The organism is Streptomyces sp. NPDC006516 (assembly GCF_040611875.1).
Lineage (GTDB): Bacteria > Actinomycetota > Actinomycetes > Streptomycetales > Streptomycetaceae > Streptomyces.
The window spans coordinates 56,393-113,139 of sequence record NZ_JBEXPD010000003.1 but is presented as its reverse complement, the minus strand read 5'-3'; the positions used below and the strand labels follow the sequence as shown (position 1 = coordinate 113,139).

At 71.5% G+C, this 56,747-nt stretch carries 48 protein-coding genes and 1 pseudogene (2 of these 49 running past the window's edge); 22 read left to right on the top strand and 27 right to left on the bottom strand.

The features are described from left to right. The 4 genes from ABZY45_RS12455 to ABZY45_RS12440 form a co-directional block, all read right to left on the bottom strand. A protein-coding gene (locus tag ABZY45_RS12455) for a ketosynthase chain-length factor (RefSeq protein WP_356738998.1) crosses the window boundary here: on the bottom strand, window positions 1-695 show its 5' portion. Its footprint begins 565 nt before the window's first position; the window shows 695 of its 1,260 coding nt (coding positions 1-695); its start codon is at window positions 693-695; its stop codon lies off the left edge, out of view. Beyond that, window positions 692-1,960: a beta-ketoacyl-[acyl-carrier-protein] synthase family protein gene (locus ABZY45_RS12450; RefSeq protein ID WP_356738996.1), complete on the bottom strand. Its 1,269-nt coding sequence runs from the start codon at window positions 1,958-1,960 to the stop codon at window positions 692-694. Before ABZY45_RS12450 ends, ABZY45_RS12455 begins: the two co-directional genes overlap by 4 nt. After that, on the bottom strand, window positions 1,957-2,400 hold the full coding sequence (locus ABZY45_RS12445) for a cupin domain-containing protein (protein WP_356738994.1): 444 nt from the start codon (window positions 2,398-2,400) through the stop codon (window positions 1,957-1,959). The genes ABZY45_RS12450 and ABZY45_RS12445 overlap by 4 nt, the downstream gene beginning before the upstream one ends. Before the next feature lie 72 nt (window positions 2,401-2,472). Then, window positions 2,473-3,594 (bottom strand): TcmI family type II polyketide cyclase, encoded by a 1,122-nt coding sequence (locus ABZY45_RS12440; protein ID WP_356738992.1) that lies wholly within the window; start codon window positions 3,592-3,594, stop codon window positions 2,473-2,475. A 274-nt stretch (window positions 3,595-3,868) separates the two neighbouring features. Between ABZY45_RS12440 and ABZY45_RS12435 the strand changes: the two genes are divergently transcribed. Continuing rightward, the gene (locus tag ABZY45_RS12435) at window positions 3,869-5,503 is read left to right on the top strand and encodes an FAD-dependent monooxygenase (RefSeq protein ID WP_356738990.1); all 1,635 of its coding nucleotides are present in this window, start codon (window positions 3,869-3,871) and stop codon (window positions 5,501-5,503) included. 47 nt (window positions 5,504-5,550) lie between these two features. Here ABZY45_RS12435 and ABZY45_RS12430 read toward each other — a convergent pair whose 3' ends face one another. Together ABZY45_RS12430 and ABZY45_RS12425 are read right to left on the bottom strand one after the other, a co-directional pair. Then, window positions 5,551-7,071: an alpha/beta hydrolase gene (locus tag ABZY45_RS12430; RefSeq protein ID WP_356738988.1), complete on the bottom strand. Its 1,521-nt coding sequence runs from the start codon at window positions 7,069-7,071 to the stop codon at window positions 5,551-5,553. Window positions 7,072-7,127: 56 nt separating this feature from the next. Further along, the gene (locus ABZY45_RS12425; RefSeq protein ID WP_356738986.1) at window positions 7,128-7,688 is read right to left on the bottom strand and encodes a TetR/AcrR family transcriptional regulator; all 561 of its coding nucleotides are present in this window, start codon (window positions 7,686-7,688) and stop codon (window positions 7,128-7,130) included. 165 nt (window positions 7,689-7,853) lie between these two features. On the opposite strand from ABZY45_RS12425, the gene ABZY45_RS12420 reads away from it, so the two are divergent. Together ABZY45_RS12420 and paaK are read left to right on the top strand one after the other, a co-directional pair. Beyond that, window positions 7,854-8,321, top strand: coding sequence for a nuclear transport factor 2 family protein (locus ABZY45_RS12420; RefSeq protein ID WP_356738984.1), 468 nt, complete (start codon window positions 7,854-7,856; stop codon window positions 8,319-8,321). 115 nt (window positions 8,322-8,436) lie between these two features. Beyond that, window positions 8,437-9,726 (top strand): phenylacetate--CoA ligase PaaK, encoded by a 1,290-nt coding sequence (gene paaK, locus ABZY45_RS12415; protein ID WP_356738981.1) that lies wholly within the window; start codon window positions 8,437-8,439, stop codon window positions 9,724-9,726. 184 nt (window positions 9,727-9,910) lie between these two features. Here paaK and ABZY45_RS12410 read toward each other — a convergent pair whose 3' ends face one another. From ABZY45_RS12410 to ABZY45_RS12400, 3 genes are all read right to left on the bottom strand, one after another. Further along, the gene (locus ABZY45_RS12410; RefSeq protein WP_356738979.1) at window positions 9,911-10,828 is read right to left on the bottom strand and encodes a class F sortase; all 918 of its coding nucleotides are present in this window, start codon (window positions 10,826-10,828) and stop codon (window positions 9,911-9,913) included. Between the two features lie 276 nt (window positions 10,829-11,104). After that, window positions 11,105-11,605 (bottom strand): sortase, encoded by a 501-nt coding sequence (locus ABZY45_RS12405; protein WP_356738977.1) that lies wholly within the window; start codon window positions 11,603-11,605, stop codon window positions 11,105-11,107. A 773-nt stretch (window positions 11,606-12,378) separates the two neighbouring features. Next, entirely contained in the window at window positions 12,379-13,878 is a 1,500-nt protein-coding gene (locus ABZY45_RS12400; RefSeq protein WP_356738975.1) for an acyl-CoA synthetase, read from the bottom strand. Between the two features lie 295 nt (window positions 13,879-14,173). Here ABZY45_RS12400 and ABZY45_RS12395 point away from each other — a divergent pair, with 295 nt between their 5' ends. The 4 genes from ABZY45_RS12395 (at window position 14,174) to ABZY45_RS12380 (ending at window position 19,199) form a co-directional block, all read left to right on the top strand. After that, window positions 14,174-16,045: a serine hydrolase gene (locus tag ABZY45_RS12395; protein WP_356738973.1), complete on the top strand. Its 1,872-nt coding sequence runs from the start codon at window positions 14,174-14,176 to the stop codon at window positions 16,043-16,045. Between the two features lie 32 nt (window positions 16,046-16,077). After that, the gene (locus ABZY45_RS12390; protein WP_356738971.1) at window positions 16,078-16,284 is read left to right on the top strand and encodes a hypothetical protein; all 207 of its coding nucleotides are present in this window, start codon (window positions 16,078-16,080) and stop codon (window positions 16,282-16,284) included. Window positions 16,285-16,409: 125 nt separating this feature from the next. Next, entirely contained in the window at window positions 16,410-17,156 is a 747-nt protein-coding gene (locus tag ABZY45_RS12385; protein WP_356738969.1) for a class I SAM-dependent methyltransferase, read from the top strand. Between the two features lie 648 nt (window positions 17,157-17,804). Then, the gene (locus ABZY45_RS12380; RefSeq protein WP_356738967.1) at window positions 17,805-19,199 is read left to right on the top strand and encodes an endo-1,4-beta-xylanase; all 1,395 of its coding nucleotides are present in this window, start codon (window positions 17,805-17,807) and stop codon (window positions 19,197-19,199) included. Between the two features lie 246 nt (window positions 19,200-19,445). Here the strand turns inward: ABZY45_RS12380 and ABZY45_RS12375 are convergent, their stop codons facing one another. Then, window positions 19,446-20,600 (bottom strand): LacI family DNA-binding transcriptional regulator, encoded by a 1,155-nt coding sequence (locus tag ABZY45_RS12375; RefSeq protein WP_356738965.1) that lies wholly within the window; start codon window positions 20,598-20,600, stop codon window positions 19,446-19,448. Between the two features lie 225 nt (window positions 20,601-20,825). On the opposite strand from ABZY45_RS12375, the gene ABZY45_RS12370 reads away from it, so the two are divergent. The 11 genes from ABZY45_RS12370 (at window position 20,826) to ABZY45_RS12320 (ending at window position 34,763) form a co-directional block, all read left to right on the top strand. Then, window positions 20,826-22,094 (top strand): ABC transporter substrate-binding protein, encoded by a 1,269-nt coding sequence (locus ABZY45_RS12370; RefSeq protein WP_356738963.1) that lies wholly within the window; start codon window positions 20,826-20,828, stop codon window positions 22,092-22,094. Window positions 22,095-22,235: 141 nt separating this feature from the next. Next, entirely contained in the window at window positions 22,236-23,072 is an 837-nt protein-coding gene (locus tag ABZY45_RS12365) for a sugar ABC transporter permease (protein WP_356738961.1), read from the top strand. Beyond that, a complete protein-coding gene (locus ABZY45_RS12360) occupies window positions 23,059-23,964 on the top strand; it encodes a carbohydrate ABC transporter permease (protein WP_356738959.1) in 906 nt (301 codons plus the stop codon). The genes ABZY45_RS12365 and ABZY45_RS12360 overlap by 14 nt, the downstream gene beginning before the upstream one ends. 45 nt (window positions 23,965-24,009) lie before the next feature. Beyond that, window positions 24,010-24,774 carry an SDR family NAD(P)-dependent oxidoreductase gene (locus ABZY45_RS12355; protein ID WP_356738957.1) on the top strand — a complete coding sequence of 255 codons (765 nt, stop codon included), beginning with the start codon at window positions 24,010-24,012 and terminating at the stop codon, window positions 24,772-24,774. Beyond that, window positions 24,762-26,549: a heparinase II/III family protein gene (locus tag ABZY45_RS12350; protein ID WP_356738955.1), complete on the top strand. Its 1,788-nt coding sequence runs from the start codon at window positions 24,762-24,764 to the stop codon at window positions 26,547-26,549. Before ABZY45_RS12355 ends, ABZY45_RS12350 begins: the two co-directional genes overlap by 13 nt. Window positions 26,550-26,552: 3 nt before the next feature. Continuing rightward, entirely contained in the window at window positions 26,553-28,535 is a 1,983-nt protein-coding gene (locus tag ABZY45_RS12345; protein WP_356738952.1) for a hypothetical protein, read from the top strand. 2 nt (window positions 28,536-28,537) lie between these two features. Then, window positions 28,538-29,140, top strand: a complete 603-nt coding sequence (locus tag ABZY45_RS12340) for a hypothetical protein (protein WP_356738950.1) — start codon at window positions 28,538-28,540, stop codon at window positions 29,138-29,140. Beyond that, on the top strand, window positions 29,137-30,216 hold the full coding sequence (locus ABZY45_RS12335) for a right-handed parallel beta-helix repeat-containing protein (protein ID WP_356738948.1): 1,080 nt from the start codon (window positions 29,137-29,139) through the stop codon (window positions 30,214-30,216). Before ABZY45_RS12340 ends, ABZY45_RS12335 begins: the two co-directional genes overlap by 4 nt. Then, window positions 30,204-31,370 (top strand): SGNH/GDSL hydrolase family protein, encoded by a 1,167-nt coding sequence (locus tag ABZY45_RS12330; RefSeq protein WP_356738946.1) that lies wholly within the window; start codon window positions 30,204-30,206, stop codon window positions 31,368-31,370. Before ABZY45_RS12335 ends, ABZY45_RS12330 begins: the two co-directional genes overlap by 13 nt. An 11-nt stretch (window positions 31,371-31,381) precedes the next feature. Then, window positions 31,382-33,784 (top strand): polysaccharide lyase 8 family protein, encoded by a 2,403-nt coding sequence (locus ABZY45_RS12325; RefSeq protein WP_356738944.1) that lies wholly within the window; start codon window positions 31,382-31,384, stop codon window positions 33,782-33,784. A 4-nt stretch (window positions 33,785-33,788) separates the two neighbouring features. After that, window positions 33,789-34,763: an alpha/beta fold hydrolase gene (locus tag ABZY45_RS12320; RefSeq protein WP_356738943.1), complete on the top strand. Its 975-nt coding sequence runs from the start codon at window positions 33,789-33,791 to the stop codon at window positions 34,761-34,763. 10 nt (window positions 34,764-34,773) lie between these two features. Here the strand turns inward: ABZY45_RS12320 and ABZY45_RS12315 are convergent, their stop codons facing one another. Further along, window positions 34,774-36,348, bottom strand: a complete 1,575-nt coding sequence (locus tag ABZY45_RS12315) for an NAD(P)/FAD-dependent oxidoreductase (RefSeq protein WP_356738941.1) — start codon at window positions 36,346-36,348, stop codon at window positions 34,774-34,776. A gap of 140 nt (window positions 36,349-36,488) precedes the next feature. Between ABZY45_RS12315 and ABZY45_RS12310 the strand changes: the two genes are divergently transcribed. Beyond that, window positions 36,489-37,115: a DinB family protein gene (locus tag ABZY45_RS12310; RefSeq protein ID WP_356738939.1), complete on the top strand. Its 627-nt coding sequence runs from the start codon at window positions 36,489-36,491 to the stop codon at window positions 37,113-37,115. Window positions 37,116-37,118: 3 nt separating this feature from the next. Here the strand turns inward: ABZY45_RS12310 and ABZY45_RS12305 are convergent, their stop codons facing one another. From ABZY45_RS12305 to ABZY45_RS12290, 4 genes and pseudogenes are all read right to left on the bottom strand, one after another. Continuing rightward, window positions 37,119-39,383 (bottom strand): tetratricopeptide repeat protein, encoded by a 2,265-nt coding sequence (locus ABZY45_RS12305; RefSeq protein WP_356739677.1) that lies wholly within the window; start codon window positions 39,381-39,383, stop codon window positions 37,119-37,121. 35 nt (window positions 39,384-39,418) lie between these two features. After that, window positions 39,419-39,547, bottom strand: a pseudogene (locus ABZY45_RS12300) (DUF2236 domain-containing protein); the annotation flags it as partial. Between the two features lie 56 nt (window positions 39,548-39,603). Next, entirely contained in the window at window positions 39,604-40,761 is a 1,158-nt protein-coding gene (locus tag ABZY45_RS12295; protein ID WP_356738937.1) for a methyltransferase, read from the bottom strand. Window positions 40,762-40,842: 81 nt separating this feature from the next. Further along, window positions 40,843-41,055, bottom strand: coding sequence for a hypothetical protein (locus ABZY45_RS12290; protein ID WP_356738935.1), 213 nt, complete (start codon window positions 41,053-41,055; stop codon window positions 40,843-40,845). A gap of 213 nt (window positions 41,056-41,268) precedes the next feature. Between ABZY45_RS12290 and ABZY45_RS12285 the strand changes: the two genes are divergently transcribed. Beyond that, window positions 41,269-42,078, top strand: a complete 810-nt coding sequence (locus ABZY45_RS12285) for an endonuclease (RefSeq protein ID WP_356738932.1) — start codon at window positions 41,269-41,271, stop codon at window positions 42,076-42,078. 4 nt (window positions 42,079-42,082) lie between these two features. Here the strand turns inward: ABZY45_RS12285 and glsA are convergent, their stop codons facing one another. Together glsA and ABZY45_RS12275 are read right to left on the bottom strand one after the other, a co-directional pair. Further along, complete coding sequence (glsA, locus tag ABZY45_RS12280) at window positions 42,083-43,435, bottom strand: glutaminase A (RefSeq protein ID WP_356738930.1); 1,353 nt, start codon at window positions 43,433-43,435, stop codon at window positions 42,083-42,085. Between the two features lie 46 nt (window positions 43,436-43,481). Further along, a complete protein-coding gene (locus ABZY45_RS12275; protein ID WP_356738928.1) occupies window positions 43,482-43,976 on the bottom strand; it encodes a DUF1269 domain-containing protein in 495 nt (164 codons plus the stop codon). 138 nt (window positions 43,977-44,114) lie between these two features. Between ABZY45_RS12275 and ABZY45_RS12270 the strand changes: the two genes are divergently transcribed. Together ABZY45_RS12270 and ABZY45_RS12265 are read left to right on the top strand one after the other, a co-directional pair. After that, window positions 44,115-45,230, top strand: coding sequence for a chemotaxis protein (locus ABZY45_RS12270; protein ID WP_356738926.1), 1,116 nt, complete (start codon window positions 44,115-44,117; stop codon window positions 45,228-45,230). 110 nt (window positions 45,231-45,340) lie between these two features. After that, complete coding sequence (locus tag ABZY45_RS12265; protein ID WP_356738924.1) at window positions 45,341-45,748, top strand: hypothetical protein; 408 nt, start codon at window positions 45,341-45,343, stop codon at window positions 45,746-45,748. Between the two features lie 97 nt (window positions 45,749-45,845). On the opposite strand, the gene ABZY45_RS12260 is transcribed toward ABZY45_RS12265, so the two are convergent. The 10 genes from ABZY45_RS12260 to fdh all read right to left on the bottom strand — a co-directional run. After that, window positions 45,846-48,233 (bottom strand): phosphoketolase family protein, encoded by a 2,388-nt coding sequence (locus tag ABZY45_RS12260; protein ID WP_356738922.1) that lies wholly within the window; start codon window positions 48,231-48,233, stop codon window positions 45,846-45,848. Between the two features lie 10 nt (window positions 48,234-48,243). Further along, the gene (locus ABZY45_RS12255; RefSeq protein ID WP_356738919.1) at window positions 48,244-49,650 is read right to left on the bottom strand and encodes an NADP-dependent succinic semialdehyde dehydrogenase; all 1,407 of its coding nucleotides are present in this window, start codon (window positions 49,648-49,650) and stop codon (window positions 48,244-48,246) included. 150 nt (window positions 49,651-49,800) lie between these two features. After that, complete coding sequence (locus tag ABZY45_RS12250; RefSeq protein WP_356738917.1) at window positions 49,801-50,262, bottom strand: ATP-binding protein; 462 nt, start codon at window positions 50,260-50,262, stop codon at window positions 49,801-49,803. A gap of 152 nt (window positions 50,263-50,414) precedes the next feature. Beyond that, window positions 50,415-52,511, bottom strand: a complete 2,097-nt coding sequence (locus ABZY45_RS12245) for a xanthine dehydrogenase family protein molybdopterin-binding subunit (protein ID WP_356738915.1) — start codon at window positions 52,509-52,511, stop codon at window positions 50,415-50,417. A gap of 42 nt (window positions 52,512-52,553) precedes the next feature. Then, a complete protein-coding gene (locus tag ABZY45_RS12240) occupies window positions 52,554-53,549 on the bottom strand; it encodes a xanthine dehydrogenase family protein subunit M (RefSeq protein WP_356738913.1) in 996 nt (331 codons plus the stop codon). Beyond that, window positions 53,546-54,118, bottom strand: coding sequence for a 2Fe-2S iron-sulfur cluster-binding protein (locus tag ABZY45_RS12235; protein ID WP_356738911.1), 573 nt, complete (start codon window positions 54,116-54,118; stop codon window positions 53,546-53,548). The genes ABZY45_RS12240 and ABZY45_RS12235 overlap by 4 nt, the downstream gene beginning before the upstream one ends. Before the next feature lie 37 nt (window positions 54,119-54,155). After that, complete coding sequence (locus tag ABZY45_RS12230; RefSeq protein ID WP_356738909.1) at window positions 54,156-54,554, bottom strand: hypothetical protein; 399 nt, start codon at window positions 54,552-54,554, stop codon at window positions 54,156-54,158. Window positions 54,555-54,565: 11 nt separating this feature from the next. Further along, window positions 54,566-55,561: an NrfD/PsrC family molybdoenzyme membrane anchor subunit gene (gene nrfD / locus ABZY45_RS12225; protein ID WP_356738907.1), complete on the bottom strand. Its 996-nt coding sequence runs from the start codon at window positions 55,559-55,561 to the stop codon at window positions 54,566-54,568. After that, on the bottom strand, window positions 55,558-56,457 hold the full coding sequence (locus ABZY45_RS12220) for a 4Fe-4S dicluster domain-containing protein (protein WP_356738905.1): 900 nt from the start codon (window positions 56,455-56,457) through the stop codon (window positions 55,558-55,560). Before ABZY45_RS12220 ends, nrfD begins: the two co-directional genes overlap by 4 nt. Continuing rightward, on the bottom strand, window positions 56,454-56,747 hold the final stretch of the coding sequence (gene fdh, locus ABZY45_RS12215) for a formate dehydrogenase (RefSeq protein ID WP_356738903.1). The gene runs 2,979 nt beyond the window's last position; the window shows 294 of its 3,273 coding nt (coding positions 2,980-3,273); its start codon lies off the right edge, out of view; the stop codon is at window positions 56,454-56,456. Before fdh ends, ABZY45_RS12220 begins: the two co-directional genes overlap by 4 nt.

The following is a 56,747-nucleotide window of genomic DNA, read 5'->3' as shown; positions in this document are numbered from 1 at the left end:
TCGGAGGTGAACGGCCGATAGGCGCGGGTGGGTTCGTCACAGAGGCTGAGGTCGTCGTAGCCGAGCTGGCAGACGACCGAGTAGGGCGCCAGGGGCGCTTCGGCGGCGCCGACGACGACGGCGTCGGTGCCGCGCCCGATGGAACGGGCGGCGTGCATGATCGCGTCCAGGCCGCCCGCCTCGTCGCTGGCCACGACGGCGCACGGTCCCTTGAAGCCGCCCCGGATCGAGATCTGCCCGGTGCTGGCCGCGTAGAACCAGGCGATGGACTGGTACGGGCCGACGAACTTGGAGCCCTGGCCCCACAGCCGTTGCAGCTCTCGCTGGCCGAACTCACCGCCGCCCGAGCCGGCTGCGGTCACCACGCCGACCTTGAAAGGCTCGCCCTCGTAGTCGGCACGGCCGAGCCGTGCGTCGTCCAGGGCGAGATCCGCTGCCGCCATCGCGTAGTGCGTGAAGCGGTCGGTCTGGACGAGGTAGCGCTCCTCCACGGCCGCGACCGGGTCGAAGTCCCTGACCTCGCCGGCGACCCGCAGCGGGAGGTTCTCGCATCCCTCGCGGGAGACCCTGTCCAGGACGCTGACGCCCTCCTGGGTCTGTTTCCAGAAAGCGCCGGTGCCGCTGCCGTTCGGGGCGATGATGCCGATCCCCGTGATCACGGAATTGCGGCGAGCCGGGGTTGCCGGGGTTTTCATGGTGTCCTCCCGCCTGATCGGGTCAGGGCCACGGCGGACTGGAAGCCGCCGAACCCGCTGCCGACCGAGAGCACGCTGCGCAGCTTGAGCGGCCGTGCGGTGCGCGGTACGTAGTCGAGGTCGCACTCGGGGTCGGCGGTCTCGTAGTTGGCCGTCGGGGGCACCGTCTGGTGCTCGAGCGCCAGAACGCACGCGGCGATCTCGATCGCCCCGATGGCGCCCAGCGAGTGGCCGACCATGGACTTGATCGAGCTCATCGGGACCTTGCGCGCGTGTGCGCCCAGGGCCCGCTTCACCGCTGCCGTCTCATGCCGGTCGTTCTGCTTGGTGCCCGACCCGTGCGCGTTGACGTAGTCGACCTGCGAACCGTCGAGCCGGGCGTGTGCGAGGGCGGTGTTGATGGCCTCGGCCATCTCCAGGCCCTCGCTGGTCAGCCCGGTCATGTGGTAGGCGTTGCCGAAGGTGGCGTAGCCGGATATCTCGCAGTAGACGGTCGCACCGCGTGCTCGTGCGTGCTCCAGCTCCTCCAGTACGAGGACCGCTCCTCCCTCGCCCATGACGAAGCCGTCGCGGCGTGCGTCGAACGGCCGGGAGGCGTGCTCCGGGTCGTCGTTGTTCGCCGAGGTCGCCTTGATCGCGTCGAAGCAGGCGACGGTGATCGGGGTGATCGGGGTGTCGGAGGCACCGGCGATGCAGACGTCGACCCGGCCCTCCTCGACGGACTGGAAGGCGTAGCCGACCGCGTCCAGTCCCGAGGTGCAGCCGGTGGACACGGTCTGTACGGGGCCGTGGGCGCCGACCTCCTCCGCCACCGCGGAGGCCAGAGTGCTGGGCGAGAACGCCCGCTGGAGGTGGGCGCCCGCCGACCGGTGGTCGACGTCCCAGCGCGCGCCGCTTCCGCTGACGGCGACGTAGTCGTGTTCGAGGCGGGTGGTGCCTCCGACCGCGGTGCCGAGGGAGACCCCGACGCGCCAGGGGTCCTCCTTCTCCATGTCGAGCCCGGCGTCGCCGAGAGCTTCGCGTGCGGCGACCAGGGCGAACTGGACGTACCGGTCCGACCGTGCGATCAGGTCGGCGTCCAGGCCGTGCGCCACGGGATCGAAGTCGCACTCCGCGGCGATGCGCGAACGGAAGGCCGCGGGGTCGAAGAGGGTGATGCCCCGGGTGGCGGTCCTGCCGTTGGCCAGCAGGTCCCAGAACGCAGGGGCTCCGATGCCACCGGGGGCGACCACTCCGACGCCGGTGACGGCCACACGTCGTGTCATGACGCCGCCCCCGTTCGTTCTGGCGGGGCGTAGCCGTCGCTGGGGTCCGCGGTCTCCGTGACCTCGGTGTCCACGTGACCGAGTTCGGGACGCGGGGCGAGCGGGCCGAGGTGGAAGACCATGCGCGCCTCCACGTCACCCACGTTGCGGAAACGGTGGCGGACGTGCGGCGGGATCAGCAGCCCTTGGTCGGGCCGCATGGAGAACGTCTCGCCGTCCAGGTCCACTTCGAGGAGCCCGTCCACGACGTACACGAACTCCTCGGAGTACGGGTGGTAGTGCTCGCCGATTCGGTCACCGGGGTCGACGAGGGCCAGCCCCATGAAACCGCTGGTCGCACCCACCGCCGTGGGTGTGAGCATGGCGCGCAGGTCGCCTCCGCGCCTGCGGTTGGGCTGAGTCTCGCTGAGGTCCACGATGCGAGGCCGGTGGGTGGTCATGGCTGGTCTCCTCCAGGCACGTTGTGCGGTGTGACGGCAGCGGGGGTGGGCCCCCGCTGCCGGTGACGCGGGTCAGGCCTCGGCCGCCCGGCGATCGGTGATCAACTTCATCTCGGCCTGCGCGAGGAAGCGCGCGGCTTCCTTCTCGGTCGTGGGCAGACCGTTGGCTCCGCCGTCGAGCAGTCGGCCGAGCATGGCCGCCTTGCGCTCGCCGCCGATGCCCAGTGCCTGCGAGGGCTGGGCGCCGAGCGGGCCGCTCACCTCGAGGAGCCGTACCACGACGTCGTCCCGCTGGAAGATGGTGCTGCTCTCGATGGGGCTCGTGGAGTCGTCCGCCGCCTCTTCGTCCTCGCCGGCGAGCAGGCGGGCCAGCGCCATCCCGCAGCCTTCCTTGGCCTGGTAGAAGAGCGCGTGCCGCTGGACGTCGGCGGATGCGTGGCGGCCGGCCGTCACGTGGTGGACGGTCGGGAGCGCCGCACGGGTGAAGAACATCCGGGCGGAGTCCGGATCGCTGAGGTCGCGGTCCTGCTCCAGGTACGGATTGATGGCCTCCTCGACGGCCCGGACCTCGGGCTGACGGGAGACGTGGCGCAGGGCCGCCATGAGATCACCCTCCACCTCGACCGCCCGCACGACACGGTTGCCGTGCATGAAGAGGGAGGTGCGGCGCAGTCGGGTGTTCTCGTCGACGCGGGCCTGGGGGGAGTCGTAGTCGGCGAGGATCTTCGCGACCATTTCCTCCGTGCCCGGCTTCACCGTGAAGGTCAGCGCGTGGCGCACGACGCCGTCTCCCAGGCGAGGCGCGGCCTGCAGATTGCGCTTGGCGGGCTCGGGGCTGCTCTCGAACGCGGCCCCGGTCTCCCGCAGGACGCTGAAGCGCAGGGAACGCGTGTCACGGACGCAGCTGTGCAGCGGCTGCACCGTGGCGACGTGCTCCTCGCTGTTCACCCAGGCGAGGAAGGGCGGTGCGCTCTCCCACTCGCTGGTGATGAGCCACTGCGAGGGGTTCTCGATGGACTGGCACAGCTGGTCGCTGATGTGTCCGGGGATCGAGGCCACCTGGTTGCGCATGTGCTCGTACGCCTCGAGGAACTGGTTCTGGGCGCCGTCGTGCAGGTCGAGCAGCAGTATGACGCGGAGCCTCGAACCGTCGAAGGCCGACTGAGATATACGTTCCGAAAGGGTGGTCGTCATCGTTGGCTCTCCTTCGATACGGTGCGGCGACCACGTCCGGTGGCCTCGTCATCCGTCGGTTGCGGTGGAAGCGGCGCATGTCCCTGCCCGCTGACGCGTGACGTCCTCCCCCGCATCACGACGAGCATCGCTCCCGCGACTGATCGTGGAACGCTGGTACGGGTGGCGCGAGATTTATGAACCGTTCAGGTGAGGACCCGTCCGATGCCCTGCCCAAGGCCCCGTCGCAGGGCATGGACACTGCATCCCTCATGCCTCCGAGCTGGAGCAGCTGATGAACGAGAACGTCGACCTCCGCGTACCGGTCCTCATCGTGGGCGGGTCCCTGGTGGGCCTGTCCACATCCCTTTTCCTGAGCCGGCTCGGCGTCCGCCACCTGCTGGTGGAGAAACACAGCAGCACGTCGACCCATCCGCGCGGGCGCGGCAACAACGTCCGCACCATGGAGCTGTTCCGTACCGCGGGGGCGGAGCAGCTGATCAGGGACGCCGCATCCGTGCTGGCGGACAACCACGGCATCCTGCAAGCGGGTTCACTCACTGGCGACGACCAGGAGTGGCTGTTCAAGGAGATCGACCCGGGCGGCGGGCTCGCCCGGTTCAGTCCGAGCGGCTGGTGCCTGTGCAGCCAGAACGACCTGGAACCGGTCCTGGTGACCCATGCCCGTTCCCAGGGGAGCGAGCTTCGGTTCTCCACCGAGATGATGAGCTTCGAGCAGGACGAGGACGGGGTCACCGCCGTCGTGAAGGACCGGGAGACGGGCCGGCACACCACGGTACGAGCGGACTACCTCGTCGCGGCCGACGGCCCCCGCAGCCCGATCCGGGAACAGCTGGGGATCGGCCAGACGGGTCCCGGCGACCTCTTCCACAACGTGAGCATCACCTTCCGCTCACGGAAGCTCGCCACGGTGGTGGGCGACCGGCGCTTCATCGTCTGCTATCTGACCGCCCCCGAGGCGGACGGGGCACTGCTCCCGGTGGACAACGTGGAGCGGTGGGTCTTCCACGCCCCGTGGCAGCCCGACCGGGGCGAGACCCTGGAGGACTTCACGGACGAGCGGTGCGCGGAGCACATCCGGCGGGCGGTCGGAGCGCCGGATCTGGACGTCGAGATCACCGGCAAGGCCCCGTGGCACGCGGCCGAGCGGGTCGCCGAGCGCTACGCGTCGGGCCGGGTCTTCCTGGCCGGTGACTCGGCACACGAGATGTCCCCTACAGGGGCGTTCGGCTCCAACACCGGCATCCAGGACGCTCACAATCTGGCGTGGAAGCTGGCCGCCGTGCTGGAGGAGGCGGCGGGACCCGGACTTCTCGACACGTACGAGGCCGAGCGGCTGCCCGTGGCGAAGGCCACGAGCGCACGCGCGTCGGCCCGCTCGGGAGAGCACAGCCACCCCGGGTACGCCGGCTCGCCCGGGCCGGGCGGCGGGCGCAAGGGCGGCATGCTCACGGTCGCGCTCGGCTACCGCTATGCGCGCGGCGCGGTTCTGGACGTGGACCCCACTGTCCCCGTGGTACCCGAGGCCATGGGCCTGACGGGCGAACCCGGCACGCGGGCACCGCACCTGTGGCTCGGCCGCGACGGGGAGCGGGTGTCCACCCTGGATCTCTACGAGCGGTCCTTCGTGCTGCTCCGCGACGCCCGCCACCCGGACTGGAGCGAGGCGGCCCGGCAGGTGGCGAAGCGTCTGGCGGTCCGGCTGGACACCTTCGGGATCGGTCCCGGGCCGGAGGCGGATCTCCGGTCCGAGGAGGACGTCGACTGGGCCGCCGCGCACGGGACGTCCGCCGAGGGCGCCGTGCTCGTGCGCCCCGACGGGTTCGTCGCCTGGCGTTCCGAGGGCGCGGCCGCCGACCCCGAAGGCACGCTGTACGAGGTCATGGCGACGCTGCTTCACCGGGTCTGACCTGCATCGGATGACCGGCCGCGCGCGGTCGGTCATCCGATGCGGGGTCAGCCGATGCCGAACGACCTGAGCGCGGCGAGGAACTCTTCGGGGTTCTCGTCGTGCACGAGGTGGCCGGCGTCAAGGGAGACGAACCGCGCTCCGGGGATCTGTTCAGCCATCCACGCCAGTTGCTCCTGGTCGATGTGGCTGCGGGCGCCTCCGACGACGAGTGTGGGGGCGGTGATCTTGCCCAGGTCCTCCCTCGCGGCCGGGTCCGGGGCGTTCAGCTGGGCGTCGATGGAAGCGACCACCTGCCAGTCGAAGCCGAGCTCTCCCGGCGGCCGCTCGGCCGGCGGACGGGGCGGGTCCAGCGGGAGCAGCACCGGGGCGTCCTCGACGACCAGGGCCCCGGTCAGTGCCGGGTCCCGCTCGGCGAGCAGGAGGGCGGCGACACCTCCCATGGAGTGCCCGATCACGGTGGCGCCTGCGAGGTTGCGGGCTTCCAGGAACGCGTGCAGGTCGTCGCGGAAGAACTCGAAGGAGTAGTGGCCGGGCCAGTCGCTGAGGCCGTGTCCGCGCAGGTCGAGGGCGTACACCCGGTGGCGGGTCGCGAGCGCTTCGGCGATGCCGGTCCAGTCCAGGCTGCTGCCGCCCCGGCCGTGGGCGAGGACGACGGGAGGGGCTGTGGGCTCGCCCCAGGTGCGGTACGCGAGCCTGATCCCGCCCGCCTGCACGCTGCTGACCTCGGGGTCGAGGAAGGCGGTGACGGCGCGGACGAACGCGCCCGGGTCGTCCATCCAGGGAAAGTGGCCCGCGCCCCGCTGGACGGCGAACTCCCCGTGGGGGAACAGCGCGGCGAGTTCCGCCGCGCGGTCGGGGGTCGGCCCGCCGTCGTACTCCCCCGCGAGGACCAGCACGGGGGCCCGCAGCTCACGCAGCGCGGCAAGCACGGGACCGGCGTCGATCCCGCTTTCCGGATAGTGGTGCGAGGCTGCGACCGCGTTCTTCTCCCGGGGCGATTCGGCGGCGTGCGCCTGGGCCGCGGCGTCCCATCTCCCGTAGGTGAGTGGCCTGATCGCGGCCCAGGTCTCAGGAGTGGCGTGTCCGGCCTGGATCTCCGCCAGTGCGGCGGCCGCCTCCGCGTACCAGGGTTCATGGGCGCGCAGCGCGGCGGCGTCGCGCCGGTCCTGGTCGGTGGCGGGGAGCCCCAGGGTGCCGGTGGCGGGGGTGACGAGGGTGAGGGAGCGCACGTGCTGCGGGTATCTGGCTGCGTAGAGCGCGGCGAGTTCTCCGGAGGCGGAGTGTCCCAGCAGGTCGGCCTGGTCCAGACCGAGGTGCGCGCGCAGCGCTTCGACGTCCTCGACGAGCCGGTCGATGCGATAGGTCGACGTGTCCTCGGGTGTCGCCGACTCCCCCGTGCCCCGCAGGTCCAGGAGGACGAGCTGTCGTACACGGGAGAGCCCGCCGAGGTCCGCGAGGTAACGAGATGCCCGCATGGGGCCGCCGGGCAGGCAGATCAGCGGTTCGCCCTCGCCCTGGAGGTGGTAGGCGAGCTGGGTCCCGTCGTACGTGCTGAAGATCGGCATGGCTGCCATCCAAACAGGGCCGGACGCTCCGTGCGGACGCGTACGCCGACAGCGAATCAGCCGGCTGCCGTGCCGGCCAGCAGCTGAGCGGCGGCCCGCCCGGCCTGCCGGGCGGGCTCCGGCGACCCGGAGACGGCCGCGGTGACGATCGCGCCTTCGGCCAGGAGCACGTAGGCGACGGCGGACTCCTCCGGCCGTCCGGCGGCCACGACCAGGCCGGTGACGTAGGAACGGAATGCTTCCTTGTGTGCACGCGTGACTTCGGCGACCGACGGGTCGGTCGCGCCGAGTTCACCGAATCCGTTGATGAAGGCACAGCCACGGAAGTCCGGCTCGGAGAACCAGGCGTGGAGCCAGTCGAAGACGGCGAGCACACGGTCCCGCGGGTCGGGGCGGCTGTCGACGTAGGTGGCCAGCCCGGCACGCCACCGGGTGTCCCGGGCTTCCAGGCAGGCCCGGACGAGCTCGGACTTGGAGGGGAAGAGCCCGTACAGGCGCTTGAGCGACACGCCGGAGGCGGCGCGGATCTCGTCCATGCCGACGGCCTGGATGCCGCGTGCGTAGAACAGATTCTCCGCGGCTTCCAGTGCCGCCGCCCGCGCCTGTGCGAGTTCCACCGTCACTCCCCTTGCCGCCCGCGTCATCGTCCCCGCGCGAGGCGCGCCGCGCGCTTCCCGCCCCTGTCGTCGCTGCCCCGGCCCTTGCGGGAGAACGAGCGTTCTCATACAGTACGGCAGCAGCACGGAGAACGCACGTTCTCCCTTGGCCGGATGGAGACCGCCATGACCGGACAGCCCCTCGTCCCGCCGTTCACCCACGCCACCGCGGTCGCGAAGGTGCGTCGCGCCGAGGACGGCTGGAACAGCCGGGACCCCGAGAAGGTCGCACTCGCCTACACACCGGATTCACGCTGGCGCAATCGCTCCGAGTGGGTGACCGGGCGGGAGGAGATCGTGGAATTCCTGACGCGCAAGTGGGCCGGAGAGCTCGATTACCGCCTCATCAAGGAGCTGTGGGCACACACGGACGACCGGATCGCGGTGCGCTTCGCCTACGAGTGGCACGACGAGGCCGGCAACTGGTTCCGCTCTTACGGCAACGAGAACTGGGAATTCGACGACAACGGGCTGATGCGGGCCCGGCACGCATCCATCAACGACGTCCCGATCGAGGAGTCCGCCCGGCGCTACCACTGGCCGCTCGGTCGCCGGCCGGACAGCCACCCCGGACTCAGCGAGCTGGGCTCCTGACAGGGAGTTTTCCACAGGCCGCGCCTCCCCCTTGCCAGGACGCCCCGCCTCCTGAATTACTGACCACAGCAGGCGACCGAATGGTCGGTCGTCGATCGGCGAGGGGATGATCCGTATGACGGCGCTGCTGGACGCCGGCGAGCGGCTCGGCCGCGACGAGCTCGAGACGCTGCAGCTGGAGCGGCTCCGAGCCACATTGCGGCACGCCTACGACCACGTCGATTTCTACCGGGCGGCCTTCGACAAGGCGGGAGTGCGGCCCGAGGACTGCACCACGCTCGCCGACCTTGCCCGCTTTCCGTTCACCGTCAAGTCGGACCTGCGGGACAACTACCCGTTCGGGATGTTCGCGGTGCCGGAGAACGAGGTCCGGAGAATCCACGCGTCCAGCGGCACGACCGGCCGCCCCACGGTGGTCGGGTACACCGAGCGCGATCTGGACACCTGGGCGGACGTCGTCGCCCGGTCGATCAGGGCAGCGGGCGGCCGCCCTGGGCACAAGGCCCACGTGGCCTACGGATACGGCCTGTTCACCGGTGGTCTGGGAGCGCATTACGGTGCGGAACGCCTCGGTTGTACGGTCATCCCCGCGTCAGGTGGCATGACGGCACGCCAGGTGCAGCTGATCCAGGACTTCCGCCCCGAGATCATCATGATCACGCCTTCCTACATGCTGACTCTGCTGGACGAGTTCGTGCGCCAGGGCGTGGACCCCCGCACGACCTCGCTGAAAGTGGGCATCTTCGGCGCAGAGCCGTGGACCGAGGAGATGCGCCGAGAGATCGAGGAGCGCTTCGCCATCGACGCCGTCGACATATACGGGCTGTCGGAGGTGATGGGACCCGGTGTGGCGCAGGAGTGCGTCGAGACCAAGGACGGGCTGCACATCTGGGAGGACCACTTCTACCCGGAAGTCGTCGATCCGTTCACCGGTGAGGTTCTCCCGGACGGGGAGGAGGGCGAGCTGGTGTTCACCTCCCTGACCAAGGAGGCCATGCCGGTGATCCGCTACCGGACCCGGGACCTGACGCGGCTGCTGCCGGGTACGGCACGGGTGTTCCGCCGGATGGAGAAGGTCACCGGCCGCAGCGACGACATGGTGATCCTGCGCGGGGTGAATCTCTTTCCGACCCAGATCGAGGAGATCGTGCTGCGCACACCGGGCGTGGCCCCGCACTTCCAGCTGCGGCTGACGCGGCAGGGCCGCATGGACGCGCTGACCGTGCGGGCGGAGGCCCGCTCGGGTGCCACGTCCGCCGACAGGGCGGCTGCCGCCCTGTCGATCGCGGCAGCCGTGAAGGACGGAGTGGGTGTGAGCGTCGGGGTCGAGATCGTCGATCCGGAGTCCCTGGAGCGTTCCGTGGGCAAGATCAAGCGGATCGTCGATCTGCGGGAGGCCAACTGAACCTCGCCCGACGATCGCGGCGCAGCGGCATGGCCTGCGATGCCTACGCTGCCGGCTCGGGCGCCGGCTCGGTCCTCAGGTACCGGCCCCAGATCTCGGCCTTGAAGCAGGGATCGTCCATCCACGATTGTGCTGAAGGGCGTCGAGGTGACCCGGTAGAGCAGTTCGAGGACGAACGACAGGCTCAGCGCGCGGAGGTGAGCGTCGCGAAGACAACGACGTTGTCCTGGTATCCGGACTTCTTCGTGTAATCACCCCCACAGGTGATCACGCGCAGTTCGGGCCTGGTGGAGGGGCCGTAGACCTTCTGGTCGGGGAAGTTCTTCTTGCTGTAGACCTCGATGGCGTAGACCGTGAACACCGCGGTGCGCTGATCGGCCCGCTCCACCTCGATGGTGGAGCCCTTGCGCAGCGCACCCAGCTTGTGGAAGACACCCGGCCCGACCCGGGTGTCCACGTGGCCGGTTGCGACGGCGGTGCCCACCGCTCCCGGCACGGTTCCGCCGGCGTACCAGCCGGCGAGCACGGTGTTGTTGTCGGGAGGCGGCTGCAGGGCGCCCGCCGCGTCGAGGCCGAGCTCCATCAGGGGCGCGTTCACCGTGATGGACGGGATCCGCAGCCGGAGGGGTGTCGCCGGCGGGAGCGGCTGCACGGCGGGGCGCTGCGCTGTCGCGGCACCGCGTGGGGTCGCGGCTGCGGTCGATGCGGCGCGGGGGCCCGTGGTCCGCGAAGGGCTCGCGGGCAGGGGCATCAGGGGGGCGGGGCGGACGTACCGCCGGGGAAGGAGGGCGGGCGGGGCGGTGGCAGGGCGCATGTAGGACGGCGCTGGGGGTGCGGGGCGCTCCGGGGCCAGGTAGGCCTGCACACCGACGACGGACAGGGTGGCTCCGGGATGCCGGACGGTGGACGGTGCCGCTGGGAAGGCGCGGTCAGCGGGGGACGCGGGGGCTGTGACTGTACGGGCGGCGGGCGGCTGCGGTGGGCTGTTGTCGCGCAGCCCGGTGACCACCAGCACGGTGCCCACGACAAAGGCCCAGACGAGGTGCTTGACCGCCGGGAACGACTGGGGTGACGGAGTCCTGGTCCTGCGCCCGGTTCGCATCGCGTGTGCCTCTGCTTCGCATCGGGTGTGTCTCGCATCGGGTGGGTGGGAGCCCCTGGGCCCGGAGCCCACAGGGCCTGCACGTCCCAGGGCCCGGAGACGTGCAGGCCCTGCGGGTGCGGGCCCTGGGACATGCAGGCTCCGGGGCTTGCGGTGCTGCGGGTGTGTGGGGCCCCGGGGAGAAGCACGGCGCTTCCGGGGCGTGTGGCGCCTCCAGGGCCCAGCGGATCGGGTCGCGGCCGACAGCCGTTCCGCCGGGCCCGGCGGCGTACCGGGTCAACCGCGGGCTGCGGCCGTCCTGCGGCGCATCCTGACCACTCCCCCGGCCACGGCTCCGGCGAGCAGCACGCTGCCGGCGGCGAGCTGAGTGCTCCCGCCGGAGGGGGCTCCGAAACCGGCGTCGACGGCGCCGGTGGGCGCGCGGTCGACGATCCGGTACGTTTCCGTGATCTTGATCCGCGGCGGGCACTTCAAGGTGACGGTGTCGGCGTCGGCCTCGGTACCCTTCGGGATCTCGAACACGCCGACGAGTTCGCCCTTGTGGTCGCCCTCGAAGAGGTGGAAGGCTCCCGCCACCTCGGACGTGCCCTTGCCGTAGGTCTCCTTGCCGCAGGCTCTCGTCCTGACGGTGATCTGTGTCCCCGGCGACGCCTTCGCCGGGCTGATCCGGGCGGTCTGTTCACCGGAAGGGCCGGCCGCCGCTCCTGCGGCCGGAGCCGCGAGCGCCAGGAAGCCTACGGCCAGACAGATACCCGCACCGATGCGTGTGCTGCGCATGATGATCCTCCAACGGGAGCAGGGTCCGGCCGGTCTGCGCGGCACCTCTGCTGTACTCCGCTCCCGAGGCAACCGACACCCCGTCACCGGCGCAACATGAGGTGTCACCCTGCTCTTCACCCGGCCGGTCCCGGGGTTCGGCCGTCCGGCGATCATTTGCGCAGGTCACCGGAGACCGGCCCCGATCTGAGGAGGAATCACGCCGGGACCGCGAACGGGCTAAGCCGTCGGCGCTCGCCTTACGCCCTCCGGGGAACGCCTGACGCCGGGGCCGGGCCCCGTCCCGACGTCATGAGCTCAGGGCTCGCTGAGGGGCCGGACGTCCGCGCCGGCCTTGTAGGGCCCCGGAGAACAGCTGAGACTCGCCCAAAGCATGCCGTCGGGCTCGCAGTTCCGCGCCGGCGACAGTTTCCCGCGTTCCGCGAAGTCTCGGGCGCTCACGCCGCACACGCCGTGACCAGGGCACGCCGTGTCCGGGATGCCCTGGTCCCCGTTCCTCGGGCGAGCTCGCCGCGCCGCTGTCCGGGACCCCCGACCGGCCGTTCCTGCGCCTGCTCCCCCACGCGTCGGCCGCCCGTCGGCACCAGCTCGGGGCCGGGCCACACCCTGTAGGGCGTGAAGGATCCGCTCCGCTCGGCGACAGTCCTCGGGCGGCCGAGGCCGGACGCCAGGAGGGCAGTCGGCCGGTCGAAGCCGGACACGACGGAGGGCAGACGGGCGACCACGGCCGGACGCGGCGGAACGCAGACGGACGGCCGCGCGCGGCGGTGTGGTCAGGAGTACGTGTCCCGAAGCTCCCTCTTGAGGATCTTTCCACTGGCGTTGCGAGGCAGTTCGCCGACGAACAGGACCTTCTTCGGGGCCTTGAAGTGGGCGAGCTTCTCGCGGGCGTGCTCGATCAGTTCGGCCTCGGACGTCTCGCCCCGGAGCACCACGATCGCGGTCACGGCCTCGATCCAGCGTTCGTCGGGCAGCCCCACGACGGCAGCCTCGGCCACCGCCGGATGGGTGTAAAGGGCATCCTCCACCTGCCGTGAGGCGACGAGAACGCCTCCCGAGTTGATGACGTCCTTCACCCGGTCGACCACCGTGAAGTAGCCCTCGGCGTCGCGTACCGCCAGGTCGCCGGAGTGGAACCAGCCGTCGCGGAAGGCCTCTGCCGTCTCTTCGGGCTTGTCCCAGTAGCCCTGGCAGAGCTGAGGGGAGCGGTAGACCACCTCGCCCGCCGTGCCGTCCGGCACCTCCTTGCCGTGCTCGTCCACCACCTTCGCCTCGACGAAGAGCACAGGGCGCCCGCAGGAGTCCATCCTCCCCTCGTGCTCGTCGGGACCGAGCACGGTGGCGAGCGGACCGATCTCGCTCTGCCCGAAGCAGTTGTAGAAGGCCAGTTCCGGCAGCCGCTCGCGCAGGCGCTCCAGCACGGGCACGGGCATGATCGACGCGCCGTAGTACGCCTTGCGAAGGACACCGAGCTGACGGGTGGCGAACTCCGGGTGGTTGGCGAGTCCGATCCAGACGGTGGGAGGCGCGAAGAGGCTGTCCGCCTGACCGGCCTCCACCAGGTCGAAGATCCGGCCGGGATCCGGGGCGTCCAGGATGGTGTTCTCGGCGCCCACCGCGAGGTACGGCAGCAGGAACACGTGCATCTGCGCGGAGTGGTAGAGCGGCAGTGAGTGCACCGGCCGGTCCGAGGCGCGCAGGTCGAGTGCGGTGATAGCGCTGACGTATTCGTGCACCAGCGCACCGTGCGTCATCATCGCGCCCTTGGGCTGGGCCGTGGTGCCCGAGGTGTAGAGGAGCTGGACGAGGTCGTCCACCCCTGGTTCTCGCTCGGGGGTGAAGGAGCGGGGGGTGTCCAGCTCTGCGAGGAGGGAGTCCGGTGCGTCGCGCAGCGCTCGGACGGCGTGGCCGTCGGGGATGCGCGGAGTCAGGGCGGGGTCGGTGAGCACCAGTGCGCTGCCGGACTGCCGGAGGATGTAGTCGAGGTCCTCGCCGGTCAGGTTCTGGTTGACCGGCACATGGACGAGCCCCGCACGCGCGCAGGCCAGATAGGCGATCAGGTACGCATCCGAGTTGTGGGCGTAGGAGGCCACGCGGTCGCCAGGGCGCAGCCCGTGCGTGCTGGTCAGGACTGCGGCCGCGGTGCTGACCGCGGTGTCAAGGGCGGAGTAGGTCCAGGACCGGTCCGCGTACCGCACGGCGGTGCGCCCGGGAGTGCGCCGGGCGCTGCGCGCCACGACGCCGTCTACTGTGCTGCTGCGTACACCTGTCATGGCGTGATCCTGTGCGGCCTCGGGTCCGGGGTCAAGAGCCCGCAATCACGGTGTCATCCGCAGCCGGCCTCCGAGCACCTCCTCCACCCGCTCCCGAGGCACCGACACGGCGGTGTCCCGCCCAGCCGCATTTCTGACGCCGCGTCAAATTCTTTGTCACCCCGAGGACCCACGGGAAGGCGGAGGCAACAGTATTCTCCCCTTCGGCAGGAAGTTTCATCACCGTACGAGATTTCGAAAGTTACTTTCACGAGCGTGCTCGGGGTGCTTTCGACGTGAGGGGAAGGGGTTCCGGATGGCCGGGGACGTGTCGGACCGGGGAATGAGCCGCCGGAGGCTGGGCGGCGGGATACTGGCGCTGGGCGGAGGTCTCACTCTCGCCCAGATCCCTTTCGCGGGGGCAGCGGGAGCGGCGGCCGACGCCGGGTCGGTCGCGGAGCCGGGGGGCGGGTCCCCGGCCACACCACCGGGAACCGGGACGGGCATGGCATCAGAACGGCGCCGACCGACACTGCGCCGAGGTTCGGCCGCACGGGCGGGTCTGCTGCCGGACGAGCTCGACCAGCTGGTCGCCGAAGCGGAGAAGTTCCTGACCGACTCCCCCAAGCACCCCTGGTACGCGGGCGCGGTGCTGCTCGCCGGCCGCGGGGGCACCGTGGCCCTGCACCGGCCGATCGGCCGTGCGGTGCGTTATGCGGCGTACGACGAGAAGACCGACACCGGCGTGGAGTTCCCGCCGGACCAGCAGATCTCCATGGCCGAGGACACGGTCTTCGACCTGGCGTCGGTGTCCAAGCTGTTCACCTCGATCCTGGCCGTGCAGCAGATCGAGCGGGGCGCGCTGGAGCTCGAGGCCCGCGTCGCCTCGTACCTCCCCGACTTCGCGGGCGGGGGCAAGCAGGACGTCACGGTCCGCCAGCTGCTCACCCACACATCGGGTTTCCGGTCCTGGATCCCGCTCTACAAGGAGCCGACCCGCGAGGGGAAACTGCGCCTGCTCTGGAACGAGGTCCTGGCCTCCGCCCCCGGCTCCGCGTACCTCTACTCCGACCTCAACCTGATCTCGCTGCAACTGATCCTGGAACAGATCACCGGCCGCACTCAGGACGTCCTGCTCCGCGAGGAGATCACCGATCCGCTCGGGATGCACCGCACCCTCTACAACCCGCCCGCCTCGTGGAAGCCCAGGATCGCGGCGACCGAGGACGCCCGGCTCCCCTGGTCCGGGCTGGACCGTGGTCTGGTCTGGGGTGAGGTCCACGACGAGAACGCGTACAGCCTGGGCGGGGTCGCCGGGCACGCCGGCGTCTTCTCGTGCGCCTGGGATCTCGCGGTGCTGGCCCGCACCCTGCTCAACGGTGGCACCTACGGCAGGGCCCGGATCCTGTCCGAGGAGTCCGTGGAACTGCTGTTCACGGACTTCAACACCTCGTTCCCCGGCGACGAGCACGGGCTGGGCTTCGAGCTCTACCAGCACTGGTACATGGGCGCGATGGCGACCCCGCGTACGGCCGGCCACACGGGTTTCACAGGTACGAGTCTGGTCCTGGATCCGACGACGGATTCCTTTCTGATCGTGCTGGGCAACTCCGTCCATCCTGTGCGCAGCTGGCGTTCGGGCAGCGCGCCGCGTGTCGCGACCGCCAACCGGATGGCCCGCGCGGTGCCGGTCCGTCCGCCCCAGGGCGGCACCGCATGGTTCTCGGGCATGACCGGTGCGGCGTCCGCCACACTCACGCTGCCCGCCCTGCGCCCCGCCTCCTCGCACCCGGCGCTGAGCTGCGCCCTCTGGTGGGACACCGAGCCGGTCTCGGACGCCCTGTTCCTGGAGATCTCGGCCGACGCCGGGGTCACGTGGCAGCCCGTACCGTTCACCACCGTGGCGACGGAGGGTGAGCGGCCCCGGGAGTCCCGGCCGCACCCGGAAGGCTCGGTCTCCGGCTGGTCCGGACGCGTATGGCATCGCCTGGACGCGGACCTGAGCGGCCGCGGGGGCACGGAGGTGCGGCTGCGCTGGCGGTACACGACCGACCAGCTGTACGTCGGGCGCGGGGTGTACGTGGACGGCATCCGGGTGAAGGACGGGGACGTCACGCTCTTCGACGGGAACCGGCCCCGCGACGCGGGCCGCGTCGAGGCGACGGGATGGGTCCGCTCCGCGAACTGATCTGGCCGGTCGGCGGCCCGTCTTGCACATCGATGAGGCCGCTGCCGGACGGATACGGTGATTTCGCGGCCGCCACGGCGGTGGCCGCGGAGCCGATCCGGCGCCGCGGCGTGACGGTGGCGGGCCGGGCCGCGGCGCCCTCGCTGCCCGGCGCACAGGGGAACAAGGCGGGGGACCTCACGGCGGCCCGGCCCGGCGGGCCGGTCAATTCGGTGGATACCTCGGCCGCGGGGGTCTAGGTTGTCGAGTTCAAGATCCATACGTTCAGAACGAGGTGCATTGATGACGGTCCGGGCAACGGCGGTCGACTCCGGTCGGCTCCTCTCCGAAAACGACACCTCATCGAACGTAAGGAACACCACTCGTGGATCTTCCACGCATCTTCACCATCCGCGAAAGTAGCCACCGCATCCACAACCCGTTCACCGCGGAAAAGCTCGCCGCCCTGGGCCAGGCACTGCATCTGGCACCCGGGACGCGCGTGCTCGATCTCGCCAGCGGGTCGGGCGAGATGCTGTGCACCTGGGCTCGTGACCACGGGGTCACCGGGACCGGGGTGGACATCAGCACGGTGTTCACCGACGGGGCCCGCGCCCGCGCAGCCGAACTCGGTGTCACCGATCGGGTCACCTTCGTGCACGACGACGCCTCCGGTTACGTCGCGGACGAGCCGGTCGATCTCGCCGCGTGCGTCGGCGCCACCTGGATCGGGGGCGGCGTGCCCGGCACGGCCGAACTGCTGGGCAGGAGTCTCCGCCCCGGCGGGCTGATGTTGATCGGCGAGCCGTACTGGCGCCGGGAAGTGCCGGACGAGGAGACAGCCGTGGCGTGCCACGCCGGCAGCAAGGACGACTTCCTGCTGTTGCCGGAGCTGATCGAGCAGTTCGGCGGTCTCGGGTACGACGTCGTGGAAATGGTGCTGGCATCCCAGGACAGCTGGGACCGGTACCAGGCGGCACAGTGGCTCAACCTGCGCCGTTGGCTCGACGCCAACCCCGGTGACGAGCTGGCCGCCGAGGTACGGGCCGAACTCACCACCGAGCCTGCCCGCTACACGCGGTACCAGCGTGAGTACCTCGGCTGGGGGGTCTTCGCGCTGATGGCTCGCTGACGGTCCGATCAGCGCGGGTCCGGGCGGCATGCTGCCCGGACCCGCGCGCTCGCGTTTCCCGGCCACGCGACCCCGGCGCCTCTACGGCACGAGCGCGTCCCCCTTACTTCCGGGTCGGGCCGTCGTGCCCGGGTGAGAAGTGCGGAACGGACAGCGAGCCGGTCAGCGACACGCCGGTCCCGTTCGTCCGTGGCATGGGCGTCGTGGGCCGTCGCCATCCAGCGGTTGTCCAGGCCAGCCTCCGGAACGTAGGTCGACGTCTCTCGGCGTGCCATTCCTGCACGCTCGAAACTTTCGTCATCCGCTATGAATGTCTTTCGTAACGCCTGAAGGTGATTACCGAAGACTCAAGCAGATGAGCTCAGTTCACCTGCACAGGCACTCTGTCAACGCAGGTAGAGCCGCCAACTCCAGTCACATGAGCGGGAGTTCGCTCGGAAACATTTCGGAAATGCAGCGTTGACGTGACTTCCCGTCAAGCGCATACTCTCCCTCGCTCCCCTTGTTCCACAGCCCGTCCGCCCGTGGGCGGCGCATCCGGCGGATGTGCCGCCCACGGCTGCACAGCACCTCGAACGGTCCGAATCCCCCAGTCCGGGCTCCCCTGTTCGACCGCCCGGCAACCGGAAGAAGAGGCTGGAAATCGTGATGGCCCAGATACCACCAGGCGGTGCCCTCGCCCGTACGCAACTGCAGGCCCGTGCCAGACGGGCGCTGTCCTTCGTCACGGCGGGTGTCCTCGCCGCAGCCGGGGTCGTCGCGCTCGCCGGCAACGCGGAGGCCGTCGGCGCACTCGGCGACGCGGCAGCGGCCAAGGGCCGCTACTTCGGCACGGCGGTGGCGGCCAACCACCTCGGGGAAGCGGCGTACGCCTCCACACTGAACGCCCAGTTCGACTCGGTCACCCCCGAGAACGAGATGAAGTGGGACGCGCTCGAGAGCACCCGCAACTCGTTCAACTTCGCAGCGGCGGACCAGATCGTCAGTCACGCACAGGGCAAGGGGATGAAGGTCAGGGGTCACACGCTCGTGTGGCACTCCCAGCTTCCCGGCTGGGTGAGCGGCCTGGGCGCCACCGATCTCCGCTCGGCGATGACCAACCACATCACCCAGGTGATGACGCACTACAAGGGCAAGATCCACTCCTGGGACGTGGTGAACGAGGCGTTCCAGGACGGCAGCAGCGGTGCCCGGCGCAGCTCGCCCTTCCAGGACAAGCTCGGCAACGGCTTCATCGAGGAGGCCTTCCGCACCGCCCGTACGGTCGATGCCGACGCGAAGCTCTGCTACAACGACTACAACACCGACGGCCAGAACGCGAAGAGCAACGCGGTCTACGCCATGGTGAAGGACTTCAAGCAGCGCGGCGTCCCGATCGACTGCGTCGGCTTCCAGTCGCACTTCAACAGCAACTCGCCGGTCCCCTCCGACTTCCAGGCCAACCTTCAGCGTTTCGCCGACCTCGGTGTCGACGTGCAGATCACCGAGCTGGACATCGAGGGCTCCGGGTCGGCCCAGGCGGCCAACTACACCAAGGTGGTCAACGCCTGTCTGGCCGTCACGCGCTGCACGGGCATGACGGTCTGGGGCGTCACGGACAAGTACTCGTGGCGGAGCAGTGGCACGCCTCTGCTGTTCGACGGCGACTACAACAAGAAACCGGCCTACGACGCCGTGCTCGCGGCACTCGGCGGGTCGAGCGGAGGCGGTGACGGCGGCGGCGAAGAGGGCGGCACCGGTGCCTGCACCGCGACGTACACCCAGACCACGGCCTGGAACGGCGGGTACAACGGGCAGGTGACCGTGAAGGCCGGCAGTTCGGGCATCACGGGCTGGACGGTGCCGGTGACAGTGGCCTCGCCGCAGAAGGTCTCCACCGTCTGGAACGGCGCGGCCACCTGGGACACCACGGGCACGGTGATGACCGTGAAGCCCACGTGGAACGGCACCTTGGCGGCCGGCGCGTCGACCAGCTTCGGCTTCACCGTCTCGACGAACGGCAGCACCTCGGCGCCCGTCGTCGGCGCCTGCACCGCGTCCTGACGACGCGGGTCGTCCGACCGGAACGGGGGCCGCGAAGCCCGCGCTCGTCGCCGTCCGTTCCTCGAATCCGCCCTGCCCGGGCATGCCCGGGCAGGGCGGAGCGCTTGCCAGGCATCCCTGGGCGCAGCCCTGGCCGACGGCTCAGCCCGGGCGAGGCCGTGGACACGGTCCCGCGAGGCACCGTGCGAGGCGCGGGCCCTGGCCGGCGGGTCAGCCGGGGCGGGGCGGCCGGCCCTGTACTGCGGGTCAGCCGGGGGCGGGCCGGCCCGACCCCGTCGCGGCGAGCGCCGGGGCCGAGGACACCCCCCTGCGTGATACGGACGCCCGGCCGGACACGGGCGCCGCCTGCCCCTCCGGCGTGGGCGCGGGTGCCGTGGATTCGCGTACCACCAGGCGGGGTCTGATCAGCAGCGACCGGCCCGCCGCGGGTGCGGAGTCGATGCGCGCCCGCAGTTGCTGGAAGGTCTCGGCCGCCATCTCCGGCAGCGGCTGGCGGACCGTGGTGAGGGGCGGCTCGAAGAGATCGGCGAGCAGGATGTCGTCGAAGCCGACCACCGAGACGTCCCGGCCCGCGCCGCGCCCCGCGTCCTTGGCCCCGCGGCAGATCCCGATCGCGCACATGTCGTTGATGGCGACGAAGCCGGTGGGTGGATCCGGCCGCGACAGGAGCTCCCTGGCCGCGTTCCTGCCCAGCTCAGCCGCGTCCTTGTCCCCGAACTCCGTGGTGTCCGCGCCCGGCCAGACGATCGCGTCCGCCGGGTCGAGCCCGGCCGCCTCCAGGGCCGACCGGAACCCGCGCAGGCGCTCGCGGCGGTTGACGCTGCTGACCGATCCGGAGACGAACGCCAGCTTACGGTGGCCCAGTTCGACCAGGTGACGGGTGGCGAGCTCGGCACCCATCGCGTTGTCCACACTGATGCTTGCCAGTGACGCCGGGTCCCCGGCCTGCGCGGTCCGGTCGAAGGCCACCATCTTCAGCCCCCGGCTGAGCAGCGGCGCCATGTGGTCGAGCGAGGGCAGCGAGGAGCACAGCACCACGCCGCTCACCCCGTCGGCGAGCAGCTCCTCGCCGTACTTGAGCTCACGGGCGGGATCGCGCTCGCTGTTGCAGAGCAGTACGTGATAGCCCTCCGCCAGAGCGATGGCTTCCAGCTCCCTGGCGAGCGCCCCCCAGAAGGGGTTGGCGACCGACGGCACGATCAGGCCGATGACCTTGATCCGCCCGGTGCGGAGCATGCGGGCGGCCCGGTTGGGCCGGTAGTTGAGCTGCTCGATCACCTGTTCCACGCGAGCCAGGGTGGCCGCCTGCATACGGTCGGTGCGCCCGTTGAGGACGTTGGAGACCGTGCTCGCGGAGACGCCTGCGGCCTCCGCGACCTGATGGATCGTTACCCCGCTCATGCCACCTCCGGTTCGGAACGCACTGCCGAGGTTAGTGTACCGATTTACTGAACGCGCTCCACCGGTACACCCGTTAACGTCCCAGAAAAATATTGTGCACCAGCTGTTGACGTCGCTCTCAGGGCGTTCTTAGCATCACTGCATCGATTTACCAGCACTTCCCAGCCATTGCTGGGCCGTCCCCGCTGGATCGATCCACCGACTCCACCTCAAGAGGGGTGTCCCATGGAACTCAACAGACGGTCCGTGCTCGCTGCCATCGGTGCGGGCAGCGCCGCGGTCGCTCTCGCCGGCTGTGGCGGCGGCGCGTCGTCCGCCGGCTCGGCCGACGGCCCCGCCGAGGGCGAGATCACGCTGCTCACCCCGATCTACGAAGGTGCGAACGGCAAGACGCTGTTGGAGCAGAAGATCCTCGGCGGGTTCCGGAAGAAGTATCCGGACGTCGAGGTGAACGTGGACTACACCACGTATGCGCAGCTCAACGAGAAGATCACCACCGGTCTCGCGGGCGGGCTGCTGCCGGACGTACTCATGATGGGTGTCGGCTGGATCCCACCGTTCGCCGCCAAGGGGGCGATCGCCGAGCTGCCGGAGAAGTTCGCCTCGGCGCACGACTACGAGGAGCGGGTGCTGGAGCCCTCGCGCTACGAGGGCAAGCTCTACGCCCTGCCGGTCGTCCTCGACACCCGCATCGTCGTCTACCGCAAGGACCATTTCGCCGAGGCGGGGATCCGGAAGACACCCGCCAACTGGGCCGAACTCAGGGCCGTCGCGAAGCAGCTGACCGGCGGTGGACGCATCGGTTTCGACCCGTTCTCCATCGATCTGCGCCAGTGCTGGGAGACCTTCCTCTTCGCCAACGGCGGCCAGCTGTTCAGCGCGGACGGCAAGAAGGTGCTGTTCACGGACGCCCGGGGGGTCGAGGCGCTCCAGTTCTTCAAGGACCTGATCAAGGACGGTTCGGCGGACTACGCCAGGAAGACGGACGCGGGCGCCCCGTCCAACGTCCAGACGGGTGAGGCGTCGATGATGATGTCGACCAGTGCCCTGTGGGTGCAGACGAAGGACCAGAACCCCGATCTCATCGAGGACGACAAGCTCGGCTCGTTCGTCCTGGCCAACCGCAAGCCGGCGATGCTCCAGGGCGGCACGCTCGTCACGCAGTCCGCGCGTTCCAAGCACCCGGCGGCGGCACGCGCGCTGGTCGAGTACCTCGCGACGCCCGAGTCGATCCTGGGGGCGGCGGAGCAGCGCGGTTCGGTGCCCGGGCTGCGCGACCTGAACGACACCGGGTACGTCAAGGAGAACCAGTTCGTCGACCTCTCGCTGCAGAACCTGCAGCACGCCGTCTCCGAGGGCGGCACCGCGGCCTGGATGGAGATCCGCGAAAAGATCAAGCCGACGCTGGAGCCCGCCGTCGTGGGCGGCCAGTCCGCGAAGGACGCCATCGCGGAGCTCGGCCGTCTCGCCGAGGCCGCCATCGGCCGGATGTGAGGGCACGTCACCATGGGAGCGACAACCGTACTGAAGGCCAGGCCAGCCCGGCCGCCTTCCCCTCCTGAGACCCAGGCACCTCGGCGCACCCGCCGGGCCGTCACCGGCCCGGGCCGCCGCCGGCGCCGGGCGGGCATGCTCATGGTGGCGCCCGCGCTGCTCCACGCCTCGCTGTGGATCGGCCTTCCGGTCGTGGTCTCGGTGGCGCTGGCCTTCACCAAGTACGACGTGCTGACCGCGCCGGCGTTCGTGGGCCTGGCCAACTTCCGGGACATGCTGGATGACGCGGTCTTCCGCAAGTCCGTCGTCAACACCCTCCTGTACACCTTCTTCACCGTGCCGTTCGGGATGGCGCTGGGTCTCCTGGTGGCCCTCGCCCTGCACACGGGGCTGAAGGCGCGCGGCATCTTCCGCACCGCCGTGTTCCTGCCGCAGGTCACCGCGACCGTCGCGATCGCGCTGGTCTGGCTGTGGATCTACAACCCGGGGAACGGCCTGCTCAACACCCTGCTGTCGTTCCTCGGCATCGACGGCCCGGCGTGGCTCTCCTCGACAGGGTGGGCGCTGCCCTCGGTGATCCTCGTGGGCATCTGGCAGGGCATCGGGATGAAGATGCTGATCTATCTGGCCGCGTTGCAGTCCCTGCCGAAGGAGCTGTACGAGGCGGCGTCCGTGGACGGGGCCTCCAAGGCCAGGCAGTTCTTCTCCATCACGCTGCCCCTGCTGAAGCCGGCCACGTTCTTCGTGCTCATCACCTCGATGATCAGCGCCTTCCAGTCCTTCGACCAGATCTACATCCTGACCGACGGCGGTCCCGCCAACAGCACCACGATGATGACGTACGAGATCTACAAGTCCGCCTTCCGGGAGTTCCGCGTCGGCTACGCGAGCGCGCAGTCCCTGGTGCTCTTCGTGCTGCTGATGGGCTTCACCCTGGTCAACAAGCGGATCATGGGAGGCACACGTGGCCACAACTGAGCTGCTGAAGCCGGCTCCCGCGCCGCGGACGCGGGCCGTTCCGCTCGGCCGGATCGCGCTCTACGTGACGCTGTCGGTCGTCTCCCTGCTGATGGTGGTGCCGTTCGCCTGGATGGTGATCACCTCGCTCAAGACGCCGGTGGAGATCGCGTCGCAGGACGCCGGACTGCTTCCGGACCAGTGGGAGTTCGGGAACTACGTGGAGGCGCTGAAGGCCGCGCCGTTCGCCACGTACGCCCGGAACAGCTTCGTCATCGCGCTCAGCCACACCGTGCTCAACGTGCTGGTCGCGTCGATGGCCGGGTACGCGCTGGCGCGGATCAAGTTCCGCGGCAGCGAGATGATCTTCTACCTCTTCATCGCGGCCCTGATGATCCCCACCTACACCAAGGTGCTGCCGGAGTTCCTCATCGTCCGCTTCATGCCGCTGGCCGGCGGGAACGACATCCTCGGCCAGGGCGGCAGCGGCTGGCTGGACAGCTGGTGGGCCCTCATCATCCCGGGAGCCGTCACCCCGTTCGCGGTGTTCCTCTTCCGGCAGTTCTACCTGGACCTCCCGGTGGAGCTGGAGGAGGCGGCCCGGCTCGACGGGCTCGGTGAGTTCCGGATCTACGCCCGGATCATGTCGCCGCTGGTCAAGCCCGCCTTCATCACGGTCGCCCTGCTGACCTTCGAGTCCTCCTGGAACAACTTCCTCTGGCCTCTGCTGGTGACCCACACGGACAGCCTGCGGGTGATCCAGGTGGGGCTCTCCGTCTTCAAGACGGAGAACGGCACCCAGTGGCACTTCCTGATGGCGGGCACCACGCTCGCCACCCTGCCCATGGTCGTCCTCTTCCTCATCGGCCAGCGCTACTTCGTGCAGGGCTTCGCAACCGCCGGTCTCAAGTGACCGGTTCCGGCCCTCCGCGGGCCGGTCACCGAAAGGGCATCACCCATGTCTGCTGATCTCAACGGCTCCCGGGCGCTCGTCACGGGGGCGGGCCACGGCATCGGCCGCGCCATCGCCGTCGCCCTGGCCGAGGCCGGTGCCGATGTCGCCGTCCACTACCACTCCTCGGCGGACGAGGCGGCGAAGACCGTCTCGGCGATCGAGGCCCTCGGCCGCAGGGCCAAGGCCTTCCGGGCCGACGCGACCCTGTCCGGCGAGGTGGACCTCCTGGTCGAGGAGGCCACCGGCTTCCTCGGCGGGCTGGACGTCCTCGTCTGCAACGCGGGCCACCTCATCGGCCGCGAGAAGATCGAGGACATGTCCGACGACCACTTCGAGCGGGTCGTCTCCACCAATCTCACCTCCACCTTCAGGACCGTGCGTGCCGCGCTGCCGCATCTGAAGGAGTCCGCGGCCGGGCGCGTCATCACCATGTCCTCGCTGGCCGCTCACAACGGCGGCGGTCCCGGCTCGGTGGCGTACGCGGCCGCCAAGGCCGGTGTCCGGGGCTTCACCAAGGGCCTCGCCAAGGAGCTCGCGGGAACCGGGATCACGGTCAACGCCGTCGCACCCGGCTTCATCAAGGGCACCGCCTTCCACGACACGTTCACGGCCGCCCCGGCCCAGGAGGCCATGGAGGCCGGTATCCCGGTCGGCCGGGCCGGAACGCCCGAGGACGTCGCCCACGCGGTCGTCCATCTGGCCTCGCCCGCCTCGGGCTTCCTCACGGCCACCACGGTGGACATCGACGGTGGCGTATGGCCGCGCTGAGGCGGATCCCCGGGGAGCGGGGCGGCTGGTGGCACGCGTACGTGTGCCCGGCGCACGGTGTGGAGCTCGACCACGGTGATCTGCTCGCCGGGGTGTTCCCCGAGGGCGGGGCGCGGTGCCCGCACGGCTGCCGGGTGGACACGGCCGCGGTGCGGGGTGCCTGGGTGGTCCTGTCGCACCAGGCGTGGGCACGGCACCTGCGGGTGCTGGCCCACCGGGGCGAGCGCGCGGAGGCGGTGGCGCGGCTCGTCGAGTACGCCGGTGTGTACGCGTCCCTCGCCACGGACCGGCACGGCGAGGCGCAGGGCTGGATGCTGCGCGGCCGGCTCTTCCACCAGGCGCTGACGGATGCGATCTGGGCGGTGAACATCAGCCACTGCGTGATCACGCTGGCCGAGCAGGGCACGGATGACCTGGCCGCCGTCCTGCCCCTGCTGGACGAACTGGAGCGGGCGGCTCTGGAGGCCCGCGGTGTCCTGACCGGCCGGGGCGACCTGGCCTCGAACTACACGGCATGGCTGAACGCGGCGGGCGCCGCCGCGAGCCGCGCGGCCTCGGCAGCCCGGGGCCTGGAGTGGGACGGCGCGAAGCAGTGGCTGGAGGGCGAGCACGGGCTGTACGCGCATCTGCGGGTGGCGGTCGCCGAGGACGGCTGGGAGTGGGAGGGCAGCACCTACTACCACGGCTTCGTGCTGCGAGCGGCTCTGCTGGCGCTGCGCTCCACGGATCCGGCGTCGGTCCCGGCCGACGTGGCCGGGGTGCTGGCAGGAATGACGGACGTGCTGGCGGCGATCGCGACACCGGGCGGACTGCTGCCGGCACTGCACGACGGCCCGTACCTGCGCCGTCCTCTTGCTCTGGAGTGGCTCGAACTCATAGCCCTGGCACAGCAGTTGATGCCGTCCCGACGCCTGGAAGCGGTGGCGGCGCGGGCCCGGGCAGAGCTGGGCCCGTACGACGACGGGCTGGATCGTGAGCTGCACGGCTGGTTCGCGGGGCCACCGCTGCCCCGGCGCCCCGAACCGGGCCCGGTCAGCGTGTTCCCGGCGGCCGGTTACGGGGTGGTACGCGCGGCGGGCATCCACGCCCTGCTGGATTTCGGCCCGCACGGCGGTTCGCACGGGCACCGCGACAAGCTGTCGCTGTACCTGTACGGGGACACGACGCCGTGGCAGCCGGACTTCGGTCAGGTGCCCTACGCCCACGCCGAGTTCCGTGAGCTGTACGCGTCGTCCGACGCACACCCGGCGTTCCGGGCCGACGGCGCGGAGCAGGCGGAGTGCGCGGGTGAGCTCCTGGCCTCGGACGACCGCTCGGTGACCGCCGAGGTCACCACCGCGTACGAGGGCGTCCGCGCGGTGCGCAGGGTGGTGGCGGGTGACTGCTGTCTGGTGGATCTGCTGACGGTGACGGGCCAGCAGGCCCGCCGCTTCACGGCCCAGTTGCGCCCGGGGACCGCTCTGGACATCCAGCAGCAGGCAGCCGGCCCGGTGCGCACCACGTGGTACGGCGACGAGACCCTGCACGGCTGGCACACGCACACCCCGGGGGCCGAGGTGCGTCCGTTCTCGCGGCCGGGCCCCGGACCGGCGGACGATCCGCAGCGCACCCGCACCTGGGTCGACGTCACGGCCCGGGCCGAGCGGATCACGTTCGCCTCGGTGTACCAGGCGGCGTCCGCGGGCCCCGCGGTGACCGGAGTGAGTTTCGACGGCGAGGAGCTGACGGTGGAACTGGCGGACGGCTCGGCCGCGCGCTTCGGAACGGGGAGCTGACCCGTGCTCCTCTCCGCCACCCCGCCGCCCGGTCCGCGCCCCGCGCGGGAACTACGGCTGCGCGAGGAGGCCGCCCGTCACCGCGGCCTCACCCCGCCCCGCACGCATCCGCTCGCCAGCATCACCTGGCTCGGCCCCGCGGCCTCCAACCCCGCGCTGGCGTACCGCGTCACGGGCGACCGCGCGCATCTGGACGAGAGCCGGCGCTGGATCGAGGCGGCGGTCCGGCTGCCGCACTGGGGCCGGGCGCACATGCCCGACCACGATCTGGACGCGGGCTGGCTGCTGCACCACCTCTCGCTCGCCTACCGGTGGATCGGCGACGAGCTTCCGGAGGGGACGCAGGCGCTGCTGCGGTACAAGCTGCTGCTGCAGGGACGCCGGATGTACGAGTTCGCGGTGGCGAGCGAGGGCAGCTGGTGGTCCTCGTCGTACTGGCAGAACCACAACTGGATCTGCTACGCGGGGCTGGCGACGGCCGGTTACGTGCTCGGCAAGGAGGAGTGGACCGAACGCGCCAAGGACAACCTCGGCACCGTCCTGGATCTGATGCCGCAGGACGGTTCGCACGCCGAGGGCGTCGTGTACTGGCGCTACGGAGTGCCGTTCCTCGCGATCCATCTGGATCTCCTCCAGGAGGCCGAGGGCATCGACTGGTGGGGGCGGGGCGGATTCCTCTCCTCGACGTTCCGCTACCGGCTCCACCAGACGGCGCCCGGCTTCGCGTTCAACGTCGACCACGGGGACTGCCACGACCGGCGCAGCGGCCACAGCGCCGGCTTGTACTACCGCCTCGCGGCGCAGTACGGCCTGGCCGAGGCCCAGTGGATGGGTGATCTCGCCTCGGGCGAACTGCTGTGGCAGGAGGCCGCCGAGAGCGGGGTACGTCCGGGAATTCTGCCGGAGGCGTATCTGGAGTATCTCTGGTACGACCCGTCCGTTACCGCGGCCCGGCCGACCGAGACCCACGCCTACTTCCCCGACCTCGGGCTGCTCACGGCCCGTACCGGCTGGGACGACGACGCCACGCTGGTGTCGTTCAAGGCGAGTCCGGGCGGCGGTCACACGGCCTGGGAGACCTCGGCGAAACACCGGGCGGAGCTGGGCTGGGAGACCCTGAACCAGGGCCATCACCATCCCGACTCCGGCTCGTTCGTGATGGTCTCGCAGGGGGCGTTCCTCGCCGTGGACGAGGGTTACAGCAACCGCAAGCGGGCCGCGCACCACAATCTGCTGCTGGTGGACGGCCAGGGATACGCGGACGAGGACCGCTACCACGTCTACCGGGACATCCCGCACGAGCGGCAGGCCCGGCAGCGTGACGTGCTGGTGGACGGCGAGGGCGGCTGGGCGCACGCCACGGCCGAGATCGCCGCGATGTACGACCCCTCCCTCGGTGTCCGGCGCCTCGACCGGACGTTGGTGTCCACGCCGTCCGGGCGGCTCGTCCTCCTCGACCTCGCCGAGGCGGAGGAGGAGCGCGAATGGACCTTCCTGCTCCAGACCGACCGGCCGACGGAGCCACAGCCCGACGGCGCCAGGCTGATCAGGTCGGGGAGCGCCACCGCGCTGGTGCGGCGGTTCGCACCCGCCGGGGCCTCGGTCGGCAGCGGGGTCACCGAGGTCGAGGCCAACCCGACGTCCAGCACTCCGGAGCTGCGTCTGACCCGCACGCTGCACACGCTCCGCGCGACGACGGAGCGGACTCGTGACGGTCTGTTCCTCACGGCCCTCACGCCGGGTGCGACGGACGGCGGCGAGCAGGTGACCTGCGCGGAGGGGCACGGGGTCACCTTCGCCGGCACCGGGGAGACCGTGCTCCTCTCCCCCGGCGCCCGCCGCATCCGCACGGGCGCCGTCGTCGCGGACGCCGCGGCGGTCCTGCTCAACGGCGGAGCCCCGTACGTCGTGGGGTGCACGCGGCTGGAGCTGGACGGGCGCGTGCTCCTCGACGCGACGGAACCGTACACAGGAAAGGTCGGCTGATCATGCAGGCAATCCTCCCGTCCGGCGGGACCGCGCTGCTGCGCCGCATGGAGTTCGTCGCCTATCCGGCCGCCGCGGGGGCCGCGTGCACCGTGCTGTCCCTGGGTGCCGTGACCTGGCTGCCCGCTCTCGCGGCGATGGGGCACGCCCTGCAGCTCTGGCGGACCGAGGGCGACAGCCGCGTGTTCGCCAACTCCTTCGCGGCGTTCCCCCGTTACTGGCGAGCCCTGTGGCGGCACGGGCTGCTCTCCACGGTGGCCGCGGTCGTCCTCGTGGCGAACACCGTGTATCTGATGGGCCGTTCCGAACCCTGGGCCTTCGTCGTGCTCGCCGCCCAGGTGGGCATCGGGGCCGCGTTCGTCATTCATCACGTCGCTCTGGCCGCCGAGGCGGGGCGGGCTCGCGAGGGCTCGGTGCGGAGCTGGTCGGCCGGCGCCCTGGCCCTCGGCTTCGGCTCCGCCGCCAGGGGTACCGCGCTGCTCGGCGCCGTGGTCTCCGCCGTTCTGCTCTCACTCGTCGTACCGCTGGGCCCGCTGCTCCTGGGCCCCAGTGTTCCCGTACTGCTCGCCCTGTCCTTCGCCGATCCCAGGAGGCACATCTCATGAGCCGTTCACTTCGCATCGCACTCGTCGCCGCGCTCGCCGCCGGTACCCCGCTCTTCCTCTCCCCGACCTCCTCGGCCGCCGGGGCGGCGACCGCCTACTACGTCTCACCGACCGGTGACGACGCTGCCTCCGGCACCTCGGCGGGTGCACCGCTCGCGACGATCCAGAAGGCCCTGGATCTGGCTCCGACGGGCTCGGTGGTGAACCTCGCGGCCGGCACGTACCGCCAGGACGTGGTCACCACCCGCGCCGGGGTCACGATCACCGGTCCCTCGAACGCGGTGGTGAAGGGCGCGGGGGACAGCCGCATCATCCAGGTGCGGCACGACTCGACAACTCTCGACGGCTTCACCGTCGACGGGCTGCACGGTTCGGCCGGCGACGTGGCCGGCTACCGCCTCAAGCTCGTCTACGTCATGAGCACGACTCCCGGGAACGGGGTCGGCGCCCTGCGCGTCACCGGGATGACGCTGAAGAACGCGGCGGACGAGTGCCTGCGGCTGCGCTATCTGGTCACCGGCGCCGAGGTGAGCGGCAACACGATCACGGACTGCGGGGTCGCCGACTTCAAGTTCGGCGGGGGTGGCAAGAACGGCGAGGGCATCTATCTCGGTACGGCACCCGAGCAGCAGGGCGCGAACGGCGCTCCGGACGCGGCGGCCGACGTCAGCAGGGACAACCGCATCCATCACAACACCATCGTCACCCGGGGCAACGAGTGCGTGGACGTGAAGGAGAACTCCACGAACAACTATGTCGAGTACAACGACTGCAGCGGCCAGAAGGACTCCAGTTCGGGCGGGCTGGACGCACGCGGCAGCGGCAACATCTTCCGTTACAACACGGTGCACGACAACGTGGGCGCGGGAATCCGCCTCGGCGGTGACACCGCGACCGACGGCATCGACACGAGCGTGTACGGCAACACGATCACGGGCAACGCGGGCGGTGGGATCAAGTTCATGCGCACGCCGCAGGGACCGGTGTGCACCAACACGATGAGCGGCAACACCGGCGGCGACGCGGTCGGTACGTACGCGAGCGAGTACGACCCGGCCGGGGCGTGCCCGCAGTGACCGCCCGGGGGCCCGCGAGACGCGGGGTTCTGACGGCCGCCGCGGCGGGAGTCGCCGTCGCGGCGGCCTCCCCCGCCGCACGGGCGGCGCAGCCCGGTGGATCCGGCGCGCCGGAGCGTGCGGGCTCATGGGTCACGTCCTGGGCCACGGCGCAGACCGCACCGACCGCGACGGACACCGTGGCAGCCACCGGGCTGACCGACGGGGTGGTCTCGGCCACCGTGCGGCTCTCGGCCGGGGGCAATGTGCGCCTGCGCTACGGGAACGCCTTCGGCGCGGTCCCGGTCCTGATCGGCCCGGTGACCGCCGGCGGGCGGGCCGTGACCTTCGGCGGGAGGCGGCAGGCATGGCTGGCCGCCGGCGCCTCGCTGACCAGCGACCCGGTGGGCGGGCTGCGCGCCCCTGAGGGGTCGGCGCTGACGGTGGAGACCCGGTTGCCGGGCCCCACCGGGCCGTTGTCCTTCCACCGCAACACCCACGCCTCGCACAGCGTCGACGGGGTCCGCACCGCCTCCGTGTTCCTCCTGACCGGGGTCGAGGTGACGGGAGCGTACGGACCGGCGGTCGCCGTGCTGGGGGACTCCGTCACGGAGGGCGTCGGCACACCGGACGACGCGGATCTCCGCTGGCCGGACCAGCTCGCACGGCGTCTTCCCGGCTCGGCGATCGCCAATCTCGGTGTCAGCGGCAACAGACTGCTGCTGGACGACGCCCGCTTCGGGCCCGGGGGCCAGGCCAGGTTCGACCGCGACGTGCTCTCGCTGCCGGGACTGCGCACCGTACTGGTCCAGCTGGGCGTCAACGACCTCCAGCAGCCGCCGTCCCAGACGGATCCCGCGCTGGTCCTGGACGGATACCGCCAGCTGGTGCTGCGCGCCCGGAGTGCGGGACTGCGGATCGTCGGCGCGACCGTCACCCCGTTCGAGGGCTGGACGCGCTGGACGCCGGAGCTCGACGAGGTGCGGCAGCGGATCAACCGGGCGATCCGCACGGGCCGGCTGTTCGACGCGGTCGCCGATTTCGACACCGCCCTGCACGATCCCGCCCGCCCGTCGCGGCTGCTGCCCGCGTTCGACAGCGGTGACGGTCTGCACCCCAACCCCTCCGGTCACGCCGCGCTCGCCGCGGCCGTCGACCGCCGAACCCTGTTGTGAGGACCCGACCCATGAACCCAGGTACGGGCGCGACGCGCCGCACAGTCCTGGCCGGAGCGGCCGCGCTCGGCGCAGCCGTCACCCTGCCCCTCAGCTTCGCACCCGGGACCGCGAACGCCGCGGCGGGGGAAGCGGGCACGCTGCGGGCCCGCTGGCACACGCTGCTGACCGGTGGCCCCGGCCTCGACCCGGGCGACGCCCGGGTAGCGGCGGCCGTGGCCAGGACAGGCCGGGCCGCGACCACGGCGGCCAGGGGCCTCGACCCCTCCCGTACGGACGGCCTGTTCGCCGATCTGACCAGCACGGCGCTCTCCAACCACGTCACCACCTCGCTCAAGCGCCTCGCGACGATCGCGACCGCGTGGGCGATCCCCGGCACGCCCCAGCACGGTGACGCGGCCCTGCGCGACCTGCTGCTGGCCGGTGTCGACTGGATGCTGACGAACCGTTACGGTCCTGGGCACACCCGCTTCGACAACGACTGGGACTGGGAGATCGGCTCGGCGCTCGCCCTGAACGACACGGCGGTGCTGCTGTACGACGTACTCGGGACCGAGCGGCTGGACCGGGTCACCACGGCCGTACGGCACTACACGCCCGATCCGAACCTGTGGCGCGCCGACCGGCAGATCGCGACCGGCGCCAATCGCGTGTGGGTGTCCACGGTGGTCGCCGTCAACGCGGTGCTGCGTGACGACGGGGACTCCCTGGCCCGGGTGCGTGACGCTCTTTCGGACGTCGAGGGTTCGGGGGCCAACAGCGTCCTGGCCTTCAACGACCGTACCGACGGCACGGCGGGCACGGGCGAGGGCTTCTACTCCGACGGTTCGTTCCTCCAGCACTGGAAGCATCCTTACAACGGCGGCTACGGCAAGGAACTGCTCAACAGCCTCTCCCGGCTGCTGAACCTGCTCGCGGGGACGGACTGGGCGGTGACCGACCCCGACCTCGACAACATCCGCGGATGGGTCCTCGACGGCTTCGACCCCCTGCTGGCGCGGGGTGATGTGATGGCCTCGGTGTGCGGACGCGAGATCGCGCGTCCCAGCAAGCAGGGCCACGCCTCCGCGCAGACGGTCGTCGAGGCGGTGCTACGGCTCATCCCCGGCTTCACGGGCGAGACGGCCGACGCCTTCACCGCGCTGGTCAAGCAGTGGATCGCGGAGGACACCTACCGGGACTTCCTCGCCGTCACCGACCCGGCCTCCCTCGTCGCGGCGCTGCGCGTCATCGACTCGCCCATCCCCGCGCGCGGGCCGCTGGTCGCCCACAAGCAGCACCCCCGGATGGACAAGGCGGCACACCACAGGCCGTCGTTCGCCCTGGGCATCTCGGCCTACTCGAGCCGGATCTACAACTACGAGTCGATCCAGAACGAGAATCTGCACGGCTGGCACCTCTCCGACGGCATGGTTCTGCTGTACACCGACGACCTCGGGCACTACAGCGAGGACTACTGGCCCACCGTCGACCCCGCCCGGCTGCCGGGGACCACGGTCGTCGCCGGACGGCCGGCGGACGCCGCGGGCCAGCGCACGACGAGCACCGCCGACTGGGCGGGCGGCACCGCCCTGCCGGGCACGACGCTCGGCGCGTACGGCATGGAGCTGCGGGCCTACGGGAGCACGCTGCGTGGCCTCAAGAGCTGGTTCTGCCTGGACGACGTGATCGCCTGCACCGGATCCGGCATCACCGCCGGCGACGGCACGGTGGAGACGGTGGTCGAGAACCGCAAGCTGCGTGATCCGGCCGCCGCACTCCTCGTCAACGGTACTCCCGCGCCGGCCGGCACGGACTGGTCGGCGGGGCTCGCCAAGGTGCGCTGGCTGCACCTCGACGGGACCGGCGGCTACATCTTCCCGGAGCCGGCCACCCTGCGCGGTCTGCGTGAGGAGCGTACGGCGACCTGGCGGGAGATCAACCTCAAGTACGGCACGGACACCCCCGTCACCCGCCCGTACCTGACGCTGTGGCAGGACCACGGGCCCGCCCCGACGGGCGCCGGTTACTTCTGGCTCCAGGCCCCGGCGGCGTCCGCCGCCCGTACCCGGCAGTGGTCGGCGGCACCCCCGGTGGACCTGGTGGCCCGCTCGACCGCGGTGCACGCCGTGCGCCGGTCGGCAGACGGGCTGCTCGCCGCGAACTTCTGGACCGCAGGCACGGTGCGGGAGCTGACCTGTGACGGTCCCGCCTCGGTGCTGGTGCGCCCCCGGGACGGGAAGCTCACGGTCGCCCTGTCCGATCCGACGCAGCTGCGTTCCACGGTGGTGCTGGACCTGGCCAGGCCGGGTCTCACGGTCGAGGCCGCGGACCCGGGTATCCGCACGACCGCCACGGGGCGGGGCCTGCGTATCACCGCCGACACGGCGGGACTGCACGGCGCGACCCTCACCCTCACCCTGAAGAGGAGCTAGACCCTTGCTGTTCGACATGCCCCTGGAGCGGCTGCGGGAGTACCGGCCGGTGCCGGAGGAGCCCGCCGACTTCGACGCCTTCTGGGACAAGACCCTCGGGGAGGCGGCCCGCCACGGTCCGGGCGCTTCGTTCGTCCCGTACGACGCCGGATTCGCGACCGTGGACGTCTTCGACGTGACGTTCAACGGCTGGGGCGGCCAGCCGGTGAAGGCCTGGCTGCTGCTCCCGCGTGTCCGCTCGGGGCCGCTGCCGGCGGTGGTGCAGTACATCGGCTACAACGGCGGCCGGGGCGTCCCGTACTCGTGGCTGACCTGGAGCGCGCTCGGCTACGCCCATCTGGTCATGGACAACCGCGGCCAGGGCGGCGGCGGGAAGAACACCGCGGACACCCTGGACATCGGTCCGGACGGCCACGGTTCCTCCTCCCCCGGCTTCGTCACCCGGGGCATCGAGGACCCCGCCCGGCACTACTACCGGCGTCTCATCACCGACGCCGTGCGCGCGGTCGACGCGGTGAAGGCCCACGAGGGCGTGGATCCCTCCAAGGTCGCGGTCCTCGGCGGCAGCCAGGGAGGCGGCCTCGCCCTCGCGGTCGCCGGGCTGCGCGACGACGTGGCCGCGGCCGTCGCCGATGTGCCGTTCCTCTGCCATTTCCGGCGCGCCTCGCAGATCACGGACTCGGGGCCGTACGCGGAGATCGCCCGCTGGCTGTCCGGGCACCGCTTCAGGGTCGAGGAGGCGATGCAGACCCTGTCGTACTTCGACGGTGTCAACTTCGCGGCACGGGCCACGGCCCCGGCGTGGCTCTCGGTCGGTCTGATGGACCGGATCTGCCCGTCGTCGACGGTGTTCGCGGCGTACCACGCCTACGCGGGCCCCGCCGAGCTGGAGGTGTTCCCGTACAACGGCCACGAAGGCGGCGCGGAGTACGACCTGCCGCGCAAGCTCGGGGCACTGCGCGGGGTGTTCGGTCAGTAGGACGTGACGGTCACCGGCCCAGCGCCGCCATGGCGGCGTTGTGGCCGGGCACCCCGCTGACCCCGCCGCCGCGCACCGCGCCCGCTCCGCAGAGCAGCACGTTGGCATGGGCGGTCTCCACTCCCCAGCGGCCGGTCCCGCCGGTGGCGTGGGGGAAGGAGAGGTCCTGGTGGAAGATGTGCCCGCCGGGGAGCCGCAGTTCGCGTTCCAGGTCCAGGGGTGTCTTCGCCTCGATGCATGGCCTGCCGTCGGCGTCGAGGGCCAGACAGCCGGTGATCGGCTCTTCGAGATGGGTGTCGAGTTCGGCGAGGGTGGCGTCCAGCAGCGTGGTGCGCGTGGCCTCGTTGTCCGCCGCGAAGAGCCGGGCCGGCGTGTGCAGCCCGAACAGGGTGAGCGTCTGGTAGCCCCGTGCGGCGAGGCCGGGGGCGAGGATGGACGGGTCCGACAGGGAGTGGCAGTAGATCTCGGAGGGCGGCGCGCCGGGCAGGCGGCCCGCCGCCGCGTCGCGGTAGGCCGCGGCCAGTTGTCCGTAGCCCTCCGCGATGTGGAAGGTGCCGGCGAACGCCCGGCGCGGGTCGACGGAGCGGTCACGCAGTCTCGGCAGCCGCGTCAGGAGCATGTTCACCTTCAGCTGGGCGCCCTCCGCCGGAGCGGGCGGCTCCTCGCCGAGGAGCGAGGCCAGCGCCATGGGCGAGGCGTTGACCAGGACCCGGCGCGCGCCGACGGTGTGTTCCCCGCCGGGTGACCGGACGGTCACCTCGGCACGGGTGCCGTCGGTCTCGATCCGGGTGGCCTCGTGCAGCACGCGGATCTCCGCGCCCGCCGAGCGCGCCGCGCCGGCCAGCGCGTCGGTGAGCGCGCCCATGCCGCCGACCGGGACGTCCCAGTCGCCCGTGCCGTTCCCGATCACGTGGTAGAGGAAGCAGCGGTTCTGGATCAGGGAGGGGTCGTGGGCGTCGGCGAAGGTGCCGATCAGCGCGTCGGTGAGTACGACCCCGCGGACGAGGTCGTCCGCGAAGGTCTTCTCGACCGTGACACCGATGGGCTCCTCGAACAGCGCGCGCCAGGTGTCCGGGTCGTCGACGCGCGCCCGCAGGGCCGCGCGGGAGGGCAGGGGTTCGGTGAGGGTCGGGAAGACCCGCTCGGCGACCCTCCGGGTCGTCCCGTAGAAGCGCTGCCAGGCGTCGTACTCCCGGTCGTTCCCGGTGAGCGCGGCGAAGGAGTCACGGGTTCCGTCGCCGCCGACGAGCAGTCCGGTGTGCCGGCCGCCCCGTACGGCCGGGGTGTACGAGGACACGGTGCGCTTGCGTACGGCGAAGTCGAGGCCGAGCTCACGGACGATCTTCTGCGGGAGGAGCGACACGAGGTAGGAGTAGCGGGAGAGCCGCGCGTCGATCCCGTCGAAGGGGCGGGTCGACACGGCCGCTCCCCCGGTACCCGGAAGGCGTTCCAGTACGAGGACGGACTGCCCGGCGCGGGCGAGGTAGGCGGCGGCGACCAGGCCGTTGTGGCCGCCGCCGATGATCACCGCGTCGTAGTGGGAGCGGGCGGGCGTACCGGGTGGGGCCGTCTCGTCTGCGGGCATGCCCCTTCGTAGCACGGGACGATCTCCCGGCACAGGGGGCGCGGTCCGTGGCGCAGGCTCCGAAAAGCGGTGGGTCCGTGAGGGCCGCTGTGGCAGGGTGCTCGCTGACCTCGCCCCTCCACCCGGCCCAGGAGTTCTCCGTGGACACACCAGCCCGTCTGCAACCGTTGCTCGAGCAGTTCGACTGGGCGTGCGAGCGGCTCACCAGACGGATGGCCGGTCCGACCGTGGACAGCGGAAACGGCACGGACGTGGACGTCCCGCCGCTCACCGACGAGGAGTATCTGTGGGAGCCGCTGCCGGAGTGCTGGTCGGTGCGCCGCAAGGCCGAGGGCCCCGGCCCTGGCGCGAGTGCCCTGACGGGCGCGGGCGAGTGGGGGCGCGACACGGCGTCGCACCCTCATCCTTCGCCGCCGCCGTTCACGACCCTCGCGTGGCGTCTGAGCCATCTCAGCGAGCTGCTGGCCCTGCGTGCGGACCACTCGGCGGGACGTCACGCGCTGACCCGTGAGGACTACCGGGTGGCGGGGGACGCGGCCGGGGCGGTCGCGGACTTCGGCGCATCGGCGGCGGCGTGGCGTTCGGCTCTGCTCGGCGCCGACGACACCGCGCTCGACACGGTCGGGTACTGCACGTACCCGTACGGCGGCGACCCCGAGGAGCGCTTCCTCGACGTCGTCTGGTGGGTCAACCAGGAGCTGCTGCACCACGGGGCGGAGATCGCGCTGCTGCGGGACCTCCACCGCGTGCGGGGAAGCCTCGCCTGACGGTCAGTGCGGGGGAATGCCGCGCTGCCGGCGCAGGTCGGCGACCCTGCGGTAGAGGTCGACGGCCTCCGTGCCGCGGCCGAGCTGTTCCAGGCAGTGGGCCTCGTCGTTACGGCTGGCCAGAGTGTCCGGGTGATCGGCGCCGAGGACCCGTTCGCGGGCGTCGGCGACCGTACGGTAGCCGCTGAGGGCGTCGGCCCATCGGCCGAGCCAGCCGAGTCCGACGGCCACCTCCCGGCGGCTGACGAGGGTGTCGGGGTGATCGGGCCCCAGCGCGCGCTCCCGGATCGCGCACACCTCGCGCGACTCCGCGAGGGCCTCCTCCCAGCGCGCCATCCGCCCGAGGTTGACCGCGAGGCCGTGCCGGGCGCGGAGTGTCTCCGGGTCGTCGGGGCCGGCGACCCGGGTACGGTCGTCGGCCAGTGCGCGGTAGAGGTCGAGGGCCTCGGCGCTGCGGCCCAGCCGGCCGAGGCTGATACCCACCTCGTAGCGCGCGGACAGCGTGTCGGGGTGCAGGGCGCCGAGCGTGACGGCCCGGGCCTGCGCCACCTCGCGGTAGGTCTGCAGGGCCTCGGTCCAGCGGTCCAGCCGGCCGAGGGTGTATGCCACCTCGTAGAGCGTGACCAGGGTGTCGGGGTGTGTGGCGCCGAGCAGCCTGCCACGGGCGTCCGCCACCTCACGGGCCATGCGGTACGAGTCCTCCAGGCGGCCCAGCCGGCTGAGGTTGAAGGCCAGGTTGTGCCGGCAGCGCAGGGTGTCGGGGTGGTCCGGCCCCATGGAGCGCTCCCGTGAGGCGAGCACCGCGGCGTAGACCTGGTGGGCCTCGAAGTGCCGGCCTAGCTGTCCGAGTACGTAGGCCGTCTCCTGGCGGGCCGCGAGGGTCTCCGGGTGATCGGGGCCCAGGGCGCGTTCGCGGCCGTCGGCGACCCGGCCGAACTCACGCAGGGCGTCCGCGGCCTGTCCGGTGCGGCTGAGGGTGAAGGCCACCTCGTAGCGGCTGGCGAGGGTGTCGGGGTGATCGGGGCCCAGCGCGTGCGAGCGTTCGCCTGCGACCGCGCGGTGGACCTCGGCCGCTTCCTCCCAGTGCCCGAGGCGGCCCAGGTTGAGCCCGGCGCTGTGCCTGCTGGCCAGGGTGGCCAGGAGTTCCGGGGACGGGGTGGGGCGGCCCGCTCCCGCGGGCGGGAACGCTCCGCCGGATGAGTGGGGGCCCATCGCTCCCGTGGTCCACGCTCCGGTGAGTGCGAGCGCCTGGTCGATGGCGGCCGTCCCGGCGTAGGCGGCACTGCGCGCCTTGTGACCGGTGGTCATGTCGCGGGTCCAGGAGGGCAGTCGGGGCGGCTGCCCTCCGGGCCGCCGGGCAGGGTGCTCGAACGGCACCGGCGGGGCGAGCCGGACGCGCCCGGCCTGCGGCTGCTCACCGGTGCGCCCCAGCGCGATGCGCGCCCTCAGGTCCCCCGCGTCGGAGGGCCGCTCCCCCGGGGTCTTGGCCAGCAGGTCCAGGACGACGCGGTCGAAGAAGCGCGGCAGTTCGGCGCGGTGGGTGCGCGGAGGCTCGGGCACCGTGTCGCGGTGCCCGACCAGGACGGCCCAGGCGTCGTCCATGTCGAACGGCGGGACGCCCGTGGCGATCTCGTACAGCACACAGCCCAGCGAGTAGAGGTCGCTGCGGTGGTCGACCTCTCCGCCGCTGATCTGTTCCGGCGACATGTAGTGCGGGGTGCCCATGGCGATGCCGGTGCCGGTCAGACGCGAGGTGAACCCGATGTCGGCGCCGAGCCGGGCGATGCCGAAGTCGCAGATCTTCACCGTCCCGTCGGCGAGCCGCATGATGTTGGCGGGCTTGAGGTCGCGGTGCACTATGCCCTGCTGGTGGGTGTAGCCGAGGGCGTCGGCGACCTGCTCGGCGATGTCGACGACGTCCGGCACCGGCAGCGGGTGCTGCTTGTTGTCCTCGAGGAGCTGGCTGAGGTTGCGTCCTTCCAGGAGCTCCATGACGAGGTACAGGACACCGTCCGCCTCCCCGAAGTCGTGGACGACGGTGACGCCTCGGTGCTGGAGGGCGGCGGCCACGCGCGCCTCCCGGCGGAACCGCTCGCGCAGGATGCGGGTGAAGTCGCGGTCGTGCTGCGGTCCCACCGGTTTCAGGCACTTGACGGCGACCTGCCGGCCCAGCGCTTCGTCCCGGGCACGCCACACCTCGCCCATGCCTCCGCGCCCGATGAGATCGAGCAGCTGGTACCGGCTCTGGATCAGCCTGGTGTCCGCCATCGCCTGTTGCCGCCCCCGTCTGCTCCGCGTCACGCCTACAGCTGTGCCCTCCCCGGCCCGTCCAGTATGGCGGCACGTCTGCGGAGTGTGTACGGGGCGGGCCTGCTGCCGGGGCCCGGCGGTGCCGTCGCGCTCACGATGCGCCCGGGGCGCAGCCGCCGCCGGGACCCGGGTCGCCGGGGTGCCCCCGGGGCCGGCCGGACGCCACCCGTGACATGACTCAGCGCTTCACGGCCCGCAGGACCACGAACTTCGGGTCACCGGCCACCGTCAGGCAGTTGCCGAAGATCCGGCGCAGCTGGGTGTGGTAGCCGAGGTGCCGGTTGCCGACGACCCACAGCTCGCCGCCCTGACGCAGGGCGGCACGCGCGCCGTGGAACATGTTCCGGGCGGTGGCGTCGGTGACCGCCTGGTGCGAGTGGAACGGCGGGTTGCTGAGGACCAGGTCCACGCTCGCCGCGGGCACGTCGGCCATGCCGTCGCCGACCAGGAACTCCGCATCGGCGTCCGGTCCGGTGTTGGCCCGGAAGGTCTCCTCCGCGGAGGCCACGGCCTGGTAGGACTCGTCGATGAAGGTGACGGTGGCGTCCGGGTTGGCGAGCGCGGCGGACGTGCCCACGACGCCGTTCCCGCAGCCGAGGTCGACGACGTGGTCCGGGCCCTTCCGCGTGGGGAGGTGCTTGAGGAAGAAGCGGGTGCCGATGTCCAGCCGTTCGGCGCAGAAGATCCCGGCGTGGTTGGTGACCGTCCGGCCCGACACGGGGCCGACGTCGCCGGGCAGTTCGTAGCGGTGCGGCCAGGGGCTGGGGGTCCTCGGGAGGGCCGGGTCCGGGGTGCAGAAGATGAGGCGCGCCTTCTTCACCGCGAGGGAGGTGCGGGTCGGCCCGATGATCCGCTCGAAGAGTTTGAGGGTGGAGGTGTGGATCTCCTTCACCATGCCGGTGCCGATGACCACGGTCCCCTCGTGCACGGCCGGAGCGAGCCGGTGCAGCTGGTCCTCCAGCAGCGCGAGGCTCTTGGGGACCCGTACGAGCAGCAGGTCGACCCGTGCCGGCGGGGTGTCCCGCACGGACAGCATGCGTACGGCGTCCGGATCGAGGCCGTTGCGCACCAGGTTGGCCTGGGTGGCCCGCCGCGCGAGGTACGAGTCGGTGATCTGCACGGGGCGGTGGGGGGCGAGCACGGTGGCGAGGGCGCCCCAGCGGTCGCCGACCACGGCCACGGTGCCCGAAGGACGCACAGGCTCGCCGTCCCCGGCGCCCTCCAGGCGGTTCAGCAGGTACTCGTCGGCGGCGTCCCACGCACGGAGGGGATCGCGCGGGTTCTCGGGAAAGCGGGCGAGATCGAATTCGCCCTGTGACGTCGTCAAACGGTTCATATTGCGTTCAGGCTAACCGAGTGGCGGGGAGCGCCCTGCACGCTCCCCGCCCCGGTTGCCCCTTCGGCGGCCCCGCGGGGCCTACGGGAGCCGCTTGTCCAGGGCCGAGCGGCCCTCCTCGGACAGCCTGCGGCGAGCCCACTCCAGACTCTCGGGGGTCACGTCCCGCCCGGAGGCGAGAACCAGGTCCTCCGCGGAGGGCTGGTCGTTCCCGCCGGCGTGGAGCAGACGGTCCGGAGTCACCCCCCGGACCTCCGGCACGGATACGGATACGGATTCGGACTCTTCGCTCATACCGCCTCCTCGTCCTTGCGGTAATTCTCGCGCCGCTGCGGCGAGGGCGCATCCGATGCCCCGGGAGCCACGGACGAGACGTCACTTGACCTGCACATGATGAATACGCAACGTTCACACAGCCGGCACCGTGCGTGTGGAAGGCTCCCGGTCGAACAGGCACCCGCACGGCCACCAGGACCCCCGTTCGCCGCCCCGGAGAGGACACCCCACATGTCCAGTCGTCGCCGTTTCTACGCGCGTCCACTACTCGCGACAGCCGCCTCGATCGCCGTTCTCACCTGCGTCACGGCCACCGCGCCCGCCGTCACCCCCACAGCGTCCCCGGCCGCGGCCCTGGACGACACCTACTACCAGGACGCGCTGGGCAAGACCGGCGCCACACTCAAGAGTTCCCTGCACTCGATCATCAGCGACCAGACCACGCTGTCGTACAGCCAGGTCTGGGACGCGCTCAAGGTCACCGACCAGGACCCGTCCAACTCCTCCAACGTGATCCTCCTCTACACCGGCCGCTCGCAGTCCAAGAGCGAGAACGGGGGCGACGTCGGCGACTGGAACCGGGAGCACGTCTGGGCCAAGTCCCACGGCGACTTCGGCACCTCGACAGGCCCGGGCACCGACATCCACCACCTTCGTCCGGAGGACGTCCAGGTCAACTCCATCCGCGGCAACAAGGACTTCGACAACGGCGGCAGCGCCGTCTCCGGAGCGCCCGGCAACTACACCGACAGCAACTCCTTCGAGCCGCGCGACGCGGTGAAGGGCGACGTCGCCCGGATGATCCTCTACATGGCCGTGCGCTACGAGGGCGACGACGCCTTCGCCGATCTCGAACCGAACGACAGCGTCTCCAACGGCTCGGCGCCGTACATCGGGCGGCTGTCCGTGCTGAAGCAGTGGAGCCAGGAGGACCCGCCGGACAGCTTCGAGCAGAACCGCAACGAGGTCATATTCGACCGGTTCCAGCACAACCGGAATCCGTTCATCGACCACCCCGAGTGGGTCGAGGCCATCTGGTAGGCGCTCAGCCGGGTCCGGCCACGGCCTGCGCACAGCGCTCGACGGCTTCCTCGCGGGAGCCGAAACGCGGCAGGTCCTGGCCGGTCCGCTCCCGCACCAGGTCCGGCGGGCCCAGCCGGCCGCCGGGATCGACGACGGCTGCGCGCCGCCCGTCCCGAGCGAGCCGGGCCAGGCCCGCGTGCAGCAGCGCGAGGGCCACGGAGTCGGCACCGGTCACCTCGCTCAGATCGAGCACCACCGGGCCCGCCCCGTCCGGGCCGGACTCGTCCAGCGCGTACAGCACGCGCTCGGCGGCCGTGCAGTCGAGGGCGCCCTGCGCCGCGACCACCCCCACTTGTTCGTGCAACGCCCGCTCGCGTCGGCCGGACGGCGCCGTGGGGAGGACATCGGCGGTGGCGGCCAGCGTGACGGTGGAACCGGGCAGCGCCGGGTTGCGCATCAGGTGGAGGCCGAGCCGTTCCGACAGTGCGCCGATCGCGGCGCTGCCGCGCACCGACGTGCCCGCGGCGTCCAGCGGCGGGCTGTAGGTGGCAAGGCCGAAGCGGGCGGGGCCCGCGGCGATCAGCCCGCCGGACACGCCGCTCTTGGCCGGCAGCCCGACCCTGAGCAGCCAGTCACCGGAGGCGTCGTACATTCCGCAGGTGGCCATCACGGCGAGCACCTGGGCCGCGACCTCCGCGGACACGACTCTCTCGCCGGTCACCGGATTGACTCCGCCGTGCGCCAGGGTCGCGGCCATCACGGCCAGATCGACGGCGGTGGCGCGCACCGCGCACTGCCGGAAGTAGGTGTCGACGGCGGCGACCGGATCCAGGGGGAGGGTGCCGGTGCTGCGGATCAGGTAGGCCAGCGCCCTGTTGCGGTCCCCCGTCTCCGCCTCGGAGCGGTACACGTCCTCGTCGACGTCCAGCCGCCGTCCGGCGAAACGGCTCAGGCAGCTCAGGACGGCGGTGAAGGCCGGGACGTCCGCACGGTCCGGGACGAGCGCGGTGGTGACGATGGCACCGGCGTTGACCATGGCGTTGGCGGGCCGCCCGGTGCGGGGTTCCAGGCTGATGGCGTTGAAGGCCTCGCCGCTGGGCTCCGCACCGACCCAGCGGCCGACCTCGTCGAGACCGAGGACGGACAGCGCGAGGGCGTAGACGAAGGGCTTGGACACCGACTGCAGGGTGAAGGGTGTGTCCGCAGCGCCGGCGCTGTAGCAGTGTCCGTCCATGCTGACGAGCGCGAGCCCGAAGGCGTCGGGATCGGACCGCGCCAGCTGCGGGATGTAGTCGGCTCGCCGGCCGTCCCCGATGCCCGCGTAGCGCGCGTGCAGCTCACGCAGCGCGTCCGTGACGGCCTCGGACGCCGCCATCAGCGGCCCCGCCCGCGGCGCACGGGACCGGCCGCACGACCGCCCGTCATTCCGGCTCGTCGCCGAAGATCTCGCGGAGCTTGGCCTCACGCCCGGTGTCCAGGTTGCTGTGCAGGAGCTCGGCGCCGCCGCCGGGCAGGGACTCACTGATGCGGCTGGGCACTTCGTCCGTGGTGAGCAGGAAGAGCGCCGAAGTCCCCGGCGTGACCTGTTCCTTGACCTCGGCGATGAACTCGTCGTCGATGCCGATGTCGGCGAGCTTTCCGCCGAGCGCCCCGGCCGCGGCCCCGATGGCGGCCCCGAGCAGCGGCATCAGGAAGATGAGCCCGAAGAGCATGCCCCAGAAGGTGCCGCTGAGCGCGCCCGCTCCGACGAGGTTGATCAGCTGCTTCGTCCTGGGCTTCGAGCGCTCGGCCGGCCACGTCACGACGGCGGCGTCGAGGATCTTGATCAGGCCCTCCTTCTGCAGGGACTTCAGTGCGGTCTCCACGTTCTCCGCGCCCTCGGCCGACTGGAACTTCCACACGGTGAGCGTGGACATCGCATGCACCTCCGGAGGGGATACGAATAATTCGCCCATATTAGGATCAAAAGGTATGAATTGACTCGTCGAACGATCCGCTCCGCGCCTTGGGGGCGGCCCCAGCACGACGGACCCCGACCCCTCCGGGAGACAACGATGGACACGGACGCCCTGACCCCCGGCCTGCTGCAGGACCTTCGCAGGGACAGGCCCTATCCGGCCCTGTCCCTGACGATGCCGACCCACCGCAAGGCGCCGGACAACGCCCAGGACGCCGTACGGCTGCGCAACCTCGTGGCCGAGGCGGGCAACCGCTTGGAGTCCGACCCCCGGGTGACTCGCGAGGCGCGTGCGGCGGTGAAGGCCCAGCTCGACCGGGCGGTGGAGGAGGTGGACCAGCGCCGCGCCCTGGACTCCCTGGTCATCCTCGCCGACGCGGACGAGTACCAGATCTGGCAGCTGCCGCGCACGGCGCCCGAACGGGTGGTACTCAGCGACAGCTACCTGACGCGCAACCTGGTCGCCGCCAAGGCCGGTGCGCGGCTGTTCTGGGTCCTCAGCTTCTCCGCGGAGCACGCCACCCTGTTCTCGGGCACGAACGACGGGCTGCGCGCGGAGAAGCGGGGCGCCTTCCCTCTCTCCGCTCCTCACGAGGAGCCCAACCCGCAGCGCGAGGAGCGGATCGGCGACACCCCGAGCACGTACAGCAGCGAGGACGCGCGCAACTTCCTGCGCACGGTCGACGAGGGGCTGCGCGGGGTCATGGCCGCCGACCCGCGACCGCTGTTCCTGGTCGGCCTCGCGCCGGCGCTCTCCCTCCTCGACGAGGTGGGCGAGAGTGCGAAGCCGGCCGTCGGCAGGGTCGCGAAGGGCACGACCGCGGAGACCACCGCGCCCGAGCTCCTGAAGGAGCTGAGCCCAGCCCTGGAGGACTGGCGCGGCCAGGCCGCCGCGGAGATCCGGAGCAGGTTCGACAACGCCCGCAGCAGCCGCTCCTTCGCGGGTGGCCTCGACGAGGTGTGGCTGGCCGTACGCGAGGGCCGGGCCGGACTGGTCGCGGTCGAGGAGCACTTCGCGACGACGGTCAGGGTCACCGACGGGCACCTGGAGCCGGTGGGCGCGGACGTCACTCCGGCCACGGACGAGCAGGTCCGCGAGGACATCGTCGACGAACTGGTGGAGGCGGCGCTGGACAACGGCTGCGAGGTGTCCTTCGTCGCCGACGACTCCCTCGCGGGGCACGGGCGCATCGCGGCCGTTCTGCGCTTCTGACCGCGTGTCCTACGTGAGGATTATGTGAAGTATGTCTAGGTTTGGCGCTCCGAAGTCGATCTCGCGGTGCTGATCTCCCCGGTCATGCCGCGTACGAAGGAGAGCCATACATGGACCGATTCAGGCGCGCATCGGCGGCAGCCCTGCTGACAGCGGTGGCACTGGCCGGCGCGGTGGGCGGGGCCACGGCCTCGTCCGGTGTCCCCGCACCGCCGTCCGGGGCGAGCGCGCGGGACCTGGCGACCCGGCCGGCCCTCTCCGCCCACGCGACCGCGCGCAGCGTCGGCGCCTGGGAGGAGTTCCGTATCCATGGCTCCGCCCGGAACATCAGCTCCGGCACCCCGGTCACCCTCCAGCAGAAGCAGGGCAAGCGCTGGGTCTCCCTGCCGGCCACGATGAGGACCGCCGGCAGTGGTGAGTACAGCCTGCGGGTGAAGCTGGGCATCAAGGGCGAGAACGCGCTTCGGATCGTCGGTGGCGGCGCCGTCTCCCCCGCCATCCGCACGACCGTGAACTGACGGCCCCCGCACACGCCCTTCGGCCGGTCTGCTCCCTCGCAGGCCGGCCGAAGGGCGTTCACAGCGCGCGCCGGCCGAAGGGCGTGCGCCGGGCCGATCAGCCCTCCCAGACCCAGTCGGCCACCTCGGGAAGGTCCGTGCCGTGTTCCCGGATCCAGTCGTGGTGCCGGGTGCGGACGTCCGCCATGGCCTGCCGTACGGCGACGGCGCGCACCCCGAGACCGGGCACCCGGTCGATCACGTCCATGACCAGCCGGTAGCGGTCCAGGTCGTTGCGGAGCACCATGTCGAACGGCGTGGTGGTGGTGCCCTCCTCCTTGTAGCCGCGGACGTGCAGGTGGGCATGGCCCGTCCGCCGGTAGGCGAGGCGGTGCACGAGCCACGGATAGCCGTGGTAGGCGAAGATCACCGGCTTGTCCCGGGTGAAGAGGGCGTCGTACTCCGCGTCCGGCATCCCGTGCGGGTGCTCTTCGTGCGGCAGCAGCCGGGTCATGTCCACCACGTTCACCACGCGCACGGCGAGTTCCGGCAGGTGCCGGCGCAGCAGTCCGGCCGCGGCCATCGTCTCCAGGGTGGGTACGTCCCCCGCGCATGCGAGCACGACGTCGGGCTCGCGGCTGCCGTCCTCGGTGCCCGCCCATTCCCAGACCCCGGCCCCACGGGCGCAGTGGGCGCGGGCCTCGTCGAGGGTGAGCCAGTCGAAGCCCGGCTGCTTGCCGGCCACGACCACGTTGACGTAGTCGCGGCTGCGCAGCACGTGGTCCGCGGTGGACAGCAGCGTGTTGGCGTCCGGCGGCAGATAGACGCGGACGACCTCAGGACTCTTGTTGAGGATGTGGTCCACGAAGCCCGGGTCCTGGTGCGAGAAACCGTTGTGGTCCTGGCGCCAGACGTGCGAGGTCAGCAGGTAGTTCAGCGAGGCGATGGGTGCGCGCCAGTGCAGCCGCCGCGAGGTGCGCAGCCACTTGATGTGCTGGTTGACCATCGAGTCGACGATGTGGGCGAAGGCCTCGTACGACGAGAACAGGCCGTGCCGTCCGGTGAGGAGGTATCCCTCCAGCCACCCCTGGCAGAGGTGTTCCGAGAGCACTTCCATCACACGGCCGTCGCGGGCCAGGTGCTCGTCGGTGGGGAGGATCTCCGCCTGCCAGGCCTTGGAGGTGGCCCCGTAGAGCGCGCCGAGACGGTTGGACTCGGTCTCGTCGGGGCCGACGACCCGGAAGTCCCTGCGCCCCGCGGTGGCGGCCATGACGTCTTCGAGCAGTCCGCCCAGGACCCGGGTGGGCTCGTGCGTCACGGTCCCCGGCTTGTCGACACGCACCGCGTGGTCCTCCAGCGGTGGCAGAGGCAGATCGCGCAGCAGCAGCCCGCCGTTGGCGTGCGGGGTCGAGCCCAGGCGCGCCGGGCCCTCGGGAACGCAGTCCAGGACCTGGGCGGTGGGCCGGCCGTCGGCGTCGAAGAGTTCTTCGGGCCGGTAGGAGCGCAGCCACTCCTCCAGCCGGCGCAGATGCGCGGGATCTTCCCGTACGCCCGGCAGCGGGACCTGGTGCGCGCGCCAGGTGCCCTCCACGGGCAGGCCGTCGACCTCCGCGGGCCCGGTCCAGCCCTTGGGGGTACGCAGCACGATCATCGGCCAGCGGGGGCGTACGGACGCGGCTCCGGACCGGGCGGCACGCTGGTACCGGGCGATCGCGTCCACGGCGTGGTCCAGGGCGGCCGCCAGCGCGCGGTGGACGGTCGCCGGGTCGTCCCCCTCGACGTGGAGGGGATCGTGGCCGTATCCGCGCAGGAGGGCGTCGAGTTCGTCCTCGGGCAGCCGGGCCAGCACCGTGGGATTGGCGATCTTGTAACCGTTGAGGTGGAGGATCGGCAGGACCGCCCCGTCGTGCACGGGGTCGAGGAACTTGTTGGAGTGCCAGGACGCGGCCAGCGGCCCGGTCTCCGCCTCCCCGTCCCCGACGACACAGGCGACCAGCAGCTCCGGGTTGTCGTAGGCGGCGCCGTAGGCGTGGGTGAGTGCGTATCCCAGCTCCCCGCCTTCGTGGATGGAGCCCGGGGTCTCCGGGGCCACGTGGCTCGGCACGCCACCGGGGAAGGAGAACTGCTTGAACAGCAGGCCCATGCCCGCACGGTCGCGGCTGACGTCGGGGTAGGTCTCCGAGTAGCTGCCCTCCAGCCAGGAGTTGGCGAGGACGGCGGGGCCGCCGTGCCCCGGCCCCCAGACACACAGCGCCTGGCGCTTCCTCGCCTTGATCACCCGGTTGAGGTGGGTGTGGACCAGGTTCAGCCCGGGCGAGGTGCCCCAGTGGCCCAGGAGCCGCGGTTTGATGTGTTCGGGGGCCAGCGGCTCGTCCAGCAGCGGGTTCGCCATCAGGTAGATCTGGCCGACCGTCAGGTAGTTGGCCGCCCGCCAGTGGGCGTCGAGCGCGGCGAGCTCGGTGTCGGACAGGACGGTCGCCGCGGAGGGCGAGGGGGCGTCGGTCATGAAGGCTCTCCTAGCGGGCGTCCGATTCGGGGCCGTACCAGACGGTGGTGGCGTTGCAGAACTCCCGGATGCCGTGCCCTGCCAGCTCGCGCCCGTATCCGGAGCGCTTCACCCCGCCGAAGGGCAGCGCGGGGTGGGAGGCCGTCATGCCGTTGAAGAAGACTCCGCCCGCCTCCAGGTCCCGCACGCAGCGGTCCATCTCACCCTGATCCCGTGTCCAGACGTTGGAACTGAGCCCGAAGGGGGTGTCGTTGGCGAGGTCCAGGGCCTCGTCCAGGTCCGCCACCCGGTAGAGCGTCGCCACCGGGCCGAAGGTCTCCTCCTGGTGGATGCGCATACCGGAGGTGATACCGGTGAGCACGGTGGGCTCGTAGAACCAGCCGCGGTCCAGCCCTTCGGGCCGTCCGCCCCCGCACAGCGCCGTGGCACCCTTGCCCAGGGCGTCGTCGACCAGTTCCTCCAGGTCGGTGCGGCCCTGTTCGCTGGAGAGCGGTCCGACGTCCGTGGACTCCTCCAGGGGATCCCCCACCGTCAGGGCCCGCATGCCGGCGGTGAACCGCTCGGCGAAGGCGTCGTACACGTCGGCGTGGACGATGAAGCGCTTGGCGGCGATGCAGGACTGGCCGTTGTTCTGCACCCGGGCGGTCACGGCGGTCGCCGCGGCCTTCTCGACGTCCGCCGAGGGCAGGACGAGGTACGGGTCACTGCCGCCCAGCTCCAGCACCGTCTTCTTGACCTCGTCACCCGCGACGGATGCGACGGCGCGGCCGGCCGGTTCGCTGCCGGTGAGCGTCGCCGCCGCGACCCGGGGGTCACGCAGCAGGGCCTCGACGGCCCCCGAGCCGATGAGCAGCGTCTGGAAACAGCCTTCGGGGTAGCCGGCCCTGGTGAAGAGGTCCTCGATGTACAGGGCGGTCTGCGGGACGTTCGACGCGTGCTTCAGCAGCCCGGTGTTGCCCGCCATGAGCGCGGGCGCGGCGAAGCGCATGACCTGCCAGAGCGGGAAGTTCCACGGCATCACGGCGAGGACCACGCCCAGCGGGCGGTGGTGCACCCGGGCGCGCGAGGCACCGGAGTCCTTGACGTCGGTGTCGTCGGGGTGCTCGTCGGCGAGCAGGCGCTCGGCGTTGGCCGCGTACCAGCGCATCGCCTTGGCGCACTTCGCCGCCTCGGCACGGGCCGCCTTGACGGGCTTGCCCATCTCGGTGGTCATCGTGCGGGCGATCTCGGCCTGGTCCCCGTCGAGGAGATCGGCCGCCCGGTTCAGCAGACGGGCGCGCTGGGCGAAGTCGGTGGTTCGGTGGTGGCGGAACGCCCGGTGCGCGGCGGCGAGCCTGCGCTCGGTCTCCCGCTCGTCCAGTGCGTCGAATGTCCTGAGCGTCTCGCCGTTCGCGGGATTGACCGTCGCGATGGGCATGGCAGTGCCTCCTTGCGTGTGTTCTTCGACCGTGCCGCGCCGTGGCGCGGCACGCAACGCGGCCCCTCACGCACACGTACCCGGCCGGCGCGGATCATGCGTGCTCCTCGCACGCCGTCCGCACCGGCCGGGCCGGCCGGGGCTGCTGGGTCACACGAGTTCGGCGACCGGAGCGCCCAGGAACGTACTCCCGCCCGGAAGCGGTGTACGCGGGAGCAGACCGGTGGTGCACGGCGTCTCCGCGTACCGCGTGAACCACACGACCTTGCCGTCGGCGGTCCGGCAGGTCCCCCAGCTGTCGCTGAGGGCCATGACGCGGCTGAGGCCGCCGCCACCGCCGTCGAGCAGCCGGGGCATCCGGGCGTCGTTGTCGGCCACGGACACCGTCAGGTGCCGGCCGGTCCAGCGGAGCTCGACGACACAGTGGTTGTCGTCGCCGACATGCCGCTGGACGTTCGTCAGGAGTTCCTCGGCTGCCCGGCACACGGGCCGGACGTGCAGATCGAGACTCCAGTGACGAAGGTGCGCGGCGACTATGCGCCGCAGCTGGGAAATGCGCTCTGCCGACACCTGCAGTTCGACCAGATAGTGCCGGTCGAGTGGAACGGTCATCGTCGAGGCTCCTCACCACGAGGCCCACATGCTTCACCCCGTCTGACCAACGACCCCCGAACACGAAGCGTGAGCAGTTGTCACTTCTGGGTCACTCATCAGGGTGACCCGAGTGAGCCGGCCGCGCAACCGATGGCTCGGGTCACCAGGAGTCACGGGAGGTAGGGCAGCAGCTTGTCCGGGGTGAGGGGGAGCTCACGCAGCCGGGCGCCGGTGGCGTGCCGTACGGCGTTCCCGATCGCGGCTGCGGTCCCCACGATGCCGATCTCGCCGATGCCCTTGCTGCCCATGGGGTTGAGGTGTGGGTCGTCCTCGTCGATCCAGTGGGCCTGGATGTCGGGGACGTCCGCGCAGACCGGCACGTGGTAGGAGGCCAGGTCGCGCTCGGTGAAGTCTCCGAAGACCGGGTCCATGGTGCTGCTCTCGGTGAGGGCCATGCCCAGTCCCATGACCATGCCGCCGATGAACTGTGAGCGCGCCGTACGGGAGTTGAGGATGCGTCCGGCGGCGTACACGCCGAGCAGCCTGCGCACCCGGACCTCACCGGTCAGGGAGTCGACACCCACTTCCGCGAAGTGGGCGCCGAAGGCGTGCCGGGCGTACGGGGACTCCTGCGCCGCCTCCTCGGCGGTGTCGGCCGTGACGGTGATCCCCTCGGGCGGGAGGGGCCCGGTGTGCTCCGCGAGCCGGCCCGTCAGGGCGGTGGCCGCCTTGTGCACGGCCGTTCCCCAGGAGGCGGTGCCCGAGGAGCCGCCCGCCACGGACCCGGCGGGCAGATCGCTGCTGCCGATGTCGATCGTGACGCGTTCCTGGGGCACGCCCAGGGCCGAGGCGGCGATCTGCGCGAGGACGGTCCGGGCGCCGGTACCGATGTCGGTCGCGTTGACCCCGATGCGGAAGGTGCCGTCCGGGGCGGCGTGCGCCGATGCGGCGGACTCCGACAGGAGGACGGGATACGTGGCCGCGGCGACGCCGGTACCGAGGAGCCACGGGCCGTCCTCGCGGATGGCGGGCTGCGGGTCCCTGTCGTACCAGCCGAACCGGCGGGCGCCCTCGCTCAGACACGCCGCGAGGTTACGGCTGCTGAAGGGGCGTCCGCTGTCCGGCTCGGTCTGCGGCTCGTTGCGCAGGCGCAGCTCGACCGGGTCGATCCCGAGGACGCAGGCCAGTTCGTCCATGGCGGACTCCAGCGCGTACATGCCCGGCGCCTCCCCCGGCGCGCGCATCCAGGACGGACTCGGCACGTCGAGGGCGGCCACCCGGTGCTCGGTGCGGCTGTGGGGCGAGGCGTACATGATGCGGGCGGGCACGGCGGCCTGCTCGACGAACTCCTTGATCCTCGACGTGTGTGTGGCGATCTCGTGCGAGACCGAGGAGAGCACCCCGTCACGGTCGGCGCCCAGCCGGACCCGTTGCACGGTGGGCGCGCGGTGTCCCACGACCGAGGCCATGTAGCGCCGGGGCAGGGCCAGCTGGACGGTGAGCCCGGTGTGACGCGCCGCCATGGAGGCGAGCACCGCCTGGGGGCGAGGGGTGCCTTTGGAGCCGAAGCCGCCGCCCACGTGCTCGGACACGACGGTGATGCGGTCGCGGTCGAGGCCGAGGGCCTGGGCGAGGCTGTCGCGCACCGTGCTTGATCCCTGGCTGGAGTCGTGCACGGTGAGGTGCCCGTCCGCCCACCGCGCGGTGGAGGCGTGCGGTTCCATGGGGTGGTTGTGCAGGCCCCGCATGGTGTACGTGGCGTCGATGCGTACGGGAGCGGCGTCGAACGCCCGCCCGGCGTCGCCGCGTTCCCGGACGGCGGGGTATCCGCCGTTGGCCTTCTCGGGGGTGTAGAGGCCGGGGTGGTCAGCGGTGAGGACGACGTCGTGCCCGGTGGTCGCGTAGTCGACGTGCACCGCTTCGGCCCCCGCCCGCGCCGATTCCGGGGTCTCGGCGAGGACGAGCGCCACCGGCCAGCCCCGGTGCGGCACCCGGTCGTTCTGGAGCACGGCGAGGATCGGGTCGTCGGGTTCCTCGAGCCGCGGTGCGTTGTCGTGGGTCAGCACGGTGTGCACCCCGGGCACGGCGAGCGCGTCGGCCGTGCGGATCGCGGTGACGCGCCCGCTCGCGACACCGGCTGGAACGATCCAGCCGTAGAGGCATCCGGGCTCGGTGTGCTCCGCGGCGTAGCGGGCGGTGCCGGTGACCTTGTCCCGGCCCTCGCGGCGGACGACGGGCGCGCCCAGCGCCTGGGGGGATTCGCTCATGACGGAAGTCCTCGGTTCGTCGTGGTGTGCGGGCACGGCGGTTCAGACTGCTGTTGCCTGAGAGGTGAGTTCGGCCAGGGCCCCCACGGCCAGTCTGCGGGCCAGGTCCACCTTGAAGCCGTTGTCGCGCAGCGGCCTGGCGGCGGCGAGTTCCGCGTCCACCGCCCGTGCGAAGGCGTCCTCGGTCGCGGGGCCCCCTCGCAGCACGTCCTCGGCCGCGGCGGCCCGCCACGGCCGGTGCGCCAGCCCTCCGAAGGCGAGCGCGGCGTGCTCGACGCGTCCGTCGTGCACGCTGACGACGGCTGCCACGGAGGCAAGCGCGAAGGCGTAGGAGGCACGGTCACGCGCCTTGCGGTAGAGCGAGAAAGCGCCGGCGGGAGGCGGCGGGAGCACCACCTCGGTGATCAGCTCTCCGGGCCGGATCACGGTGTCCTGGTCCGGGTTGTCGCCGGGCAGCCGGTGGAAACCGGTGACGGGCACGGTCCGCTCCCCCTCCGGCCCGTGCAGCAGGACGGTGGCGTCCAGGGCCGCGAGGGCGACCGCCATGTCCGAGGGGTTGGTGGCCACGCAGTCCGGCGAGTGGCCCAGGACGGCGAGGTCGCGGTGCACGCCCTCACGGGCCGGGCAGCCGGATCCCGGGCTCCGCTTGTTGCAGGGCTTGGAGACGTCCTGGAAGTACGGGCAGCGGGTGCGCTGGAGGAGGTTGCCGCCGGTGGTGGCGGTGTTGCGGAGCTGCCCGGACGCCCCGGACAGCAGGGCCTGCGTCAGGACGGGGTAGCCGCCGCGCACGTCGGGATGGGCGGCCAGGTCGCTGTTGCGTACGGCCGCACCGATGCGGAGCCCTCCGTCCTCGGTGCGGCTCACCTGGTCCAGGGGCAGCCGGCTGACGTCGATGAGCAGCCCCGGCGACTCGACGCCGAGCTTCATCAGGTCGACGAGGTTGGTGCCGCCGCCGAGGTACCGGGCGGTGGGATCGGAGGCGCCGGCGCGGACGGCCTCGTCGACGGATCCGGGGCGCACATAGGCGAATGGTTTCACGGGGCCACGTCCTCGATCGCCTGGACGATGTGGGGGTAGGCACCGCACCGGCAGAGGTTGCCGCTCATCCGTTCGCGGATCTCGTCCGCCCCGAGCGGGGCGGGCCCCTGTCCGGCGAGCGCGGTACGCGGGGTGGCGTGGGAGGGGTGCCCGGCCTCGGCCTCACGGAGCATGCCGGCGGCCGAGCAGAGCTGGCCCGGGGTGCAGTAGCCGCACTGCAGCGCGTCCCTCTCCAGGAACGCCGTCTGCAGCGGGTGCAGCCGCTCCCCCTCGGCCAGTCCTTCGACCGTGGTGATGTGGACGTCCTCCTGGGCGACGGCGAGCAGGAGGCAGCTGTTGGCGCGTCGGCCGTCGACGAGGACGGTGCAGGCCCCGCACTGGCCGTGGTCGCAGCCCTTCTTCGCCCCGGTGAGCCCGAGGTGCTCGCGCAGCGCGTCCAGCACGGTGGTGCGGTTGTCGAGCGTCAGGGTCCGCTCCGTACCGTTGACGTGCAGCCTGAAGGTGGAACGGGCGTGGCGGTCCGGCATCCGTGCCGTGTCCGCTTCGGCCGTCCCGGGGATGGCATCCATGTACGCGTACCTTCCGGGTTCGGGTGGGGCGGCTGGGTCAGGCGGTGCGGTGGCTCTCCAGCCGCAGCCGGATCTCCTGCTCCTGGTCGCCGGCCGCGGTACCGACGACGCGTACGGCGAAGGCGTCCGCGAGGTGCTCCCGGAGGCGGCCGACCGCCCAGTAACCGCCCTGCGCCTCGACGGTCACGGGCGCCGAGAGCCGGGCGGGTCCCGTCCCGGCCTTGGTCTCGCTGACGTCGACGGTCGCCGTCCACACGGTGGGGCGGGTCTCCGACGCGTCCTCGGGGGTGTCGCCCGCCGGGCGGTCGGAGTCGAACGAGCGGCGCAGCACGTCGAACACGGTGCGGGCGTCCTCCTTCGGGCATCCGGTCACCGCGACGACGACGTCACCGCTCTCCTGGTGTTCGTGGGTCTGTCCCTGCGTGCTGCTGTTCACCCTGATTCCTTTCACCGGGAGCGCTCGGAGCGCTCCGCGTGTTCTGCGTCCTGTGTGTGCGCCGCTCGCTCCGCGTCCGGCGTGTGCTGTGCGCGTCGCCGGGCCGCCTCGCGCTGGGGAGCGATCGTGTGTTCGGGGTCCTCGGCGGAGGCGATTCCCGCCGCGAACACCCCGAAGCGTGTGCAGGCCGAGCCGGCGAGCAGTGCGAGGCCCGCTCCCGCCGCGACGGAACGGCTGCGGTGCCCGAGGGAGAGGGCCGCCGCGGCTCCCGCGACGGTGAGGCCGCGTGCGGCGCGCATGAGCGTCCCGGCCCGGCCCTCCCGGTACGTCACCGCGACGCTTCCCAGCCGCCGTTCCACCGCCCGGCTCGCGGCGAAGTCCGCGACAGCGGCGAGCGCGGAGGCGCAGCGGGCGGGCGCGTTCTCGTGGACGGGCCCGGCCACCAGGGCCATGCCGGCGGCAGCCGCGGTCGCCGATGCGCCGAAGAGGTACGGGAGTTCGCGATGTGCGCCGTGCCACGCGGGTACGGCCGTGTCGGCGGCCAGGACCGCGGTGTACGTGGCCAGGCCGGGGCCCAGCAGCGCAGCGGTCGTGGTGGCCGCCGCACCGGTCCTGGGCAGCCGGCCGGTCACCGCGGTGAACGCGGCGGTACCGGCGGCGGGTCCGTAGGCGGAGAGCAGCCAGGAGCCCATGCTCATCGGGGAGGTCGGTTTGAAGACGCGGAGCATGTGGGCGAAGCGCGACGGCCTGCCGAGATCGTGAACGAGGGCGGCAGCGGAGAGGCCGACGGCCGCGAGCGAGGACACCTTCAGGGCCGTCGCCGTGGTGTCGCGGCCGGTCAGCTGGGCACCGGCGGCAAGGACGGAGCCCGCGCCCGCGAGCCCGCCGAGGAAGAAGTAGCCGGCGATGTCCTGCGCCGACCACGAGGGGGCCTTGATGACGGGGCGCCCGTAGTACGAGACGAACTCCTCACGGCCCTTCCCGCTCCTGGTCGTTCGAGGGCTCATGTCCGCCCACTCCTTCGGGTGAGTGCGGGTAGCGCGAAGGACAGGGCGGCGCCGGCGGCCAGGGACAGGGCGGCGATGCCGGCGTGTGCCCACATGGCGGGCAGGTCCCGGGTGGTGACCACGGGGTCCGGGGGCAGTCCGTACACCTCGGGTTCGTCGAGGAGGAGGAAGAAGGCACCGTCCCCGCCCACCCCGTCGTCCGGATCGTGGCCGTACAGCCGCGCCTCGGTGACTCCGGCCGTGTGCAGCTGGTCCACCCGGAGCGCCGCGCGCTCCCGCAGTTCGTCGAGCGGGCCGAACTGGATGGATTCGGTGGGGCACGCCTTGGCACAGGCGGGCTCCTGGCCCGCCCCGAGCCGGTCGTAGCACATGGTGCACTTGAACACGCGCCCGTCCGTGGGGCGTTGCTCGATGACCCCGTACGGGCAGGCGGGCACGCAGTATCCGCAGCCGTTGCAGATGTCCTCCTGCACGACGACGGTGCCGAACTCCGTGCGGAACAGCGAGCCCGTGGGACACACGTCCAGACACGCGGCGTGGGTGCAGTGCTTGCAGACGTCCGAGGACATCAGCCAGCGCATTCCGGGAGCGTCCTCCGGCCCCGGAGCCGGCTCGACGAGCGGCAGTTCCGTACGTCCGGCGGGCACGGCCTGCTCGATGAAGGCGACGTGCCGCCACGTGGAGGCGCCGAGCCCGGCGGTGTTGTCGTACGACATGCCGGTCAGTGAGAGCCCGTCCTCGGGGAGGGCGTTCCACTCCTTGCAGGCGACCTCGCAGGCCTTGCAGCCGATGCAGACGGAGGTGTCGGTGAAGAACCCGGCGCGCGGCGGGGCGTCCTCGTGACCGGCGTCGCCCGCCGGGTCCGGCTCCGGACCGCTGAAGAAGCGGTTGCTCATGTCTCCTCCCGCGTTCCGGTGGTCTCCGTGATCCCCGCGCGGCGGCGGTACTCCGCGACGAGTTCGGGCAGTGCGGGGCCCCTGGGCCTGCGTCCGGGGCGGATGTCGGCGGTGAGCGCCTTGTCCTCCTGGATCAAGCCGTTGGGGTCGAGGGCGATGGCCACCAGCTCGTTGGCCGCGTCACCGGTGGCGATCCCGTTGGGTCCCCAGTGGAAGGGCAGGCCGATCTGGTGCACGGTCCGGCCCCGGACGGTCAGGGGTGTGATCCGGCGGGTGACCATGACGCGGGC

What these genes read in the sequence shown, in the direction of transcription:
- ABZY45_RS12375 (WP_356738965.1), bottom strand. Translation starts at nt 20,600, where the DNA reads ATGAGCGGGGTAACGATCCATCAGGTCGCGGAGGCCGCAGGCGTCTCC.
- ABZY45_RS12370 (WP_356738963.1), top strand. Translation starts at nt 20,826, where the DNA reads ATGGAACTCAACAGACGGTCCGTGCTCGCTGCCATCGGTGCGGGCAGC.
- nrfD (WP_356738907.1), bottom strand. Translation starts at nt 55,561, where the DNA reads ATGAGCCCTCGAACGACCAGGAGCGGGAAGGGCCGTGAGGAGTTCGTC.
- ABZY45_RS12335 (WP_356738948.1), top strand. Translation starts at nt 29,137, where the DNA reads ATGAGCCGTTCACTTCGCATCGCACTCGTCGCCGCGCTCGCCGCCGGT.
- ABZY45_RS12380 (WP_356738967.1), top strand. Translation starts at nt 17,805, where the DNA reads ATGGCCCAGATACCACCAGGCGGTGCCCTCGCCCGTACGCAACTGCAG.
- ABZY45_RS12245 (WP_356738915.1), bottom strand. Translation starts at nt 52,511, where the DNA reads ATGAGCGAATCCCCCCAGGCGCTGGGCGCGCCCGTCGTCCGCCGCGAG.
- ABZY45_RS12265 (WP_356738924.1), top strand. Translation starts at nt 45,341, where the DNA reads ATGGACCGATTCAGGCGCGCATCGGCGGCAGCCCTGCTGACAGCGGTG.
- ABZY45_RS12260 (WP_356738922.1), bottom strand. Translation starts at nt 48,233, where the DNA reads ATGACCGACGCCCCCTCGCCCTCCGCGGCGACCGTCCTGTCCGACACC.
- ABZY45_RS12235 (WP_356738911.1), bottom strand. Translation starts at nt 54,118, where the DNA reads ATGGATGCCATCCCCGGGACGGCCGAAGCGGACACGGCACGGATGCCG.
- ABZY45_RS12255 (WP_356738919.1), bottom strand. Translation starts at nt 49,650, where the DNA reads ATGCCCATCGCGACGGTCAATCCCGCGAACGGCGAGACGCTCAGGACA.
- ABZY45_RS12420 (WP_356738984.1), top strand. Translation starts at nt 7,854, where the DNA reads ATGACCGGACAGCCCCTCGTCCCGCCGTTCACCCACGCCACCGCGGTC.
- ABZY45_RS12350 (WP_356738955.1), top strand. Translation starts at nt 24,762, where the DNA reads ATGGCCGCGCTGAGGCGGATCCCCGGGGAGCGGGGCGGCTGGTGGCAC.
- ABZY45_RS12220 (WP_356738905.1), bottom strand. Translation starts at nt 56,457, where the DNA reads ATGAGCAACCGCTTCTTCAGCGGTCCGGAGCCGGACCCGGCGGGCGAC.
- glsA (WP_356738930.1), bottom strand. Translation starts at nt 43,435, where the DNA reads ATGGCGGCGTCCGAGGCCGTCACGGACGCGCTGCGTGAGCTGCACGCG.
- ABZY45_RS12355 (WP_356738957.1), top strand. Translation starts at nt 24,010, where the DNA reads ATGTCTGCTGATCTCAACGGCTCCCGGGCGCTCGTCACGGGGGCGGGC.
- ABZY45_RS12275 (WP_356738928.1), bottom strand. Translation starts at nt 43,976, where the DNA reads ATGTCCACGCTCACCGTGTGGAAGTTCCAGTCGGCCGAGGGCGCGGAG.
- ABZY45_RS12390 (WP_356738971.1), top strand. Translation starts at nt 16,078, where the DNA reads ATGAGGCCGCTGCCGGACGGATACGGTGATTTCGCGGCCGCCACGGCG.
- ABZY45_RS12405 (WP_356738977.1), bottom strand. Translation starts at nt 11,605, where the DNA reads ATGCGCAGCACACGCATCGGTGCGGGTATCTGTCTGGCCGTAGGCTTC.
- ABZY45_RS12365 (WP_356738961.1), top strand. Translation starts at nt 22,236, where the DNA reads ATGGTGGCGCCCGCGCTGCTCCACGCCTCGCTGTGGATCGGCCTTCCG.
- ABZY45_RS12315 (WP_356738941.1), bottom strand. Translation starts at nt 36,348, where the DNA reads ATGCCCGCAGACGAGACGGCCCCACCCGGTACGCCCGCCCGCTCCCAC.
- ABZY45_RS12410 (WP_356738979.1), bottom strand. Translation starts at nt 10,828, where the DNA reads ATGCGAACCGGGCGCAGGACCAGGACTCCGTCACCCCAGTCGTTCCCG.
- ABZY45_RS12305 (WP_356739677.1), bottom strand. Translation starts at nt 39,383, where the DNA reads ATGGCGGACACCAGGCTGATCCAGAGCCGGTACCAGCTGCTCGATCTC.
- ABZY45_RS12440 (WP_356738992.1), bottom strand. Translation starts at nt 3,594, where the DNA reads ATGACGACCACCCTTTCGGAACGTATATCTCAGTCGGCCTTCGACGGT.
- ABZY45_RS12290 (WP_356738935.1), bottom strand. Translation starts at nt 41,055, where the DNA reads ATGAGCGAAGAGTCCGAATCCGTATCCGTATCCGTGCCGGAGGTCCGG.
- ABZY45_RS12450 (WP_356738996.1), bottom strand. Translation starts at nt 1,960, where the DNA reads ATGACACGACGTGTGGCCGTCACCGGCGTCGGAGTGGTCGCCCCCGGT.
- ABZY45_RS12295 (WP_356738937.1), bottom strand. Translation starts at nt 40,761, where the DNA reads ATGAACCGTTTGACGACGTCACAGGGCGAATTCGATCTCGCCCGCTTT.
- ABZY45_RS12445 (WP_356738994.1), bottom strand. Translation starts at nt 2,400, where the DNA reads ATGACCACCCACCGGCCTCGCATCGTGGACCTCAGCGAGACTCAGCCC.
- ABZY45_RS12250 (WP_356738917.1), bottom strand. Translation starts at nt 50,262, where the DNA reads ATGACCGTTCCACTCGACCGGCACTATCTGGTCGAACTGCAGGTGTCG.
- ABZY45_RS12395 (WP_356738973.1), top strand. Translation starts at nt 14,174, where the DNA reads ATGGCCGGGGACGTGTCGGACCGGGGAATGAGCCGCCGGAGGCTGGGC.
- ABZY45_RS12270 (WP_356738926.1), top strand. Translation starts at nt 44,115, where the DNA reads ATGGACACGGACGCCCTGACCCCCGGCCTGCTGCAGGACCTTCGCAGG.
- ABZY45_RS12435 (WP_356738990.1), top strand. Translation starts at nt 3,869, where the DNA reads ATGAACGAGAACGTCGACCTCCGCGTACCGGTCCTCATCGTGGGCGGG.
- ABZY45_RS12430 (WP_356738988.1), bottom strand. Translation starts at nt 7,071, where the DNA reads ATGCCGATCTTCAGCACGTACGACGGGACCCAGCTCGCCTACCACCTC.
- paaK (WP_356738981.1), top strand. Translation starts at nt 8,437, where the DNA reads ATGACGGCGCTGCTGGACGCCGGCGAGCGGCTCGGCCGCGACGAGCTC.
- ABZY45_RS12325 (WP_356738944.1), top strand. Translation starts at nt 31,382, where the DNA reads ATGAACCCAGGTACGGGCGCGACGCGCCGCACAGTCCTGGCCGGAGCG.
- ABZY45_RS12285 (WP_356738932.1), top strand. Translation starts at nt 41,269, where the DNA reads ATGTCCAGTCGTCGCCGTTTCTACGCGCGTCCACTACTCGCGACAGCC.
- ABZY45_RS12340 (WP_356738950.1), top strand. Translation starts at nt 28,538, where the DNA reads ATGCAGGCAATCCTCCCGTCCGGCGGGACCGCGCTGCTGCGCCGCATG.
- ABZY45_RS12400 (WP_356738975.1), bottom strand. Translation starts at nt 13,878, where the DNA reads ATGACAGGTGTACGCAGCAGCACAGTAGACGGCGTCGTGGCGCGCAGC.